Genomic DNA, 57,410 nt, shown 5'->3' on the forward strand with positions numbered 1-57,410 from the left:
TTACCAACGCAATGTTTCTACAAAAAAAGAACCGTTTTCCATTAAAGAATTAAAGAAAACAGGTTTGGTATCCAAACGGTTCCAGTCTCTTTGCAGTTCACAAGCCAATTGTGTTACCGAAGAAAGCTGTACACCCGCTTGCTGCATTCTACTCAATGCCGTTTCGTGTGCTATGGCAGAAGTTCCGCCCACAGCATCTACAATAGTGTATACCTCGTAACCTTCTTTCAAAAGATCAAGAGCCGGAAAACAAAGACAAACCTCGGTCCACAATGCACAAATGATTAATTTTTTCTTGCCCAACGCTTTTACTGCATCCTGAAACTGCTGGTCTTCCCACGAGTTCATGGTAGTTCTGTCAATTTCCTTTACATCCGGAACAAGGTCTTTAAGATGTTTAATGGTAGGTTTGTTAATGCCACTTTCCACATTTACGGTGGTCACCACGATCGGAAGATTGAAACCTTTGGCAAGTTTGGTAACTGTAGAAATATTTTTTACCAATTGCTCGTGATCCATAGATCTTACGGAGTTAACCTGTAACGGTTGATAGTCGATAAGGATAAGTGCTGAATTTTCCGGTGAAATAAGATGATCTGTCTTCGGATCTCTGATAGGTGTTATGCTACTCATTTTTAAACAAATTGTATTTAATTATTAAATAAAAAAAGAATTCATTGATTTTAAAAGAAGCAATAGCTTCTTGAACGCCAACACCTGCAACGGTAAAAAATGAAGGTGAGGCTAACAAATATACCTCTTTTAGCGGGTTGAAAGCTGCAAGTCCGGAAGATTTTAACATATTTTACATTCTATATTCATTGTCGATGCGCATATGTTCAGAAACCATAAAGATAAAAGAACATGCTGAAAAATATCTTGAGCAGGAAATCAATACGAAATGACGGCAGCATGGGATATTATCCGGAACAAGTGTAACAATATTAAGAAACCTTCACCATTCATTACAGGAAAAAATAATAAATCAATATCTTTGAAAAGAATATGGAACAGATTAAATTAATTGTGACGGACATGGATGGGACATTTCTCAATTCCAGCCATGAAATGAGCCCTGAGTTTTCGGATGTTTACCAGGAACTGAAAAAAAGAAATATTGTTTTTGTACCCGCAAGCGGAAGACAGATGCCGGGCATTACCCATTATTTCGGAGAAATAGAAAGTGAGATTGGTTTTATTGCTGAAAACGGAGGCTATATAATTTATAAAGATCAGGAGCTTTTCGCCGATACACTAGAATATCAGTATATTGTTGAGATCATCAAAGCTGTCCGCGAAATACCGGGTGCAAAAGCCGTACTTTCAGCTAAAAAGATGGCTTATTACGAAACCGAAGATCAGCAGTTTGTAGATTTTTTCTCCAAATACTATACTGAAAACATGAAGAAGGATGATCTGACAGAAAAAATTGATGATACCGCCTTTAAAATAGCAGTATATCATCCTGAAGGTTCCGAAAAATATCTGTATCCGGCCCTTAAAAGATTTGAAGAATTCGGTCTTGAAGTGGTAGTCTCCGGGGAGTATTGGCTGGACGTTATGAATAAGGATATCAATAAAGGGAACGCTTTGAAAATCCTTCAGAAATCGTTGGGGATTTCTCCTGAAAATACGATGGCTTTCGGAGATTATATGAACGATATAGAAATGCTGAAGAATGCCAGATATTCTTACGCCATGAAAAATGCCCATCCGAATGTAAAAGAGGTAGCTAATTTTGAAGCATGTACCAATGACAGCTTCGGAGTTCTTAAAACGATTAAGGACTATCTGAATTTGAATTAATTCATCCGTACACCAAAATTTCATTATACTTTGAACACCAATTAAAACTGATAATATGAATACATCAACCGGTAGAAAGCCAGCCAAAACATGCTATGAGCATATCGGCGGAAAATTAGGGCAGCTTCTTTTAGAACAATTTGTAGAGAAAGGCTGGATTGCTAAGGATAGCCCTGCTGACCGTAACTATTATATTACGGATAAAGGACAGGAAGAGTTTACAAAACTGGGCATTGATCTGTCACAAATAAAAGCAGAATAGAGCCCAATCACTTTTCAATCCATTGAGATAATAATCGGGACCAACGTGAGTGAACCATTGTTTAATTAGTTTTTGAAATGTTTCCTTAAAAAAGCAAGACTGCCTTCAGCCAGCTCCTGAGCATCATAAGGTGATTTTTGCCATAATGAAACCTTTTCCTGCATTCCGGAAATTGAGGAGCTGAAATTTTCAAGAACCAGATTTCCTTCAAAATTGATTTTTTTCAATGCTGAGAAAAACTCTTCCCAATTGATTGTCCCTTCTCCCAGCATACCGCGGTGAGATTCTGTAATATGAATATGCTTCAGCATTTTCCCGGAATTGATGATCGGGTCATAAAAATTATTTTCTTCGATATTCATATGAAAGGTATCAAGATGAAGGAAGAGATTATTTTTGCCTGTTTTCTTAATAATCTCCAGGACATTTTCTGCGGTATTGCAAACATACGATTCATAGCGGTTTATAGGTTCTATGGCGATATCTATATTTCTGCTCCGGGCGTAATCTCCCACCTTGCACCATACTTCAGCAATGATTTCTTTTTCATTTTCTGTAAGTGGTTTTCCGGTAAAGACACCTATTCCACTGTGTAAAACTCCTGCCAGCAGATTGGTCTCCAGCTCATCAGCTTTATCAATTGCTTTTTTGATCAGCTTTTCTGCTGCTTCAGGATAAAACGCAATATGAGCATCTTTGGGAAGATTCAGCGAACATACAACCTCCAGATGATTCTCTTTCAGCTGTTTTTTTACTGTTCCGGCATCAAAATCCATTGAGCACGGAAGCAGTATTTCGATGAGATCAAACCCGGCCTGAGCAGTTTTTTCTATAGCATATTTTCCTGATTCTGCATTCCATAACGGAGTAATCCAGGAGAGTAGGGAAGCTCCAAACTTTATATTCATTATATTTTATTTATTTTATTTTAAAAAATCCACCATTCTGTTCGTATTCCGAAATATGTCCCGAATCTTTTGGCTCCTGACTGTTGTAAAAATGGTGAATAAAGACTGTTCAGAGCCTCATCATTATATCTTGATACTTCAGCAATAAAACGGATGTGAGGTCTTGCCCAGACACTGCGTTCCGCTGTAGGAACAATGGTGGGAGCCAAAACCAGTTTCATCATTGATGCGGCATCCTGGGTTCCGTTTTTTCGTGCTGCATAATGGAATTCGGAAAGAATATGAAACCAGTTGTTAAAATAGTAAGTGGCCCTGATTCCTGTATTAAATTCTGTTTTCCTGTTGAAAATTTCACGGCTATAATAATCTGAAGCTTTATCATTACTGGCTGATCCTCCTTTACTCTTCGTGAAAACGGCATAAGGATTAAGTGACCAACGGTTGGAGATATTCCAGAGGAAATGTTCAACAACCGTAAAAGAGTATGCTCCTTTGTATGTTTTTGTAGTTTCATCAGGTGCTCCATAGGTACGCCAGGTCTGTGTATTCCCATTATCGCCTCCATTAGCAATTCCGGTTCCGTATCTTACAGAAAACTGATTGAATGAACCCGGAATTTTTGTTGCAATATCTGTATTTAATTTGGCTCCAAAAACCCAACCCTGATCTGACGGGTATTGCTCTACGGAATTTTCTCCCGATTTTTCTACATGATGAAATTCTGCCAGTAATTTGAGTTTATGTTTTGTATTTTTAAATGGCAGCGTCTGTTCCAGGACCAAAACTTCTCTCTGCCTGTAAATGAGGTTTTTTGATCCGCTGATCACATTGGTGTAAGAATAGGGTGTAGAGTTGCTGGCAGCAGTATCAATAGCTGCAGGGAAAAACATGGAAAATCTTGTGTTTTTATGCCTCAATCCCCAACCGGTTGCCGAATGGTCATCAAAATAAAAATAATCTGCAATGTGAATATCATCATATCTCAGCCATCTTGATCCGGCCCAGACATCCCAGTCACTTCCCATAATATTTCTGGCCTCAACAAATGCTTCCGGTAAGGCAACAATCATTCCCTGATTGGATTTTGAATCTACATTTCCCAGAAAAGTTCCGCCTGAATAAAAGCTCAGCCTTGCCTGCATATCGATCTTTGTACTTTTTGTACTGTCACCGTTTACCACGGGACTAAAATGGAAAGCTGGCAAGAAATCAACATAATCTCCCTGATCCATTCTGCCTCCTAAAGATCCCTGGTTGTTCAGGTTCAGCTGTCTCCCGGTTTTGCCATCAGCATTTGGAGAATAACCAGCTCCGATTCTCCCGGTTGTACCAAAGGAAAATTTTTTGTTGGTTATTACGATCTGGGCATTAATTCCCTTGCCGGCGCATACAAGTAAAATGCACCAGGCTAATAAAAGCTTTGTTTTCATAGGAATTATTTAAGTGTTTTGGGCTTATAGAATTTTAAAGCAAATAATAAAATAACTACATAGCAGAGAATAGGAAGGAGATAAGCATGAGCAATATCTTTTTCGGCAATTCTACCCATGATCGGAGGGAAAACAGCGCCTCCAAACATGGCCATAACCAGAAATGATGAAGCCTGCTGAACTTTTGATCCTAATCTTTTAAGTCCAAGACTGAAAATAGTTGGATACATCACACTCAGGAACAGGTTGAGCAGAATAAGGCTGATAAATGAGGCCCATCCGAAGCTTTGGGAAATAATCAGGCACAGAACGATATTACATGCGGTAAAGATAGTCAGCAGCTTGTTGGGAGCAATGAATCTCATCAGGAAAGTTCCGATAAATCTCCCAATCATCATCATCGCCATGCTCAAAGAAAAATAATAGGAAGCCTGTATCTCCGGGAGATGCATTTTCTCGACACCGTAATTGATAAAATAAGCCCATGTTCCGCCCTGTGCGGCAATATTGAAAAACTGGGCAATCACTGCAAATATAAAATGCCTCTGCTTATAGAGCGGTGCGTGTGGATCTGACACAGACAGGTCTTCTCCTTTTTCATTTTCTGAAATAATGATATCTTCTGCATGAGGATCTTTGAGATCCGGTACTTTGATAAAGCTGAAAATAATGGTAATCGCCAGAATTACAATCCCAATCCATGTATAAAGATTTTTTACAGAATCCAGAGATCCTGTTCCGGAATCTGGAGCTCCAAAAATGAAATATCCACCCAGCAGAGGACCGATGATAGCTCCTAAACCATTAAATGATTGAGCAAAGTTAACCCTCTGATCACTCGTTCTTTCATCACCAAGAGCTGCTACAAAAGGGTGGGCTACCGTTTCAAGAGTTGCCATTCCCATAGCAAGTACAAAAAGAGCCAACCTGAAAAAGTCAAATGAAGAAGTATTAGCTGCCGGAATGAACAAGAAAGATCCCAGTGCAAATAGTGAAAGTCCCAGGATTACCCCCAATTTATAACCAAACCTTTTCATAAAAAGCCCGGCCGGAATCCCCATAAGTGCGTATGCACCAAAAATGGAAAGCTGTACCAGCCCGGATTTGGATTTTGAAATATGAAGAACGTTCTGGAAATGCTTATTCAATACATCACCCATAGTAAGTGCAATGGCCCAGAAGAAAAATAATGACGTAACAAAAGACAGGATGATATAATATTTCTTATCTGTAAATTTTGGAGTATTCATATAGTATGTTTTTAAGAGGTTTTACAGCTGTTTTTTTCTCTGAATGCCTTGAATTCTTCATAGGTATAATCCGGACATGCTCCCGCTTTCGATGTGATAAAAGCTCCCAATGACGTTGCCTGTTTCATGATCTCTTCCGGGGATCTGCCCTGAATTCTTTTAGACAGGAACCCGGCAAGAAAAGAATCCCCACTTCCCACAGTATCTGCAATTTCAATATGAACCGCCGGGAAATTATAAGCAGTACCACCTATAAAGTATCTGGCACCTTTGCTTCCTTTGGTAAGAACAATTTCATTCAAATTAAAATAGGCCTGAAGATGTCTGATGCTGGTATCTTCATCAATATAATCTTCACCGAGATATTCAAGAATGGTTCTAAGTTCTGCCTTATTCATTTTAACAAGATCAGCTTTATGCAGTAATTTTTTAATGAACTCAAAATCGATAAAAGGAGGACGGAAATTAACATCGAAAACCCTGAATTGTGAATATTCCAAAAGTTCAAGCAGAGTAGTTTGGGATGTTTTATTTCTTGTAATCAGACTTCCAAAAACGAATGCTTCTGAATTTTGAATAAGTTCCCTATGTTCCGGCAGAGGCTGGATATAATCCCAGGCAACTTCCTGCACAATTTCATAAACAGCTTCCCCATGTTCATCAAAATCAGCAAGCACCGTTCCTGTAGCTTTTTCCTGATCTACCTGTATGAAATCTGTTGTTATTCCCCAGTTCTGAATTTGATTAAGAAGACAGTGTCCTAATTCATCGTTGCCAATTCTGCTCAACATTTTAGTATCGATTCCCATTTTGAAAAGGTTGTAGGCAACATTAAATGGCGCACCACCAGCTCTGGATCCGGTAGGGAAGATGTCCCACAGAACCTCTCCAAAGCAAACGACCTGGTTTAATTTATTTTTTATCATGATAGGTTAAACGTTTAAGTTATTGTTTAAAAAAAATGTTTTATGTTATATTAATTATTTTAAAGAGGCTTTGGCAATCAGTTTTGCGGATAATGTTACCCTTTTTCCTGTCGCTGTATACTCATTGATCTGTCCGTCCAGTAGCTTGATTGCCTCTTCAGCCATCTCTTCAATGGGCTGCTGGATGTAGGTGATCTCCGTAGGGAACAGATCATACGCATCGGTTTGATCAAATGCAACTACAGAAACCTGCTCCGGAACTTTTATATTGTTTTTAACGAGGTAGGAAAGTCCCGCTACTGCAAGTTTATTACTGGAAAAATATAATGCTGTATTTTCAGGTTTTTTTCCCAAGCTATTTTCAAGCTGATAATGTACCTCCTGTGCTATGTTTTCCAATCCTACCAAAAGATATTGTATTTCAGCTGTTTTGTTGGAAGAGCTTATTGCTTTTTCAAAACCATGCTGTCGGTCCAGCAGATGTGGAAGTTCAGTTTCGTAACCAATATAGATCATTTTATCAAAATCCTTATTAAGAAGCAGGCTGGTTGTTCTCTCGGCTATCTCCTGATTATCAATGGTAATTCCGGGAACAGAAACTCCTTTAAGATATCTGTCAATAGTTACAACAGGATATTTAATATGAATAAGATTCTCAAGTGTCTTTTCTGATCCAGCTACCGGGGCAACGATCATTCCGTCTACCTGTTGCTGCGAAAAGAGTTCGGTAAGTTTTTTAAATTTTTCTGCATTTTCGTCAGAACTGCCAATAATCAGCGTATAGCCTAATTTTAAAGCTTTATCTTCCAGATTCCTTGCCATATGAGAATAGAAGTCATTGGAGATGTCTGCAACGATCAATCCCAGAAGCTTTGTTTTATTGGTTTTAAGACTTTTTGCGATCTTATTGGGCGTGTAGTTAATCGTTTCAGCAATTTCAAAAATTTTTTTCCGGGTCTCCTCGCTAATGCGCTGTCCTTCCTTTTTGTTGAGAACATAAGATACTGTGGCTACGGAAACTCCTGCCAGTTTAGCAATATCTTTTATAGAAGACCTTTTCATTGTATTTTATTAATGCACAAAAATATTTCATAAAATAGTAAAAAAACAATAGCTGTGTTTTTTGACAGTTTCAGAAAAAAGTGTAATTTCGCACATTTTTTTAAAACACCATAAATATTTCATTTTCAGTATTTTAAGTAGTAAAGGTGTATTTTAATATGAACAAATTGTTAACTTATTTAATGTAATAATTGAATTTGGTTAAACGTTTATCCAATATTTTTTTTAAAATTTTATATTTTCTGTCTATTATTTAAATTATAGTAAAGAAAAATTATCATTGGTTTGAATTTGGTGGTATGCAGATTCCAGAACATAGGTTTGAATCTCTCACCCTTCACAATTATTATAACAAAATAATACAAAAGCTGTAAAATATTTACCGCTTTTTTGTTTTATGCAGGTACAAAAGTGCTAAATAAAAAGCTATAATCTTTAAACTGATTATTTATTAGCCGGTAAAAAATTACCTGATCATTTTCTTTTTTAAAATATCCGGATGGTAGTAATGACAGAATAATCAAATTCACAAAAAATCTATCGGGACATCGAAATCTATCGATAGGTTATGTTTTGCCTGATTACTAAAAATCAACAATTTTGCAAAAAAAATTATTATTGACCCGATGTTTACATCCATGAAAATAAGATTCTAAAAACACATTTAATAGTGAGGGTTAACTCCTTTATTACCTCAAGTGAGAATATGAAAAAAACACATAAAACACTGATTTTACCTTGTTGCTTCTTTATCAATTTATTGAGTGCACAAGTAGGAATGGGAACAAATAATCCACAAGGGATTTTACATGTAGATGGAGCTAAGGATAATTCTGCTTCAGGAGCACCAACGGCAACGCAAGTTTCAAATGATTTTATTGTAAATAAAACAACAGGATTCATTGGTGCAGGAGTTCTTAATCCTCAGGTGCAGTTCGATATCAGATCAGCAGGTGCTGAAAATGCCCTTGGTCTAGGGACAACAACGATGTCGGCGGTGGCTGCAGGTGCAGGTGCTACACGATACGATGTAAACAATATACCGGTAGGTCCTAAAATAGAAGTGTCTGATGGCGCAGTATGGCACAAAGCTTATATTGCTCCTCAAAAGGCAGTGATTGTTGTCCGTAAAATTGTAAGTCAGTCTATACCCTCTGCCTCTGCAACAACTATTGTTAATTGGAACGAGGTACGTGACATGAGCAATAGCTTTGATCCCAGCTCAGGTGAGTTTACAGCTCCCCGAAATGGAACTTATACTTTTTTATTAACATTCAATTTTAGTGGAGCCGTTATTAGTGATGGGTCCAGAGTTGAGTCACAATTTTATAATCCCACTACAAACCTGGTTCTTGCCAGTGTATATAAAACTTTCGGCCAGTCTATGACAGGTACAGCTGATGACGCTAATTCTACCCGGTCAACACAGGCTGGAGGATCAAGTACTGTTACCCTTACTCTTACTGCAGGAACTAAAGTAAGTGTCAGACTATATCAAAATCTTACTTCAGGGGCTATTCCGCTTAGAGTGACAACTGATTCTTCGAACCCTGCAAATCCAGATGATGGATTTAACAATTTAACCATAATAGAACATTAAGATATAGATTATGAAAAAGAAGATCAGTATCACTTATAAACTATTTGCCTGTATTTTATTTTTTTGTGCAACCAAGACAATGGCGCAAACAGGATTTTTTACTCCTACACCTGCACAACCTTTGCATATAGATGCGGGAAAAGATAATGGCCCAGCACCTGATGCAACAAAAATATCTAATGATGTTGTTATTACGTCAGAAGGGCAGGTTGGTTTTGGACTTTTAAACCCGGTTACTAAAGTAGACCTGAGGTCTTCATCCGACCAGGGAATTATTGGTTTAGGGAATAATACACAAACCCCTTCTGCAGCAGGAGGAGGAGCAATACGTTACAATAACAGTGGATTCCTAGAATATTCTGACGGTGAACAATGGATTGCATTGCCATTGACTGCTCCAACGAAAGCACTGGTAAATGCCAGTAAAGGCTCTGCGCAAAGTATTCCAAGCGCAGCTTCAACGGTTATTACAGATTGGATAGAAACAGTTGATTTAGGTGCTGGCGTCGGTGGGGATTTTGATCCTTCTACTGGAATTTTTAAAGCTCCCCGTGATGGGTTTTATCTGGTTTCTTTCAATATTACCCTGGCCAATGGAAATATCCCTAAAAATACATTCATAGAAACCGCAATAGAAAGCAGTCAAAGTACAGATAATATTCCTGTATTTAAAACCATAAATTCTTATCCTGCTTTTCAGGCTGGTGCGGTAAGTAATTATATAAGTGGTAATTGTAATGCTATTTTCAACCTTAAAAAAGACGATACCATAAAATTCAGCATCAGGCATAATATAGGCAGTGCCCGAAATACGTTGAATGACAGTAGATTAAATAATTTAAGTATCAGTGAATTGTAAATACGTAATAATGGGACGAAAAAATAAAATAAAAAAATTGATCAGTGCTGTTATTGTTTTGTCACTGAACATAACCTATGTAAATGCTCAAATAGGAATAGGGGTACCCAATCCGACAAACCCTCTTGAGGTTAAAACAGATGCCGGTAATATTATAATCAATAGTTCCGGAAAAATGGGTACAATGGTTGCCAATCCCAAGGTCGCTCTGGATCTGCGAGGTGGAGCAAATAGTTCTGTGGCTATTGGGAATACTGCAAAAACAGCTGCCCAGGCCGGGGCTGGGGCATTACGGTATGTTGCAAGTCCGGCTATTGGAGTAAAGGGATACTTGGAATTTTCCGACGGTTCAAACTGGGTTAGTTTTTTTCCTAAAGGGAAACCGCGTATTGTAGTAATGGCAAGTAAAACAACTCAGGATACCTATGTATTTGAAAGTGCAACTCCTTCAGAAATAGGACCCAAATCCGGCATAGTTCAGAGAAGATCCTCTTATTTAACGAACTGGACTGAAAAATTAGATTCTGATTCAGGGGTTCCAACCTCGAATTTCAATCCTGCTACAGGTGAGTTTACAGCACCGCGTGATGGCGTTTATTTTGCAACATTTACTTTTGCCTTACAATCCAGCCAGGTAAATACCGGTGCCAATAATCAAACAGAAGCAATTTGGGAAGTCAGAGATTCTGCCGGCAATATTACGCAAAGAATAAAAACAAATAATGGATATGCTTCCGATACCGGAGGAAGTCCAAATGCCGTACCGGTAGGTTCAGCCTGTACAGTAAGCGTATATCTCAATAAAGGCAGCAAACTAAGACCTTTTACCTGGATTACAGTAGGATTTGATGGTACAACGAGCCAGTTTGATGTTTCAGGAAGCGGTGCTTACAATGCGCTTACAATAGTCGAACAATAAAGATATTTTAATAGGGTTCAACAATCTAATTGTATTTTTTTCAGTCTCCCGATCTGATTTTGGGAGATTTTTTGAACGAAAAAGTGAACTTAAAATAAAAACCTGCAACTCATAGGAATTGCAGGTTTTATTTTGGAGAATACAGTGTTCTAACTTAATATTTCACATGGTGCTACACAGATCACCCAGGGACATCTCTTGATTCCCGGAGGTGGGCAGCAGGCTTCAGAGCAGCTCAATGCTCCGCCATTAATATTCTTCAACTGATCTCTTGAAATTTTTTTAGAATTTTTCATAGTCAAGTAATTGAATTAAACTAAAACTTAAGGCTGGTTTCCACCACCGCATCCGTCATATGGCATACATTGCCATTTTCCGCCGATTAAGCAAAGCTGTCCGCCTCTGCAGTCGATGCCTCCCTTAATTGTTTTCAATTCCTGTCTTTCGATTTTCTTTAAATTTTTCATAATAATATAGGTTTAGTTCTATTCGAAATTAATCAATTTTTATCAACTGTTATAGAATTATCATGAAAATATTTACTTTCAATAAGTTTATTGTTGGATGTTTTCCTTTGAATTTCCTATAATTAAGTAAAATGTAATGCATGTAAAGTACGCTGAACAGGCTTTGATAAAGGAATGTACAAAGATTGATTTGTTTTGGATAAAATCTTGTCTTGTGACAAGTTGGATTTCATAATGACTTACTAATTTTGGTTAAAAGTTGAATCACCAAATCCAATACTATTATGAAAAGTCTATTCAAATTCTCTATCCTATTAAAATCAGTAATGATTTTAATTATTACCGTTATCACATCCCAGGTATATGGACAAAAAGTAAAACCTTCTGAAAGTGGTTATGCACCTGTTAACGGTATTAAAGTTTATTACGAGGTCTATGGCAAAGGAAAGCCCATTGTATTGTTGCATGGTGCCTTCATGACGATTGATATGAATTGGGGCGAGCTGATCCCGGAACTGTCTAAAAACAGAAAAGTAATAGCGCTTGAACTACAAGGGCACGGGCATACTCCGTTTTCAGAGAGGAAATTATCACATGCTGCTTTGGCGAGTGATATTACAAAGGTAATGGACTATTTGAAAATTGATAAAGCCGATGTAGTCGGATATAGCTTTGGAGGAGAAGTGGCTTATCAGTTGGCAATACAAAGCCCGGAAAGACTGAACAAGCTGGTTATCATTTCATCAACATATAAAACTAGCGGCTGGCTGCCTGAAGTAAATAAAGCACTTGAAGGGATGAAGCCCGAACTCTTTACAAACAGCCCTATGCATACTGCCTACAGCGCCGTAGCACCTGATAAAACAAAATGGACAAAGTTTCTGGAGCAGATGATCGCTTCTGCCGGACAGCCATTCGATCTGGGTGATGATAAGATTGCTAAAATTTCAGCACCAGTTTTAATTATAGCAGGTGATAATGATGGACTGGATAAAACTGAGCTATCAAAAACCTATAAATTATTGGGAGGTGATGTTTTTGCGGATATGGGCCCAATGCCAAAATCTCAATTGGCTATTGCTCCAGGGCAAACCCATGTGAGTCTGATGATGCAGACCGCAATGATTCTGAATTATCTGAATGGTTTTTTGAAATAACCTGATATAATATAATAGCATTTAAAAAATTAAATATAATGAGAAAAATAACTGTCTTATCAATGATTACAATGGATGGTGTGATGCAGGCACCCGGCGGCCCCGAAGAAGATACATCCGGAAACTTTCAATATGGTGGATGGACCGTATCGTATGGTGATGAACTTTTCGGTGAAATCATGCAGGAAGAAATGAAACAGACTGATTACCTTCTGGGGAGAAAAACATTCGATATTTTTTCATCTTATTGGCCTCAGCATGCTGAATTCTGGCCGGGAATCAACGAAGGAAATAAATATGTGCTTTCTCAAACTATGGAAAACTCAGATTGGAAGAATACCTTTTTTCTCAAAAATCTGGATGACATCCAAAAGCTTAAACAATCCGAAGGTGCTGATATTCAGATTTGGGGCAGCAGCGAACTTGTGCATCTGCTTTTGAAACATGATCTTGTAGATGAACTTCGCCTAAAAATTTATCCGTTGATTCTTGGTGGAGGAAAAAAGCTGTTTGATGATAATTCGGTTCCGGCTGCTTTTGCTCTGACGGAGAGCCATATAACATCAAAAGGAGTTATTATAGCCAATTACAGACGTTCCGGTGAGATTGTGACTGGCAATGTTGAAATGTAAACAGGGACTTTTAATGGATTTTTATTTTTCACAACTGCTAAACCTACAATAATGAATACGAAATTTGAAGCCGGAATAAATATTGCCATAAAAATTCCAAAAAATAAATATGAAAAAACGGTAATCTTTTATAGAGACATCCTAAAGTTAAATGTTGAAGAAAAACCGATTAATAATCCAACGGTTTCCAGAACCCATGAGGTGAAATTCGGGAATAATATCATCTGGCTGGACTGTGTGGATAATTATACCCATTCCGAAACCTGGTTACAGCTTACAGTTCCTGATGTAGAAGAAGCTACAGAATATCTTCGATCAAACGGCGTAGAAACCTGTGACGAAATTGAAGAACTTCCTGAAAATATGCATTGGATTACGGACCCTGCCGGGACGGTATTCAATCTACAAGAAAGAAAATAACAGAGGTGAGAAAGGTAATGTAGTAAGTTGTTTAAAATGTGGTTTTAAACAAAATTTTAATACCTTTAACTCTCAAATCATTAAAATTTTAATCATCCATGAAGACGAAACCATTCACTTTCATCTTGATCCTTTTTTTTCAACTGGTAAGTATCAACGCATTTTCACAGAAAACAGCAGTTCTAAACTCTTTATTAGATAAAAATTCAGAATTTATTTTTCCACAGACTCCGGATAAAATCTCAAAAGCATTGAACATAAAAACTGTGTTTTATGAAGATGCCAACGAAGAAAAATATGCAAAATGGCCTATGAAGACAGGATTGGAGCTGTATTGCAGCCTGGGCAAAGATAATGCTGTTAATGAAATGTTTTTTGTCACTTCAGATAATAAGCCCGTAGTGATAGAAGGACTTCCATTTGGGCTTATCATGAATAAAAGTACACTGCAGGACAGCAAAACTAAGTTCAGTAAATACAATGCTAAAACGCAGAAACTCGGTGCAGGCAGTGAATTTCCGGGAGGTTCAAATCTGATTTTTAAGAAAGGAAAACATTATGCAACCTTGTTTTTTGATAATAAAAACCTGCTAAAATCTCTGAGACTTACCACAGAACTGATTGATCCGGCTGCCAATTAATTTTAGAGACTTTCAAATACTATAAATCCGTCATTTTTTGGCGGATTTTTTCAATGTATTGAATGAAGTGCAGCGCGTAAAAATGTTTTGGATTTACGGTCTCCTCACATCAGGGAATGATTCATTATGGGCTTTAAAGGAAACTAATTGAACGGAAAATTGAAAAAATTGAGAATTAAAATAACATAGCTTAACCTGTTAAATCATAATGATTTGCAGGCATCATCTTTACTTTTTTAATTCTCAATTTTTCATTTTTATTATATGGTCAGTCCATGATTGTTTTTCACTTCAGCCATGACAAACGTACTGTGGGTGCTTCCGATAGAATCTACAGATCCCAGTTTGTTAAATACAAAATCCTGGTAATGTTTCATATCCCGTACCTGAACTTTCAGAAGGAAATCAAAGTCTCCGGAAATATTGTAGCATTCCGCCACTTCTTCAATTTCTAAAATTTCTTTTACAAAATCATAGCCTACAGATCTGTCGTGAATTTTCAGCTTGATCTGGCAAAAAACTGTAAACCCACGGTTGAGTTTTTCAGCATCAAGAACAGCTGCATATCTTTTCACAAACCCTTCCTGTTCCAATCTTTTTACTCTTTCAAAAACCGGTGAAGTGGAAAGGTTCACTTCCTTTGCAAGCTCTTTAACGGTCAGTTTTGCATTTTTCTGGAGCAGCCTCAGCAGCTGTACATCCTTATCATCGAGTTGTTCCACAGAATATTATTCTTTTAGATTATAAAAACAATCAAATGTAAAGAATTATATGCTTTTATTTGTGTTTTTAAAAGTTTATTTTGCTTAATTAAATAACTTTAATTGAATATTTATTCTATGTTATTAATTTTACACAAAATTAAAAACTTTTACTGATGACCATGGTTATAGGTAAAAGTACAACAGTTCTTTAGAGATACTTCATCAAACAGGAAAGGTTTTACTTAACGTAGATTAATAGGGAATCGTGTGAGAATCACGAGCTGTCGCGCAACTGTAAGTAACATGCCAAAGGTTTCTGTCCTTGCATATCCACTGCCAAAAGCGGGAAGGATGACGGAAACTGTTACAAGTCAGGAGACCTGCCTTTACTGAATTGACAATGCTTTCGCGGTCTGAAGCTTTTGGGTCATACAGATGATATATCGGATGTATACATTTTCTCTGTAAAGGAAATTGTATTGTTTGTTATATCGTGATCCCAGAAACTTTTATCCGTTAAAACATTACGAAGCATTTTAAAAGGACTTTACCATTAAGTTTAATTAAAAAGTTTAAAAATGCAAACTCACATTCTGGGCTATCCGCGTATTGGTAGCAAAAGAGAACTCAAAAAAGCCTGCGAGCAATATTGGTCAGGTAAAATCCTTTTGGAAGAACTTCTGAATACTGGCAGAACGATCTGCAACCAAAACTGGAACATTCAGAAAGAAGCAGGAATAGATCTTATCCCATGTAATGATTTTTCATACTATGATCAGGTATTGGATATGAGCCTTGTGGTAGGAGCAATTCCCACACGTTATCATGAAGTAGTGCTTAGAAAGAACAACTCTGAGCTGGATCTTTACTTCGCTATGGCAAGAGGATATCAGAAAGAAGGATTAGATATCACTGCAATGGAAATGACAAAATGGTTTGATACCAATTATCACTATATCGTTCCCGAGTTTTATAAAAATCAGCAGTTTAAACTGAGTTCGGATAAAATTTTCAATGAATTTGCAGGAGCTAAGCAGGCAGGAATCAATGCAAAGCCGGTAATTATCGGGCTGGTTTCTTACCTGCTATTAGGAAAAGAAAAAGAAGAAGGATTTGATAAACTGGATCTGGCTGGAAATCTTCTGTCCGTATATACTGAGATTTTAACCAAACTTCAGGATCAGGGAGCAGAATGGATTCAGTTTGATGAACCTTTTCTAGCGTTGGATTTAACGGAGAAAGCCAAAGAAACCTATCATTTTGTTTACACTGAAATAAGAAAACGCTTCCCAAAACTGAAATTGATTGTGGCCACTTATTTTGAAGGATTAAATGATAACGGATCACTTGCGGCATCACTTCCTGTGAATGTATTGCATATTGATCTGGTAAGAAACCCGGAACAGTTGGATGAAATCCTGAATGCTATTCCGGAAAGCTTAAGCCTTTCATTAGGAGTGGTTGACGGCAGAAACATCTGGAAAAATGATTTTGAAAAATCTTTGTCTTTCATCAGAAAAGCAGTTGACAAATTGGGATCTGAAAGGGTTTTAATTGCTCCTTCCTCTTCATTGCTTCATTCACCATGTGATCTTGATTTTGAAACCAGTCTTAATCCGGAAATTAAAAACTGGCTGGCTTTTGCCAAACAGAAAGTGGCAGAGGTGGTAACGCTTAAAGAACTGGCATCCGGAACAGAAAATGAACAGATTCTTGCTTCTTTTGAAGAAAATAAAAAAGCAATTGCAAGCAGAAGAACATCCTCGCTTATCCATAATGATGAGGTAAAGCAAAGAGCAAATGCTGTTACTGAAAAAGATGCACAAAGAACAAATACCTTCAAAATCCGCAAAGAAGAACAGCAGAAAGTCCTTCAGCTTCCTTTATTTCCAACAACAACCATCGGGTCATTTCCACAGACCACGGAGGTAAGAAGCTGGAGAGCAAAATTCAAAAAAGGAGAGCTTACGGCAGAGCAGTATGATACTTTACTGAAAGAAGAAACCCAGAGAACCATCAACTGGCAGGAAGAAATAGGAATAGATGTATTGGTTCACGGAGAATTTGAGCGTAACGATATGGTGGAATACTTCGGGGAACAGCTGGAAGGTTTTGTATTTACGAAAAATGGCTGGGTACAAAGCTATGGAAGCCGTTGTGTAAAGCCGCCTGTGATCTTTGGTGATGTTTCCCGGCCGACACCAATGACGGTGTATTGGTCTCAGTATGCACAATCCCAGACTGAAAAATGGGTAAAAGGAATGCTTACAGGCCCCGTTACCATTTTACAATGGTCTTTTGTACGTGATGACCAGCCTCGTTCAGAGACGTGTAAGCAAATTGCTCTGGCCATCCGAGATGAAGTTGTGGATCTTGAAAAAGCCGGAATCAGAATCATCCAGATTGATGAGCCTGCGATAAGAGAGGGGCTTCCATTACGGAAAACAGACTGGCAGAACTACCTGAAATGGGCGGTAGAAGCTTTCAGAATTTCAGCAAGCGGAGTGGAAGATGCTACACAGATTCACACCCATATGTGCTATTCGGAATTCAATGATATTATTGAAAATATTGCTGATATGGATGCAGATGTGATTACCATAGAATGTTCCCGTTCTCAGATGGAACTGCTGAATGCTTTTGCAGACTTCAGATATCCGAACGAAATCGGCCCCGGCGTATATGATATCCATTCCCCAAGGGTTCCGTCCAAAGAAGAAATGATTGAACTGTTGAGAAAAGCCCAGAACGTCATTCCGGCCAATCAGCTTTGGGTAAATCCAGACTGCGGACTGAAAACAAGACACTGGGAAGAAACCGAAAAAGCTTTGATAGCAATGGTGGCAGCCGCTAAGGAAGCCTCTGTAGAATATGCACTTTAAAAAACTTTAAAATAATTAGATTCAATAATTCAGATCGTGTTATGATTTTCATAGCACGATCTGTTATTTTGATGATCCTCACTTTCAGATATGTGTTTTTAGATGAAGTCTGAGTTATTTTGCCTGTAATGAACTCGGTGGATAGCCAAACTGCTTTTTAAATGCAAAGGAGAAATGAGATAAATTTTCAAAGCCCAGATCCAGATAAATATCAGAAACCGATTTCCCTTTTTGAGTAAGCAGAAAATGAGCTTCCTTTAACCGTCTAAGCTGCAGCCATTGTCTTGGGGGAATCCCAAATATCTTTTGAAAATCTCTTTTAAAGGCAGACAGGCTTCTCCCGGTCAAATAAGCAAACCGCTCTACATTGACATTGAAATGAAAGTTTTTGTTCATAAAAGTTTCAATATCTATTTTGTAAGGCTCAGAGAAATCAAATAAAATATCCTTAAGACCCGGATCATCGCTCAGCATCAGAAGTAAAGCTTCTTTCTGTTTGAGACGCAGAAGTTCTGTAGAAGCAGGAAGTTCTTCGTACGCCAGTAAAGAGTACATAAAAGAAGTTAATGCCTTTTGATCCGGTTTTATAAAAGCCGGAGTGTTGTCTTTCTTCTCCGCCTGATAACCATATTCACGGCTGAAATCACGTAAGATGGTTTCATCAAAATAGATAGTTACCGTTCTTATCTCCCCGTTTTTAGGTGGATATTTTGCAAACTTCAGGAGACGGTTTTTCCTCGCAGAATAAAGTTCACCCTCTTTAAATATTGTCTTTGTGATCCCGTCATTCAGTTCCATTTCCCCGGAAAGGACCAGCCCCAGACTATGGATTCTCGCAAACTGTTCTCCTTCCCTGAATTCTGAAAAATGGCAGGAGTAATTGATAGGTAAGGGAATATTATTTTCGCTCATGGCTCAGACGGTTGTTTCTTGATGGATTCTTTTTCAAACTTACAAAACTTTTTTAGGATCAATGATGAATTACCTGTTGATTAAATCCTCAAAGCCCGCTAATCACAGACTTTGAGGATTTTACTATCAGGCAAGAATGGTTTTAGGTTCCAGATAAGCTTCCAATCCGAATACACCATACTCACGGCCAATGCCACTTTGCTTAAACCCGCCGAAAGGGGCATAAGGGTCATGTGAAAACCCGTTGATGCATATTCTTCCGGCATCAATCTGCGCTGCAACACGTTCTGCATGTTCTTTATCGGAAGAACTGATGTAAGCTGCCAGCCCATAAGTAGTGTCATTCGCAATTGCAACCGCTTCCTCTTCATTGGTATAAGGAATGATAGACAGCACAGGTCCGAAAATCTCTTCCTGAGCAATACGCATATCATTACGAACATTGGTGAAAATGGTTGCTTTTACAAAATTACCGTTTTCAAAGCCTTCCGGTTTGCCTTCACCACCTGCAAGAAGAGTAGCACCTTCTTCCTGTCCCAGACGGATGTAGCTTTGTACTCTTTCAAACTGCTTGGCGCTTACCATTGGTCCTACAAGAGTATCTTCCTCATTAGGATTTCCTACTTTTACTTTTTCTACAGCCTTTTTAGCCAGTTCATTTACTTCATGCAATCTGTTTTCGGGAACAAGCAGGCGGGTAGGAGCGATGCAGGCCTGTCCGTTGTTCATATACGCTCCGAAAACAGCCATTGGAATAGCTTTTTCCAGATCTGCATCTTCAAGAATGATATTCGGGGATTTTCCGCCAAGTTCAAGCGTTACTCTTTTCATAGTATCTACGGCTCCTCTGGCAATAGCTTTTCCTGTGAGGGTAGACCCGGTGAAAGAAATTTTTGCGATATCAGGATGTTGGGTAATTTCTGCGCCAACTACATTTCCTAATCCGTTTACAATATTGAAAATCCCGGCAGGTAATCCAGCTTCATGGAAACATTCGGTAAGCAGCTGGGTTTGGGCAGCACTCATTTCACTTGGCTTAATGACGGCTGTACAACCGGCAGCAATAGCGGTAGCCAGTTTGTTGCAGATGAAACTGTTGCTGGCATTCCATGGAGTAATGATTCCTACCACTCCCAAAGATTCAAAACGTACTTTAGAATGTCCGACTGCTCTTTCAAAGTCATAAGATTCCAGCGTAGTAATAGTTGTGGTAAAGGCTGAAATTGCATTTTGGACACTCATTCTGCAGAATTGTAACGTTCCTCCATATTCATTCACCATCACAGAAACCAGTTCATCTTCCCGTTTACTCACTGCTTCATGCAGTTTTTGAAGTAAACTGATACGTTCTTCTTTTGTACTTTTTGAAAAGGTTTTAAAAGCTTTCTTCGCAGCGGCAATGGCCATTCGGGTGTCTTCTTCATTTCCAAGAACAACTTCTCCGGTTTTTTGATTGTTCGCAGGGTTGATAAGGTCAAATGTTTCTGTTCCATTCGGTGTAACAAATTCACCGTTGATGTAAATTGTATTAATCTGTTTCATTTTGATGATTTTAATACAGCAAAGTTCGTAAGAAACAGAAAAGGCAGGTTTGCTGTATAGTTCAATTTTTATTTGTTGTATGGTTCAGATTTGTGTTGAAATAAATGCTGTTTGTTTTCCTTTTTGATTTACTATGAAAAAATGATGTGTTCTTCCCCGAAAATTGACTACTTTTATTATAACCAAGTAAACAGGTCGTTTTGAGAACAACACTTAAACTTATTACTGCTTAGTATCAGTCTTCGTAACCACAGGCTGATCGTTCTTTCGTTTGGATAATTCTATCCGAACAGGTTTTCATTTGATCATATTATCTACTGCATTGCCTGCAAAAGGCAGCTATATCTGTTGTTTTAGCTTTAATCATTGTGATTTTTAAAGACTGAATACAGATCAAAATAAACCTTAAGAATATTCTTTGGGAAAATCTCAGATGCATCAACCTTCTTGTAATGCGTGAATAATATGGAAAAAATCCAACAAAGAATACCAAGCACGATTATAAGTAATGAGTACAAAACATATTTGGGAGGTAAAAGCGAAAAATACTCCCTTACTAAAAAAGAAATGCAATCATTGTAACAGTGACAGGTTTTACTGCAGCGATAAATTCAGACTGAATGCTCAAAAAAAGAATATTGATATATGGTTGATTTACCGATGTGTAAAATGCAGCAACACCTATAACATGACTGTTTTTTCAAGAATAAGAACAGAATCTGTGAGTAAAGAACTGTTCAATAAATTTTCAGAAAACAATACGGAAATTGCCTGGGAATACGCATTCTCACAGGAGATAAGACGAAAAAATAATGTAGAAGCAGATCTGGAAAGCGTAGAATACGAAATTCTGTTCAATGCCATTCCTGTTGAAGATCTGATCAGGATGGACGGTGAGATGATTTCATTTGAAATACAATCTTCATTTGATTTTAACGTCAGAGTTTCAACTGTTATCAGGACATGTTTAGGTCTTTCATCATCTAAATTGAACCTTCTGCTTGATTCAGATACAGTTTATTTTAATGGAAAGCCTTTACAAAAGAAATTCAAGATTAAAAACGGTGATATTGTTACCATCAACAAGCAAGCATTGATAGATCTCTACCTTATCGGGAAAGAAGATTTATTTCTCAAGACTGTAAATGATAAATAATAAAAGAGCCTCTCAATAATAGTTTGGGAGGCTCTTTTTTAATCTTACTTTGGATTTTTTAAAAGATTGACCTGTTTCTGTAAAGTCTCTTTTTCCAGCTTTGACTTTGTAAGACGGATCGCTTCTTCAAAATGATAAATCGCTTGATCCGGTTGGATTTCAGCATACAAATAGCCCAGCAATCCATGATAATATTCGTTGTTGATGAGGTTAAGTTTTTCCGCTTCAGTAACAGCCATCTCATTTCCATACACTTTGGAAAAAGCAAAAGCTCTGTTTAAAGCTGTAACCGGAGAATATTCAATGATAATAAGTTGATTGTACAGCGTTAAAATATGCTGCCATTTATCTTTAGCGGATGAAGTATGCCAATACGCAATACCAGCTTCAAGATGGTATTTTGAAACGGATGTGCTATCCACCTTACAGGCTTCTATCAGGTAATAATTGCCTTTTTCGATCAAAGCTTTATCCCATAATGTTACATCCTGTTCATCAAAAAGAATGGCATCACCTTCATCATTGGTTCTTGCATCAAGCCTAGAGCTCTGAAAACACATCAAAGCCATCAAAGCATTGGTTTTGGGAGTATTGGTAAACGGATTGTCAGTAAGGATCAGGGTAAGTCTTAAGGCTTCCAGGCAAAGGTCTTTACGGATTAAAAGAGTATTCGTTCTGGAAAAATAACCTTCATTAAACAATAAATATAAAGTAGTCAGTACCGTCTCCAATCGCTGGTGAATATCCTGTTCACGTAAAGAATCTATTGTAAAATGGTGTGTTCTGAGAGTTTCCCGACCTCTTTGCAAGCGTTTTTTAATCGTTTCCGTTTTGGAAAGAAAAGCATTGGCGATTTCTTCAACACTGAAGCCACAGAGAATCTGAAGAGCCAGACATATTTGAGTTTCCCGGGAATTGACAGGGTTACAGGTCGCAAAAATCATTTCCAGCTGGCTGTCAGTGATGTTTTTGGTGTCGAAATCTATGACCGGATGCTCTTTTTCGGCGGTTCTTACTTCTTCTTTGTTCTTTTCAATAATGGAAAGGTGTTTGAAATAATCTTTTGCTTTATTCTTAGCCACCGTGTAAAGCCAGGCTGCAGGATTATCCGGAAGTCCATGTAATGCCCAGTATTCCGAAGCTTTCAGAAAGGTTTCGCTGGCAATATCTTCTGCAATCTCGATATGTTTGATATCAAAACTTCTGCAAAGTACTGCAACGATTTTACTGTACTCGGTTCTGAATAAATGCGGTGTTATTTCATTCGGATTGGTCATGGCTCATCAAAAGGCTGTATCAAAGCTAATTGTCACAATTTACTGATTTCCCTTACCTCTACACTTCCACCAAATAGCAGAATAGGACAGTCTTTGCATAAAGCCGTAGCTTCTTCAATAGATTCCACGTTGATAAGTGTATATCCCATAATGGATTCTTTAATTTCAGCGTATGGACCATCAGAAATTATTCCGTCTGATTTTACAACCTGTCCAGTACTTTCCAGGCGGTTTCCTCTGTCTGCCAGTTTATTTTGCGCAGCAATTCCTGCGATCCAGTTCATCCATTTCTGGGTGTTGGCCTGCATTTGTTCCGGTGATGTCTTGGGCATAGACTTGTAGTCTGCACGGAAGACTAATAAGAATTCTTTCATTGTATTTAAATTTTTGATTCATCTTAATGACGACAGGTTTTCTTCAATGGGGACAATTTTTTTAATTTAAATGTCAGAATTATTTCAAGGTCATAGTTGTTCTGAAAACACCTACTGCATTTCCGGTAATACGGATGATGCCGGGTTGGCTGTCTTTCACGCTGACCTGTACTTTTACTTCACCAATCCTATTGATGGCTTCTCCTTGTTTTCCTGTAAATTCAAAAATTTCATCAGCCGTCTCTATGATTTTGTTTTGAATAAGATAACCTCCCAAGGGACCGTTGGCATTTCCGGTAACCGGATCTTCAGAAATACCGATGGCGGGTGCAAACATCCTTCCATTGGTTAATATCTCCTTTTCATCTGTATCGAAAGTAAACACAAAATACCCGTTGCAGCCGATTTCTTTACTAAGCTTTGTCAAAGCGGTAAGGTCCGGAACCAGATGATTTAAGATGATATTGCTTTTAATACCAATCATTACTTTTGAATGGCCCGTGGAAGCGATTTGTACAGGACATTTTTCATCAAGATCATCCATTGTCAGTCCCAGGGCCAGCACAATTCTTTGGGTTATCGAAGTATCAAACGCAGGACTCAGTTCAAATTTTCCCTGTGTCATGGTGATGAGATAATCATTGTCTTTTCTTTCAATGTGAATTGGTAATATTCCGATTTGTGTATGTATTGCAACAGTGCAGGAATCCAGTTGATCTTCCTGAGCTTTTGCGTACAGTGCAGCAATGGTGGCGTGTCCACAGGACGGAACTTCTGTGGTAGGGGTAAAATACCGGACCTGGTAATCAAAATTTTCTTTTGGGTTATCAGGTTTGAAAACAAATGCCGTTTCAGAATTATTAAGTTCTCTGGCAATGAGCTGCATTTCTTCAGATGTCATATTTTCAGCGTTTAACACAACTCCTGCAGGATTTCCTTTGAATTTTTCTTTGGTAAAAGAATCAATTTGATACACGATAACTTCCTTCATGATGACTGATTAAGTTTACTGTAAAAATACGGAATGAAAACGGTGATTTGATGCCTGTTTTATTGTCATTTGGCAAAAAAATAAATCAGAATCCGAAGATCCTGATTTACCATTTAATGAATAGGAAATTTTAAAGTATTTTTAAATATGATAAAAATAATGGTATTAAAAGATTCCTTTTATCAGGTAGAAGTCTCACTGATATTAAATTTAAAAGAATAAAGTAGCTTTCAATGATACTTTTTCAGTAAAAAAAGAATTTATCTGGCCTGCCCGATATCCAGTTTATCAAATTTCCCTTCCGTATTTTTATGGAATTTGAAGTAAGTCTGAAATGTTCCCCATTTTCCGGCTTTAAAATTTCCATATATATTTTTCCCATCATTTTCTACACGGTCTATGCTGAGAAACATTTCGTTCCCCAGAGCATTGGAGAAGAAAGATTTAAAATCTATGGGATTACCGTCGTCTGTCATTGCAGGATTTTCTGTAAAGAAGCTATACCAGTTTTTATCACCGTTTTGTAAAGCTTCTACGGCTTTTTTAACTTCAGGATCTGTTATTTTTGATAAGTCCATTATTTGTTGTTTTTTTAAAATTTGTGGTTGTAGATTTTGTTTCTTTTTGTTTGCGCTTTGTCCGCAGGCCATACAGGAAAAGCCTGTCAGGAATATGATGATTAACTTAAAGGTTCTCATTGGCTTTAGCTTTTCAGAGGATGTTGCAGATAAACAATAAGGAGGTTCATACAAAGAAAGGGAAGTTCTACCATGGCTCCTTTCAGGTCTTTATTTAAAAGCTGAAAACAGATGATCAGGAGGATGCCTGCAGCCATCAGAAAGTTTCCCCAGACAAAAGTTTTTGGAAATAAAATCATTACAGAAGCCAGTATAGTAACTGCTCCGTTGATCATAAGTCCTGTTTTGTCAAATCCCCATTTCCCGAACATTTCTGACATTTCAGGGTTACCGGAAATCATGGCTATTCCTTGTTTGAAGCCCATAAAGACTGCAAATAGAATTAATGCAGAATTAATAATCTTTAAAATCATTGATGTGTTTTTTTATGTTGTTAATACAAATATCAATGAAATTAATGAAATATCAATGGTGAAGTTTTCGGAATTTATTCTAAATGAAAAAGATATGGATTTTTTATGCTTTATTCTAAAAAGAAGACCACAATTTACAAAGTAAATTGTGGTCTTCTACAGCTTAGAACCATTTAAACTACGATTCTGTTTTCAAATAACCATAATGCAAAGCTGTTTCTTTTCCGAATAAGCTTGAGAAAATATTCTGAAACTCATGGATGTACTTGCACTTTATAGCGTTCCCATATATTTTCAGACCCTCCAGTATTTTTCTGGAACTCAGGTCTATATCATATTTTATAAAAGGTTCCGGTCTTTCGTACCGTATACTCTTATCCGAACTGTACGTTCGTGAGAATCCCAGTTTTTCAAGCCATTCTTCTGTTATTTTGATAGGTTTGATAGAAGCTGCCGGGACTGAGATACTTTGAATATCATTTTCAATTTTAACAAAATAAGCCTGCTCGACATTGTGAAAGATCTCAGAGATGGTATAAATCTGATTATTATACTCCACCAAGTTCTTGATTTTTAAATCTGCTACGTTCATAATATTTTGATTTTTAGGTGATGATAAAGTTCTGTATAAACAGCAAATACTATGCCCGGCATCCCATATTTGTATGCCGTTTTAGTGAAGGTTAGGTTAAATTTTTACTATAAAAAAATTAACAATCTGTTAAAATAGTACACCTATAGGCGAATTATAGCATATTGCCAAAAAAATGGATGTGGTACGTATGTGGTACTAGTTTTTTGTTCTCTCTTTAGGCACTACATTAGCCGTAGTGAGCAGAAGGGCTGTAATAACGGCTACGATAAGGATTCCTATAAAGACATTCCAGGAATAAGCATGAAGGAGATAACCGGTACCACTGCCCAGAATACTGGACCCAAAATAGTAAAATAACCAGTAAATAGAAGTGGCTGAAGATTTCCCACGTTTGGCATACAACGCAGTCATCTGGCTGGCCATCGTGTGGGCTGCGAAAAAGGAAAGGGTAAAAAGGCCGAGTCCGAAAATAAGTATATAAATGTTTTCAGATAATAACAATGCCGCGCCGGTGAGCATAAATAAGATAGAACCTTTCAGGATATCATTCATGGGAAATCTTCTGGAAAGACGGCCTGTGATCATCGTTCCAAAAACTCCGAAAATATACATGAGAAAGATAAAAGCAATAATAAAATGGCTTAACGAAAATGGTTTTGCTTCCAGTCTGAACGTCAGATAATTGTAAACACTCACGAAAACACCCATCAGTAGAGCAGCTGTGCAGTATAATCGAAGCATATAAGGATTAGTCAGGAAAAACTTCATCTGTTTTACCTTAAGATGATAATCTGTTTTCTGTGGATTGAAAAACCTTGATTCCGGAAACAGTTTCCAGAATACAGCCCCCAGAATGAAGCTTTCTATCCCGATAAAAAGAACAGCATTCCGCCATCCGAATTCACCTGCAAGAAGGGTAGCCATTATTCTTCCGCTCATTCCACCGATGGTGTTACCACTAAGGTACATGCTGATGGCTGCAGGTACTGCCAAAGCATTTACTTCCTCTGTGAGATAGGCCAGCGCAACTGCCGAAACTCCGGAAACAACAAAACCTTTCAGTACCCCGATAGCGATCAGGAGGCTCAAACTTGGGATCCAGGTAGAAATAACGGTAAGCAGAGCAGATGAAATCAATGAAAAGACCATGAGACCTTTTCTGGAATAACTGTCTGCTTTGAAAGCGAAAAACAGTAACCCCAATGCCATACCTATTGTGGAGGAAGATACAAGAAGGGAAGTATCACCTACAGACACCCCGAACTGTTCTGCAGCCATAGGCAGCATGGGCTGGAAAAGATAAAGCTGTGCAAAAACCGAAAGTCCTGAAAAGAAAATACAAAGTTTTATATATCGGAAACGTGAGCTTCCCTGATTGGCTTTTTCAAATGAATTCATGATTTTTTTGCAATTAAAATGCAGCAGTTTGACAGAAAAATTAAGTCATGTAAATTTCATGATTATTTTCCGAATCTAAAAATCATTATCTCAATCATATGTATTGGTGAAACAAATCAGTGGATTTGTAAACTGCTGATGTATTCGGAAGGGGTAATGCCTTCCATCTGTTTGAAGACTCTGTTGAAAGTAGACTGGTTTGAGAACCCAGCTTCGGTATAAATATACATAAGGGTTACCTTCTCAATATCATTTTCAGTAAGCAGCCTTTTTACGCATTCAATTCTGTGCATATTCAGGTAATTATTGAAGTTGGGATATCCCTTTGCACGGATTGATTTGGAGATATAGCTGCTGTTGATATCCATTTCTGCAGAAAGCTTTGAAATATTGAAGTTAACATCTTTATACAACTGTTTTTCTCTCATGACAAGCTCAATTTTCTCAAAAAGTTCATCTGCAAAAGGAGCTTTTTCTGTCACAAAGGTGGGCTGAACTTCCGGATTCAGGATTTTCTCTTCAATTTCATGATAAATTTCAACTCTTTTTATTTTATCCTTAAAGTAGATCAGAAGGGATATTACAGCTACATTGGAAACCATAAGGATAGTATCTGTAATTCTTACATCATCCTGACTGTGCAATGGGAAATCAAAGCTGAAATTTTTTGAAATAAGATATCCTGTTATAATATTCAAGAGCACAAAAAGGCTGTAAATAAAGACATATTTCCTCTGAAAAAAAACATATGCTGCCAGTGGAATCGGGATAAGCCAGACAAAACTTGCAATAGAGTTGTTCCAGAAAGCAAGCATGATATAAAAATTAAAAAGCGTTGCAATGATAATATATGAATGTACCATTACATTTATCGAATACGTTTTGCGAACAATCAGGTAAGTGTAGACCATTAAAAAAAGTCCTCCAAAAAGATACCAGGCCATTACTCTATCCGGGATGATAAAAGTAAATATCAACCCAAATACAGCAAGAATAACAGACATCAGAATATTGTAATAATACACCAGCTGTCTTTTGTACTGTTCAATTTTTATGTCTTTTGCGGTATTCATTTGTGGTAACGGATAATTTTAAATCATTTCAATACGCTTTATAGCAGTCAGATGTCAAAAAATGACTGTAATAAAATGCTGATTGTTAGTTATTTGTGTTTTTATGAGCCGTTTCCGGTTTTTCATTAGTTATTCAGAAATTTGATTTATTATCCCGGATAACTTTGCACCAGCTAGCTCAACAAGGGTTAATTGATGACCTATCAATTGATCCACATGATTTATTCACTTCTTAAATAAATCAAATAATTTTTTAACAAATATACTAAAATGAAGAAAATAAAATTACCCCTTATTGGCATTATGCTTTGTATTTCAACTGCTATGTATTCACAGGTTGGCATCAATACGGATTCTCCTAAAGTAACATTACATGTGGAAGGCAAACCGGATGTCACAACTGTTCCTGATGGTGTAATGGCTCCAAGAATGACTGGAGATCAGCTGAAAGCTAAAGATGATGTCTACCTGGCAGCGCAGACCGGAGCATTGGTCTATGTGACTCAGGCTGTGACGATGCCTTCTGTGAAGACAGCAAAGGTAGATAAAGCCGGATATTATATGTTCAATGGAACCACCTGGAAGTTTGCATTTGGAGGTAAAGATGATGATATTACCATTGGAGACCTGATCTACTATCATGGAAGCATTCCTGCGGGTACCTCAGGAGCTGGTACACTGGCCAGCTCCTACCTTTCTGATCTTCCTGTGTTGGGAGGTTTTCTGAGACTTGATGCTCAATTTAACAGCAGTTCAGCAGGTACAGGGGCCGCTACTACTTTTAATCCAAGACTTTATAATGTAGGAACTTCAGATGTGAAAATCTGGGTTTCGGAAATGTCTACCCATACCGGAGATTCGGACAATGGAAATATTAAATTATCACCAGGAGCTTACAGACAGTTTGATGATGGTGTTTATCTTACACAATCCCATAATGAAACGGTAACATTTGATATTACGATACAGGAACCGGAGCCAAGGTGGTACAGAGTGTATTATGCATTCCGTGTAGATAATAAATCTACAACAGGCAGCAGTGATGCTACAACTACAGATTCTAATGCTTCTGATAATACAAGAGAACTGTTTCTTTCTGTGCAGAGATTGTACTGATAAACCGTCTTATGATTCTAAAAATACAATGATTAAAAATATACAAAATCCAAGGGATTAATTTAAAAACTAATGAAATTTGTGTTTTTTCGGGGGCAGGAATATAATAAGGGTTCCGGCCCCTTTTATTAATGCATCATTTCATATACCTTGATAAGCTCTGCAATGTTGGTGACATCAAGCTTTTGAAAAATTCTTTTTTTGTAAGTACTCACGGTAGACATCTGGATATTAAGCCTGTTGGCAATTTCAAGATTTCCGTTTCCATCAGCAAGGAGTTTGAAGATTTCATATTCACGGGATGACAGTTTTTCTACAGGATTGTTTCTTTTGTTCTGAATAATAAGGCCAATCAGTTCTGCAGGATAAAAATATCCTTTTTCGATTACCGTTTTCACTGCATTTTTGATTTCATCCTCACTGCTTTGCTTATTCAGGTAACCTTCAGCGCCCTCTCTGATATATTGGATGGCAACATCCTTATCATAACCTGAGAAAATAAGAATCTTGAGGTCATTCTGTATGTTTTTAAGCTCCGGAATCATTTTTTTATACTGTGTTCCAGGCATATCAATATCTAAAATAAGCAGGTCAAAACGTGAACTCTCAAGCTTTTTTTTCACCTGGTCATAGTTTTCTGCAAAATCTATTTTCAACTCCGGATAGGCAGTTTCAAGAACCAGAGAGGTTCCTGCCCTTACAACGTAATGATCATCAGCAATTAAAATTCTTTCTTTCATAGAGGCTAGTTTTTATTGAGTATTATTTTCACAACCGTTCCCGAAGGCTCGTTCTGGCTGAAACTTATTTCAGCGTTGATTTTTTTTACCAGATGGATAACCATGTGCAGACCAAGACCTTTCCCTTTAAAGCTGGGGGTTTCCAGCTTAGGATTTCTGAACAGGTTCATATAAGTGGCAATCTGTTCAGCAGACATTCCGGTACCTGTATCAGCAATTATGATTGTAGTTTTTTGTTGGTTTTCTGTAATATTCAGGTTGATGTTTCCTTCAAAAGTATTTTTCACGGCATTATCAAGAATATTATGAATAATGGCGGTCAAAATACTTTCGTTTACTTTAGAATACACGGTGCGTTCAGTAAGTTGGGTGATTGTTGTTCCCTTTTCTTTGGCAATTTCACAGAATAGCCTGTTTTTGATTTCCAGGATTTTGTTGATAGGGTATTCTTTTTCTTCAAAAATATTTTCTGCTTTGTAAAGCTCAGTATATTCTTTTAAATTCAGCGTAAACTGGTAAAGCTGCTCTGAAGATTTATAAATACTGTCAAAATATTTCTTCTGAAGCTCCACATCATCAGACTCATGAAGTTTCTGAGAAAGCATGGCGATAAACCGGATAGGAGTGGTGATATCGTGACTGATGGTTTCCACCAGTTTTTTCTGATATTCCGTTTCTTTCTGTAGGTTGCTTTTTACCACTTCAAGATGAAGGGACGTTTCTTTCAGTTTAGAGTTTTTATTATGGACAATTTGCTTTAATGCTTTATTTTTTATTCTTAAAAAGTTGGTGGTCAGTTGAACAATCACAATGATGATGATCAGTATAATAACAGAAGCAGCCACTCTGAACAGCAATGTCTGATAAAAAAGTGGCTCAATATTGAAACGTATTGTTTTAACCTCATATTTTCCTTCAGGAGAAATAAGAATTCTTATACTAAGTGTATATTCACCCGGAGAAAGATTGCTGATGGTATATTTTAATTCATTTCCTGTTGCAATCTGCTCCCAATCAGTATTTTCTTTTCCCGATATTTTTCCTTCGAGGTAAAGGTTTTCCGGATTAGAAAAATAGGGAATATCTATAAAAACATCCGCAGTTTTATAATCATTCTTTAAATCAAGTGTCTGATGAAAATACTGAGGTTCAGCATTTCCTATTTTTACCCTTTCAATATAGATTTTATTCCTTTCCGGATAATAAGTCCGAATGTTGTTCGGGTTGAAAAACACAAAGCCGTCCATTGAAGGAAATACGAATTCCCCATTTTCCAAAGCATACGCATTAGGTTCCGAACTGCCATTGAATTCATTCGTCAGAAAGCCGTCTTTTTTGGTGAAACGGTAATAAAAGACCGGCGTTTTTCTGTTTTCTGCGTACTGAAGCAGTTGTTTTTTAGGAACCTTGAAAAGACCATTGTTGGAGGAAATCCAGTAAGCACCCTTTTGGTCTTCAAGCATATAATGAGCAGATTGCAGGTGGCCATTCCTGTCATTCGGCATCTTAATGAGTTTGTGGTTTTTGAAAAGATAAAACCCGCTTTTATTCGTAGTAATCCAAATCAGATTATCCTTAGTCCTGAAAATACTTTTAACATGAATATTTTTGATGATGGGAGTTATTGTATTGCTCCCCAGTTTGATCGAATACAAACCATCACTATTCCCGGTTAAAATTTCATGGTCGCTGTATTGGAAAAAAATATTGACAAAACTTTTAAAATTATAAATGAAATCCGGATGGGTAAAAAGATTGTTTTTATAGAGACGAAGTTGAGTACCCGAAAGATCCGTAAACGTAATTCCATACAGATTTCCGCTTTTCATGAAACTTTCAAATCCCTTACCGATGAAAGCAGAATCCTTCTTTTTATACCCTGAATTTTTGTAATACCTGATAATACTGTTTCTCTTTCGGATCAGAATGTTTTCGGAATCATCATACATCATCAGATAATTGTCATTGCACCCGAACAGGTGTTTATTCACAATGCCATTTTTTCCAAATTCTGTTCCGTCCTCCGCAATGATGGTACTTTTACTGAATGGGAGAGAAGCGTAATACACATTGTTGGAAAAATCTGCTTCTTTTTTCGAAATATAATAATTGGTAAGCTTAAGCACATTAAGCCCGTTATTAAGTGTTCCCAGATAAAGTTTATTAAAGTCTTTATCATAGAACATAGAACAGTAGGAGTGATTGCCTATTTCCTCAAAATTAATAAGAAATTGTAAGCGGAGATCCTTTTCATTGCCTTCTAAAATATAAATATTATCATGATTGATGATAAAAGTCTGATTGGTAACCTGCTGCCAATAGATTTTGGTGTCCGGATGATTAAAAAGTGTTGGTTTTTCAGAAACAGAAAGCTGTCCGTTATGAATAGAATAGGTTTTTCTTTTCTTCAGATCATTAATAAATAGTGTTTCATTCAGTACAAAAGTATTGTTCAGATCTTTATTGGTAAAAGGGATTGCTATTTTGGTCTCCTTTTTTCCCTCTTTATAGATAATGGCATTCTTTTCTGTAAAATAATAGGATGAATGTTTAAACTGTATAAAATAATGAATATCATTATAGAAGCTTGAGGTTATAATATTATTGGCAATCCGCTGTACAATAGTATTGCCATTAGAAAAAGCCATTTTATCATTACCGTTGAGATTGGAAATTTTTGGAAATCTGTTTTTAATAATGATTTTATTCTCCTGGAAATTATTAAGGACTGTAATGCTGTCCAGAAGCGGATCACCAATGAATTCTCCGAAATGAACATTGTTTACTTTGAAATTATTAAACGTAATAAACGAACTCCCGTCATACCGTACAAGACCATTCTCTGTGGAGATCCAGATAAAACCATATTTGTCTTTGACAATGGCCTTTGCACTACTTTGCGGAAGCCCATTGTCTATGTTGTACCACGTAGAAGTGTGGCTCTGTCCATGAATGTTTAAATAGATGCAAGCAAATATAAATGCCCAAACTCTCATATATGTGCAAAACTGATCTGTATCTCCTGCATTAATGCAAAAGACGGTTAATAATGTTTGTACAAGTCAATGTTTTTTTAATGGGCAGGAACGATTGAATATAAATTTTTATCATTGAAGTTTTCAGGTCTTTTGTGTTTTATATTTTTTGATTGTGTAAAAATAGTGAAATTATGGAGATAAATCAGTATCGCAAAATCTGTTTTGTACAAGTTTTATCTCCGTGTACAGACGATAGGGTATAGAAAGTTTTCGGAAACATTATGATATTTCAATAATAAGTGATAAATTTATACTGCATTCATTTTGAAAATATTCCTATCAATGTCAGTGCTGTGCCGGGTCTGTGATTGCTTTTAGGGTTTTGCAATTAATAAATATTGATGCTTTTCTGTTTTTATTAAAAAATTTCCTGATGAACAGTTTTTAGCTGAATTTAATTGCTTTTTGTAGTAAAAGTTTGACAAAAGACTGAGGTAAATTCTACATGGTATCTTTGCCAAGGCTTATGAATATTCATATTTTTGCAAAAATATTTTCACAACGAATAAAAAAGATTTATTGTATAAATAACGATTCTAAGAACACAAACGGTTTTATCTCAAAAGCAAAAGAGGCTGCATGAAAAGCAAGGCCTCTTTTTTATTGTCCGGTTCAAAAAACATTTTAAATAGACAAAACCTCCCATAGACGGGAGGCGAACTAAACTGATTGTATATTGAAGTGTAATTCAATCGTTATTTATGAGTTTCAAGCCACTTCAGTCTGCGCTCATCCGGCAGATGTTTTACTTTAAAGTTCTCAAAGACAGCGTTGAATCCCTGTCCGTCTGGGCAGGCGGCCATTAAACCAACCATTACCGGAGTATTATCCTGAAGAGGCGCATTCCGCATCATGATGTAATTTTTATCATCAAAAGAATAAAATATTTCCACAGCATCCAGCCTTCTTACTGCTTTTATCCATACTGCAGGAGGTGTTTTTTCTAATGTTATGACACTCCAGTCACTTTTGTTGTGGGTCACAACAGTGCTGAGGTTGTACTTACCGTCCACAAATTCCACTCCGGCTTTGATGTAATGTTCCTTGTCAGTTCTCAGCATAAGACCCATCTGATCAAACCTGGCTTTGTAACTGCCGGTGATTTTTACTTTTGCTTCAAATTCACCGCCATAAATGGTGTAATAAAATGGGGCATCATCTACGGTAAATCCATAATGTGAAACTCTCCAGTAATCACTCTGCGGCGTTACAAACATCGAAAGGCTGTTATTTTTGATTTCCCATTTTTCAGGTTCATTGAACCAGGTCATTTTCTCAAGGCTCTGGGCAGAAAGCTTTTGAATCAGGAATAGGGCACAAAAGCCTAAAATCAACTTCTTCATTCTCTTTGGATAAATTCTAAGGGTAAATTATTATTTTAGCAAAAGTATTATTAAACCTCATTCGCGTCAATACTGATAAATAACCATTATGGAGATCCGTAAACAGCTCAGCGATCAATTGCTCGATAACGCATCCGGAAAATGCATGCTTGATATAGAAGTCTATAAGCAGAGAGCGCTTGTGTACTCCCAGATGGAAGGAGCGATCTGTGTATTGAGTGATATGCAGGCCAATAAAAGCTATATCTATAAATCTGCAGCGGCTGGAGAACTTGGGCTGACTATGGGCGGAAATCCAACAGAAATAGACACCATCTGGGAAGAAGAGATGCTGAAAAAAATCCATCCTGATGACCGCTTGAAGAAGTATATCCATGAACTCCGCTTTTTCAAATTACTGGAGGCTATGGAAATGGAACAACGTACAGAATACAGTGTCGTATCAAAAATCAGGATGAAGGATAAAAATGAAGAGTACCGTTGGGTAAAACACCGTATGTTTTATGTGTATTCGCCTTCCAATGGCAGATTGAGACTGGCTCTCTGTCTTTATAATATTGCCCTTACTTCATCTACGGTTTCTGATTTTATGATTATCAATACAATAAAAGGAGAAGTTGTTGTAAAAGATAAACTTGATTATAAAAATATCCTGAGCCCAAGAGAGCTGGAAGTTTTAAAATTTGTAGGGGAAGGCTATGCCAGCAAGGAAATTGCAGAGCTGCTTTTCATAAGTGTCAATACTGTAAGCAGGCACCGGCAGAATATTCTGGAAAAACTGAAAGTAAAAAATTCCACACAAGCCTTCAAAGACAGTTTTTATTAACTATTTAGCTTGAAATATCCGAAAAGTTCACCATGTTGTTTTGTATCTTATAATTAAATTTATACCTTGATACGGATTAGCAAAAACAATAAATGATGAAAAGAAGTGAAGAAATTACCCGTCAATATTTTACCTTTCTGGACAAACATATTCAGGATGTTATTTCCGGGACTGTTCAGGATTTTATGGGACTGAACGAAATTGCCGGAGCGCTTGCAGTTTCTCATAAACACCTAACCGATACGGTAAAAAAAGAAATGGGAAAGCATCCCTGTTATTTTTATGATGGAAAAATTATAGAACAGGTCAAACAAATGCTCATTAATTCCGATAAATCAATAGCAGAGATTGCCCGTATTTTTACCTATGATCCATCCAACTTTTCAAAATTTTTCAAAAAAATGACGGGCTCTACTCCCGGAGAATTCAGAAATTGTAACAAGTTTTAATCTGCTTATTTTTTTTCTTTAAAATTGCTGTAGGAGGGAATTTATGACGATTCTCCTCTCTCGGTAGGGATTTAATCATGCCGGATTTCCCGTTATAAGGGTCATTTTGGTGAATAATCATCACAAAACAGGTTTAAAATAATCTTTTATAAATGAGATGGTTGTAAAAAATAATCGGCTTTTTTTATTATTTATATATTAATATTTCTTTATTGTTTACTTTTTTTATTAAATTTAGGTAAGAAAAAACTAATTAATTCAATAGGAAAAAGAATGTTAAAAAGATACAGATATATAAAATAGTTTGGTTACCAGATAATAAGAATAAATTATTGTGTCTTTAATAATATTTAATCTTAATGCAGGCGTTTAGGCCCTCTAAATAGTTATATATTTGTTTCTTTTAAACCACAACAAACAAGATTAAGGATGAGCATCAATTTCACAACAGCAACTATTAAAGACTTTGAGAATATACCAGATAATGATATGGCTCAAAGGGCTGAAATTTTTTATGAATATTTAGACTATGTAAAGTCTAACGGACACATGAATTACAGACTGAAGAACACTTCAGGAACCAATGCAATACTGAATGTAAATATTGCAAACCAAAACAGAGAATTTGTTAGTTTTGTATCAAGTGATTATTTAGGATTTACGCAGCACCCAAAAGTAAAACAGGCTGCTATTGAAGGAATCGAAAAATATGGTACAGGAACAGGAGCTACTCCTCTTATCGGTGGGTATTTTGATTACCACAATGCCTTGGAAAAAAAAATCTCAAGTTTTTTTAAAAGAACAGAAGACGAAGCCGTAGTATTTACTACGGGTTATACAGCTAATAGCGCTTCTTTACAATGTTTGATGCAGAAAGAAGACCTGGCTATTTTAGATATGGCAGTACATGCCAGTGTGCACGAAGGATGTGCTTTTACCAATAAAAAAACATTTCCGCACAATAATTTGGAATCTTTGGAACACATTTTGAAGGTATCTGAAAATCTGTACCGTACGAAACTCGTTATTGTGGACGGAGTGTATTCCCAGGATGGTGATACCTCCCGTATTAATGAGATCTACAATCTTGTGAAAAAGTATAATGCCTTTCTAATGGTAGACGACGTACATGGTGTCGGTATCCTTGGAGAAACAGGAAGAGGTACTTTGGAACAGGCCGGATTGCTGGATAAAGTAGACATCATCACTGGAACATTCAGTAAAACGTTTGGTAACCTGGGAGGATATGTCATTGCCGATAAAAAAATAGCAGCATTTATCAGATTCCAATCCCGTCAGCAGATTTTCTCAGCAACAGCTCCGCCATCATCCGCAGGAATTGTTAAAGCCATTGATTTAATAGACGAAGAACCTATCTGGAGAGAAAAACTCTGGAACAATATCAATTATTTCAAAAAAGGGCTTGATGATTTAGGGTTGGACACCGGAGTTACGTGTTCCGCAATTATTCCCGTAAAAATTGGAGATCCTTATGTAACAGGAGAAGCCGGAAAACTACTAATAGAAAAAGGAATCTATACCAACCCGATTCTTTACCCGGCTGTACCAAGAAAAGATGCGCGTATAAGGATGAGTGTAACTGCCAGACACGAAAAAGAACATCTCGACAAAACGCTGAATGCGTTTGATGATATTAATAAAAAATTGCATATTGCAAAAAAATAATAATTATGCCTAGAAAAGTAGTGCAGGGCCCCATTAGGGACAAAGAAAAAACAAAGCAAAAACTGCTTGCTGCAGTTGGTAAAATTTTAAGAGTAAAAGGGTACTCCGGATTAAAAGTAAGTAAAATTGCTGCGGTAGCCGGATTTGATAAAAAATTGATCTATGAGTACTTTGGAAGTACTGATAAACTGATCGATGAATATATCAAATCTCAGGATTACTGGAGCCAGGTCAATCAGGATGTCGATATGGATTTTTCCGACGGCGGACATGAACTTACCAAAATGGTTGTACTTAATCAATTTGAAAACCTGAAGAAAAATAAAGAACTTCAGAAAATTATCCTTTGGGAACTTTCAGAAAGCAAGCCTATTCTTAAAAAACTGGTTGAACAACGTGAAGATGTAGGAGAGGTTTTGTTTGGAAATATCTCAGATCCTTACTTCGGAGAAGGTGTGGCAACAAGGCACAGAGCAATTATGGCTCTGATTGTTTCCGGTGCTTACTATCTTAACCTTTATACAGGATATAATGCCAATAAATTCTGTGGTATTGATCTGAAAACTGAAGAAGGAAGAAAAGAGATTGAAGGGGCTATTGTTGAATTGATTGACTTTGCATACAGCAAAAAAAAGTAAGGGTTAAAAGTTTTCCGATTTAAGCAGAAATGTTTTTTTGTTGATATTTGAAAACTTTTAATTTTCAAATTAAAACTATATTTCTTATTTTTGACCAATGGAAAATTTTATAGTATCTGCAAGAAAATATCGTCCTCAGGAGTTTGATACGGTTGTAGGGCAATCTCATATTACGGATACTTTAGAACATGCAATTGAAGAAAGCCAATTAGCTCAGGCATTGCTTTTTTGCGGACCTCGTGGTGTAGGTAAAACTACCTGTGCCCGAATTCTGGCAAGAAAGATCAATGAGAAGGATGGCTCGGTTTCAGAAGACGGCTTTGCTTATAATATCTATGAGCTGGATGCTGCATCCAATAACTCTGTAGATGATATCAGGGAACTGATAGATCAGGTAAGATTTGCACCTCAGGTCGGTAAATACAAAGTGTATATTATTGACGAGGTTCATATGCTGTCTTCTGCCGCTTTCAATGCTTTCCTTAAAACACTGGAAGAGCCGCCTGCCCATGCGATCTTTATTCTGGCAACCACGGAGAAACATAAAATTATCCCAACAATTTTATCCCGCTGCCAGATCTATGACTTCAAGAGAATTGTTATTGAAGACATTCAGAACCATCTCAAGAATATCGCCCAGAAGGAAAATATCCAGTACGAAGATGACGCATTGTACCTGATTGCTCAAAAAGCTGACGGTGCATTAAGAGATGCGCTTTCTATCTTCGACAGGCTTTCAACCTTTTCTCAGAAAAATATTACGCTGGCAAAAGCAGCCGAAGTATTGAATATTCTGGATTATGATCAATATCTCAATATCGTAGATCTCGCCAAGGAAAACAAAATTCCTGAAGTGCTTTTTGCATTCAATGAAATTGTAAAAAAAGGATTTGATCCCCACATATTCATTGCCGGATTAGGAAATCATTTCAGAGATCTGATGATGGCGCAGAATACTTCTACTATTGATCTCATTGAAGTGGGAGAGAAGACAAAATCTAAATTTATAGAACAGGGACAGAAGTGGGCCGCCCAGCAGCTGATTGATGGCATTGAAATCTGCAACCATGCAGATATTAATTATAAAAATTCCAAAAATCCAAGACTTACGGTTGAAATTGCATTAATGCAGCTGGCTTCACTGACAGCTAATTTAGGCGATACTAAAAAAAAAAGTTCCTGATTCTGGCTCCGTTTCTTAGTGAGAAGCAGGAGATAAAAATGCCGGAAAAAACTCCGGAGAAAAAAGAAGTTAAGACAGAACAACAGCCTGCAGTTTTAGAAAAAGCAGAGGTAGTTTCTGTAACTAAAACAACCAAACCATTATCCAGACCGGGAATCTCTTCCGGTTTCAGCATCAATTCTTTCCTGAATAAAGAAGATAAAGCAGAAGCAACAGAAGATGTTGTTGTGAAAACTGAAAACCTTCCTCAAAACCATTTTACAGATACAGATCTGCAGATGGAATGGAAAATTATGCTTAAACAGCTTCAGGTAAAAAATAACTTTGTATTTAACGCAGTAAAAACCTTCAAACTGGAGAAAGCTGAGGAAAATAAAATCAAAGTTTTATTCCCTTCAGATTCTGCCAAAGTTGAATTTGATAAAATAAGCGGAGAATTTTTTAATCATTTTAAAAGAAAAATTCAAAACCATATGATTGAGGTAGAATACGTCAGAGACGTTGAAAATCTGAAGATTGAGGTAGTGACCAAGAGAAAGCTGTTTGAAAAAATGATCGAAAAAAATCCACTTTTAAAAGATCTTGATGATTTAATGAAGTTTGATTTGACATAATTTTTATATATTTGTCAAATATTTCTGTTGAAAATATGTTTTCGACAAGAAAAAAATACAACCAGAAAGGCTAAAACAAACGCATTTCTAGAATAAAATGGAAAAATTGACTAACACATATCTGTCTTTTTTTGCACCCGCTAATTATTTTTTTAGCGGTTATTTTAGTTTTTCTGCTTCTTATTATAGAAATTTCAGAACGTATTACCGATTTTATTGGTACTGTTAACTGAATTTCTTTCCAAAAAATACAGGAGAAGTAGAGCCCTATTATTTTCCTGATTCCTTTAAACAATTTTTGAACGGCATTTTTTGAAAAGAATTATAAATTAAATTTTATAATCCAAAGGGCTATTGCTGTCAACGAAAAAATTATATAAAAAAACAATAAAATTTAGAATATGAATTTAAATGATTTGAAAAATGAGTGGATCGATGGGCTTACACAACCTCTAATGATCGCGGGACCATGTAGTGCGGAAAGTGAAGCTCAGATGCTTGAAACTGCAAGGAGAATTAAAGAATCCAATACCAATGTATCGGTTTTCCGTGCTGGAATCTGGAAGCCTCGTACCAAACCAAACGGTTTCGAAGGAGTAGGAGTGATCGGTTTGAACTGGCTAAAAAAAGTAAAAGAAGAGTATGGTTTCAAAACAGCTACCGAAGTTGCTAATGCACACCACGTATTTGCCGCTCTGGAAGCAGATGTGGATGTTCTTTGGATCGGAGCGCGTTCTACAGTGAATCCATTTACAGTACAGGAAATTGCAATGGCTTTAAGAGGTACAGATAAACCTGTATTCGTGAAAAATCCTGTGAATCCGGATCTTGCATTATGGATCGGAGCATTGGAAAGACTCTTAGGTCAGGATATTAAAAACCTGGGAGTAATCCACAGAGGATTTTCAACATACCAGAAAACAAAATACAGAAATAACCCGAACTGGCAGATTGCCCTTGACTTCAAGAGCCAGTTTCCCAATATTCCAATGCTGATTGACCCTTCACATATCTGCGGAAACAGAACAGGTCTTGCTGATATCACTCAGGAAGCTCTTAACGTAGGATACCAGGGAGCGATCATTGAATCACACTGCAATCCTGATGAAGCGTGGAGTGATGCTTCTCAGCAGATTACTCCGGAAGTTCTTGCAGACCTTATTGGTAATCTGAAAGTAAGAAGCTCTAATCTTGCGGGCTTTGAAGGAGAAATGGGTAGACACAGAACCTTAATCTCAGATCTTGACTTCCAGTTAATTGAACTTCTTTCTCAAAGAATGAAAATTTCTGAAAAAATCGGTAAGCTTAAAAAGGAGAATGATATTGCGATCTTCCAGCCTGAACGTTGGAAAGTAATCACTGAATACGCTACTCAAAAAGCAAAAGAAACAGGAATGTCTCAGGAATTTATTGAAAAAGTATTTAAAGCAATTCACGAAGAATCTATTGAAGTTCAGAATAGCATTATGATCGATAAGAGATAAATTACAGACAGCGGTAAAAAGATTAGGTTTTAAGAAAAGTAGATTTAATTCCTGAAATCGATTATCTGTTTACAGCAAAAAATATTAATTAGGGCTTAGACCTCAGGATGTAGAAAATAGAAACATGTGTTTTTAACCTATTTCCCGAATTCTAAGCCCTAATTCCTTATATTTGCACCAGTATTATCTATGAAAGGAAAAATCATTAAATCTACAGGCAGCTGGTACCAGGTTTTGGAATTGGAAACAAATAAAATTTTCGAGGCCAGAATCAGGGGGAAATTCAAATTAATAAAAACAAGGCTTACCAATCCACTTGCTGTAGGAGATTTTGTTGAGTTTCAACTGGAACAGGATGATATTGCCTGGATCACGAAAATTGAACCACGCACCAATTACCTGATCAGAAAATCTGTAAACCTTTCAAAAGAAGCCCATATCATTGCTTCCAATATTGATCTGGCCTGTTTTATCTTTACCTTAAAGCATCCTGAAACATCCTTGGGATTTCTGGACAGATTTCTGGCATGTTGTGAAGCCTATAATATTACACCATTGATTCTTTTTAATAAGATTGATGTTCTCCATGGAGAAGAAATAGAAATTGTAAAAGATATAGAGTTCCTTTACCAGGAAATTGGATATCAGACCCTGGAAATCTCTTCCTATTCAAGACTGAATCTTGATCAGCTGGAGGAAATCCTTAAAAATAAAACTTCAGTATTCTTCGGGCACTCAGGTTGTGGGAAATCAACTCTGGTAAATGCTTTACAGCCTGGATTGAATTTAAAAACATCCGAAATTTCAGATACCCATCTGAAAGGAAAACATACAACAACTTTTGCACAGATGCACTTCTGGGATTTTGGCGGAAATGTGATTGATACCCCTGGTGTCCGTGAATTTGCCATGATTGATATTGAAAAAGAAGAAGTACAGCATTACTTTCCTGAGATTTTCAAAAAGAGAGAAGAGTGCAAATTTCATAACTGCCTTCACGTGAATGAACCGAAATGTGCCGTTCTTGATGCCCTTGAAACAGGCGAAATACAGCATTCGCGCTATTCTACTTATATTAAATTGATGGATGAGGCGGAAGAAGCTTCTCAGAAATAGCCATATCAATTTCTATACTATTATAACTGCTACAGATTAGTTCGGACAATCTGTAAATATTCTATTGTTATCATGTCAGAATAATATTTCTTAGATATTATTTTTTAATGGTCAAAATTTCACATCTTTAGAAGTTTGCTGTTTTTCTATGATTTGTTTTCTGAATTTTTACGGAAAAAATATGCTTTTTAAATAACTCTACTTTTTGATGTGACAAATTTGGCAGATAACTCCACTTTTGGCATATTTTAGTTGACAGAAAAAATGATATTATGGAAAATCCGGTTATTCTATTAATTGAAGTAAAAGCAATAATATTACTAAATATGTCTTTTTATGGCCTTTAAAATTATTGAATTGATAAAAAATGGCTATTATTTTTGAAAATAAAAAACCCAGCCGAAGCTGGGTAAAAACTAATAACCATGAAAACTCAAATTAAACATGAGAATCGCAATAGAATAAACAATTACTGTGCCAAAGATTGGTTCATGATTTCTTAATAAAAGTTATTTTTATGTTAAAAAAAAATTAAAATAAAAATCAAAGATATTTTTTGTAATTTTGCGCCATTAAAAAAATATACATTTATGTCTAACATTACATTCACTATGATTAAGCCTGATGCGGTTGCTGACGGACATATCGGTGCTATATTGGGTAAGATTGCTGAAGGAGGTTTTAAAATCAAAGCTTTAAAATTAACTCAGCTTACAGTTGCTGATGCAAAAAAATTCTATGAAGTACATGCTGAAAGACCATTTTATGGGGAGTTGGTAGAATTCATGAGCTCTGGTCCTATCGTTGCAGCAGTTTTAGAAAAAGATAATGCAGTTGAAGACTTCAGAACATTAATCGGTGCTACTAATCCTGCAGAAGCAGCTGAAGGTACAATCAGAAAGATGTTTGCAAGAAGCATCGGAGAAAATGCAGTTCACGGTTCAGATTCTGACGAGAATGCATTAATCGAAGCTCAGTTCCATTTTTCAGGAAGAGAGATTTTCTAAGAAAATCATCTTACAAAATAAAAGATCCGGAGAATTTTCTCCGGATTTTGTTTTTTATGATCTTGGTATTCTATTAAAGATTGTTTTCAATGGCACCCACATTTTCTCTGTAGAGCTCAAGAGGTTTATTTAATAACACCGCAATGACAGTCATTTGCCTGTCAAGTTTTTCCTTTGGAATATCAATATAAATAATTCCCGGCCGTGCGCTCCAATACAGTTTGTTGTAAATGGTGTGTGAGAGCATCGTGCCTTCTCCTGCAACTCTGATTCTTGCAATCTCATTTTTTATTCCTTTAAGGGCAATAGGGCCTGTAGGTGTTCCTTCCACAAAAAGATAGAGTGTCTGTTTATCTTTTGATAATGCACTCATTCCTGAATAATGCCCATCCGGTAACCCTTTTTCAGTTTCATAAAGTGCTTCTGCATGTTTGCTTATCCATTGCAGGATTTCCTGATTGGTGTTGGGTGTTTTTTTGATTTTCATGTCAAGACCATCACTGGTTAACCCTGATGAAGTTGGGAGATTATGACCATTATATAGCATATTGGTGATATCATAGACTGCTTCCTGAGTATTTTTGTTTTCAAGTATTTTGAGAAGAGGATGCTCTTCTTTCTTAAAATCTTTCAGAAATACAGGGGGAGCATCAAAAGTAAGCTCGACAACGGTGACATCTTTGTCAAATTTTACATTGGAAAAATTCAATGTCAGTGTTTTTTCAGCATTGTAGTCTGTTTTGATGACAGCAGAAGGATCTCCGATAATCTTGGCCGAAGTAGGCTTTGTTTCCAGTCCATAAATCTTTGTGAAGTTTTTGGCTTCCTCCAGATAAAGAAATAAAGACTTTTTTGTGGTGGATAAAGAAGACTTCCCTTTATAATTTTCAAAAGGAATACCACGGATTGTTTCATAAATGGCATGCTTATTTTTGGAGGTCCAGCGGCCAAGATTTTTCAGAATTTCAATCTGCTCCTCGGGAATGGTGCCATCTGATCTGGGTCCGATATCAAGCAGAAGATTTCCTCCCATACTGATCACGTCTGCCAGAGTTCGGACAATCATATTAGGTGTTTTATAATTTTTATCGAAAGGCTGATATCCCCAGGAATCATTCATAGTATAACAAAGCTCCCAGTATGGATTTTGTGGCGGAATGACAGGAATTCCCTGTTCAGGAGTATCATAATCCCCATGAGTGTTGAGCCTTGAATTGATAATGATATTGGAATTGTATTTCTTAAGCAGATCCAGTGTCTGAGAAGCCTTCCATTCCTCGGAAGTATGTTCCCAATCTCCATCGAACCAAAGAAGGTCAGGCGAGTACAGAGAAGAAAGTTCATTAAGCTGACTTTGATAATAACTGATGAAATTCTGCCATCGTTTCGGGTCGTCTTTTATTTCGTAGCGTTTTTTTGTCCGGGTGTTGATATCATAATAAGGATGGCTCCAATCCGGCAAAGAGAAGTAGAGTCCTGTTTTTAATCCTGAATTTTTCAAAGCAGAAACAAAAGGACTTAAAACATCTTTTTTGGCCAATGCCTGTCCGGAAATAGTAATCGCCTTTTCAGCCTTAGAGTTCCACAATGAAACTCCGTCATGGTGTTTGGTTGTAATAACAGCATATTTAGCTCCGGATTCTTTAATAAGGTTTACCCATTGTTCCGGCTGGTATTTTGAAGCTGAAAAACCATTCAGCTGCTTCATGTAATTTTCGTGATTGATATAATTGTTGAAGAATGACCATGATTCGGAAATTCCATTCACCGAGTAGATTCCCCAATGAATAAAAATACCCAGTTTGGCATTTTTAAACCATTCCATTTTCTTGCTGTTGTCAACTGTTTGAACCTGTGCGTTGATATGATAAGCCGATAATGTCAACCCCAGGAAAACAGCTTTAATCAGACTGCTTTTCATATATAGTTTTATTTTATCATTAAATATAAATAAAGAAAACATTACCACAACAATTTCTCAATATTTACTCATAATTATTATCAGAACGTTTCCTTTATTATTGTATTTTTATGATTTAAACTAAAAACTATTTACATATCATTTTGAACTTACAATAAAAGTTTGAATAGATTGGATTAGATAAATGGAACGTTTATTGTAAATTTTATCTGAAAAAAAGCAATTATGAAAATTCCAGTAGTATTAATGGCGAGTTTATTGGCGGTAGGAGTTTCTGCACAAAGCACTAAACCTGAAGCTAAAACTAAAAAGCCTGTAAAAAAAGTAAAAAAAGCAACAGCACCCGACACTGTTGAAAAGAAAAAACCGGGAACTCCTAAACCCATCGTAAAAAAAGATACGCTTGTTCTTCGTGGCTATGGCTGCCCGGCTTGTGGAATGGGATAAAAGATGAAAAAACCACTGTTAGGAATATCAATTATGGCAGAAGCTGATTTTGTTTCTGCTGTTTTGCCATTGCTGCAGAACAACGCTGTTGATGTTCTTGAATGGTCCTTTGATACCCTTTACCATACCAATGAACCGGATTGGCTTCGTGATCTGCTGAATTTTTATGCTGAGAATGAGCGTTTGATAGGGCATGGAGTCTATTATTCGCTGTTTGATGCAAGGTGGACAGAAAGGCAGGAAGTATGGCTGCAAAAGCTAAAAGAAGAAGTCAGTTTACGGAAATATAATCACATCACGGAGCATTTTGGCTTCATGAATACTGAAAACTTTCACCAGGGAGTGCCATTGCCGGTATCTCTGCATCCCAAAACTTTACAGATAGGAAAAGACAGGCTGTACAGGCTTCAGGAGGCTGTGGATATTCCTGTAGGTATAGAAAATCTGGCTTTTTCATTTTCCGTAGATGATGTCACGGAACAAGGAGTGTTTCTGGATAAACTAACGGAAGATACCAATGGCTTTCTGATTCTTGATCTTCATAATATTTATTGTCAATCCTGTAATTTTGGAGTAGAAATGCAGGAAATAATTGATCTGTACCCTTTGGATAAGGTGAAAGAGATTCATCTTTCCGGAGGAAGCTGGCAGGAGAGTGTGTATGGAAAAAAGCAGGTGAGGAGGGATACCCATGATGATGTTATTCCTGAAGAGATTTTTTCTGTTTTACCCTCTGTTTTGGCAAAGTGTCAAAATCTGGAATACAGTATTATTGAAAGGCTGGGCCATACGCTGAAAACAGAAGAGGACAAAGAAAATTTTCTGAATGATTTCAATAAAGTTAAAGCAATAATTGAAGCTTCAGATGGGAAAAAGAAAGAAAAGAGCAGCTGGAACAAGTGGCAAATACAACTTCCGGAGAAGCCTTTAGAAGATCTGGCTTTATTTGAAGAACAGTCGAGGCTTACAAGGCTTCTTTTTGATGGGGCAGGAGCTGGGGTCATCAAAGATCAGGATTTTCATTATTTTAAAACAGAGAACTGGGATCCCGAAATGATTCTTACGGCCCAGAATATTATTAAAAAATGGAATCCTTATTAATTCTATCCTGATAACCAAAATCAAAATATATGAAAATGACAACATTAGTATTGATCATTACTGCTGTCCTCACTGCTCTGATAGGAGGACTTTTCTATGCTTATTCATGTTCTGTAGTTCTCGGACTGGGAAAGCTTTCTGATGGAGAATATCTGAAAGCGATGCAGAACATCAACCGGGAAATTCTGAACCCGGTTTTCTTCATGAGTTTTATGGGAACAGCGATTCTCCTTCCGGTATCTGCCTTTTTGTTCCGCGGACATCAGCCTGCTTTTATTTTTCTGCTTCTGGCGGCACTGGCTTATCTGATCGGGGTTTTTGGAGTGACGGTTGCCGGAAATGTTCCGATGAATGATGCACTGGATAAGTTTGATATCTCCGGTTCTGCAACAGAAGCGATCAGGCAGATGCGTGATAATTTTGAAAACAGGTGGAATTTTCTGAATAATATAAGAACGATCTTTTCTGTCATTTCCATCATTTTTGTAGTCTGTGCCTGTGTCTGGAGCAGGGAAGTTTGAAAGGACCTGAATAAGTAAAAGTACGTAAAGACAGATTCAGTATTTCTACGGATGTATACCTATGGTTTTATTCAGATATTTGTAATGTTAGCAAGACAAAACAGCGTTTTAACATTCAAAATGTTGAAAAAAAATTTATAACCAGGAAGACTTCATTTCAAACAAGAGAAAAGGCAGCCATTGGCTGCCTTTTGTTTTTATGATAAAGATAATTATTAAATCTTTAGAAGCTCAATCGTTCTTTCAGGGCTTTCTGCCGAGAAAACAGCATTCCCTGCAACAAGAACATCAGCTCCGGCTTCAAAAAGCTTAGAAGCATTGTCAAGATTCACCCCACCGTCAATTTCGATAAGTGCTGTAGAGTTGTTGCTTAAGATCAGGTCCTTAGTTTCAGCAATCTTTTTGTAAGTGTTTTCAATGAATTTCTGACCTCCAAATCCTGGGTTTACACTCATTAACAATACCAGATCCACGTCTGCAATGATGTCTTCAAGCATTAATACCGGGGTGGAAGGGTTTAAAACAACTCCCGCTTTAACTCCTTTACTCTGAATGTGGTGAATGGTTCTGTGAAGATGAGTACAAGCCTCGTAATGAACAGAAATAAGGTCTGCACCATGATTGATGAATTCATCAACATATTTCTCAGGCTCCACAATCATAAGGTGAACATCTACAAATTTTTTGGCATGCTGCTGAACAGTTTTCATTACCGGAAAACCAAATGAAATGTTGGGTACAAATCTGCCGTCCATCACATCAATGTGAAACCAGTCGGCCTGAGAGTTGTTCAGCATTTCAATATCTCTTTGCAGGTTCCCAAAGTCTGCTGATAAAAGGGATGGAGCAATAAGCTTCGTTTTCATTTTTACTTTTTATACTTTTACTTTATTATCCTATTGAAAATGAACGGTCATGGGTAAAATAATAATAGGTAAGATATCCTGTTATTACAATCACTTCTATGACAGATAACTTTTTATTGTTGATATTTCTGATTAAAAACCTGTCAATAACTAAAAATCCAAATAGAATTAACATGAAAATTATTTCTATTGTGATTCCTAAACTTCCACTTGGATGAAGTGTAAATAATTGATAAACAATTAATGGAATTCCAAGCCCTGTCAATATAATAAATACAATAGAGATGAAAGTTGGCTTTTTAATTAAACCAGAAATTAAGTTCATTTTAATGATATTTCAGTTTCATTTCCGGTTTAATCTTAAGAACTGTTTCATAGATTAGCTTGATAACATTAGCCACATCTTCCTTAGCCACCATTTCTACCGTAGTATGCATATAACGCAAAGGTAAGGAAATTAAAGCACTTGGTACCCCGCCGTTGGAATGGGCAAAAGCATCTGTATCAGTTCCTGTGGCTCTGCTTGCGGCAGCTCTTTGGAAAGGAATTTTTTTAACTTTTGCTGTGTCAATAATCAATTCCCTGATTGTATGGTGAACGCTTGGAGCAAAGAATACTACCGGACCTGCACCACATTTCTGATCTCCTTCTTTTTTCTTTTCAATCATTGGAGTGGTAGTATCGTGGGTAACATCTGTTACAATGGCAATATTCGGTTTGATAGTATCAGCAATCATATCAGCACCATATAAACCCACTTCTTCCTGTACGGAATTGGTAATATAAAGCCCGAATGGAATTGATTTTTTATTTTCTTTTAAAAGTCTTGCTACTTCAGCAATCATGAATCCGCCAATTCTGTTGTCCAGCGCTCTGCAGACAAAATACCTGTCGTTCATTTCGAAGAATTCGTCCGGGTAAGTAATCATACATCCTACAAAGATTCCCATTTCCTCCACTTCTTTTTTGGAAGTAGCGCCACAGTCGATAAAGATGTTTTCGATTTTCGGGGTAGGCTCATTCTGATTCGTTCTCGTGTGAATAGCCGGCCATCCGAATACTCCTTTTACAATCCCGTTTTCTCCGTGGATATGTACAACTTTTGAAGGAGCGATCGTTTGATCAGAGCCTCCGTTTCTGATCACATAGATTAATCCGTCGTCCGTAATATAATTGACGTACCATGAAATTTCATCAGCATGTGCTTCAATCACTACTTTAAATTCAGCTTCCGGATTAATAATTCCATAGCAGGTTCCATAATGATCTACTTCTATTTTATCAACATAGGGTCTAATATAGTCCATCCAGACTTCTTGTCCTTTATGTTCGTAACCTGTTGGAGATGATGTATTTAAATATTTCTCTAAAAATTTCAAAGATTTCTTTTCAAATTTCATAAAAAGGAATGATTTTTGCGTTTAATTTACGTTCTTATAAGTGTAAAAATAATGAATTTTAGTAAGATTATCTGCCTTTTTATTTTCTTTTTTGGAGTCAGTGTTTTTGGCCAAAAGGATGGTGTAGTGGCAAAACCACTCAATCAATATCCGGCTGAATCCTTGAAGACAGATGAATTTGGAAATAAATATTATTATGACGAGCAGCAAAAAGTCAAGATTTACGAAATCAATGGCGAACCTGTAGTTGTATTAGACGAATTGGTTTTGGTTAATAAACCGAGGTTTAATAACCAGCTGGATAAAAATTACTACTATTTTCTGAATAAAAAGCTGTACAGAGTATATCCGTTATTTGTTACTGCATTACAACAGTACAGAGATATCCAGAAAGATATGAATGATATGGATAGCAAGGCTAAAAGAAAATTTGTAAGAGAACGACAGAATATGCTGGCAGATCAGTATGAAAAGCAACTGAGAGATCTTACTACTACCGAAGGACAGGTCTTTGCAAAGCTGATGAACAGGGCTACCGGGAAAAATGTTTATGAAATCATTAAAGAACTGAGAGGCGGATGGAGTGCTTTCTGGTGGAATGTAAAAGGAAAAATGGCCGATATTGATCTGAAAGAACAATACGATCCACACAAAAACAGAACTGATGAATTTGTAGAGTCATTACTTCAGTCCAACTGGAATTCAGGATATCTGCAGCCTTATCCGGGAGCAAGCGATTTTAAAGTCAAGAAATAATATAAATTCCTGTAAGAATACTTACAGGAATTTTTCTTTTAATTTATCAAATACAATTTTATCTATCGGAAGAGGGAAAGGATTGTCTGGTCTGTCGATATCAATCCATTCTGTTTTTTCAATGCAGGGATCCATAATAATAAAATCTTCTTCATTCACTATATCCACTATATAATATATGGTAAGAAGCTGCTCGTTTTCTTTGAAGCGGGAAACCAGAAAGTTTTCCTGAGTATAAAAATGTTCCAGGACATTGATCTGTACATTCAGTTCTTCATCAAACTCGCGATGCAGGCATTCCAGTACTCCTTCACCATATTCCAATCCGCCACCCGGAAATTTCATTAAAGGTTCGCCGGCATATTCTTCAAATAAAGTCAGAACTTGTTTATCTTTTACTGCACACGCATACACTCTAATGTTGATCTTATCTATCATATATATAATGTATAATATTTGTATAGCTAATGTAAGAAATTTTGTTGAAAAAAGCTGGAAGTTGGAAGTGCGAAGCTGGAAGTTTAATACTATCTGTTTTTAATAATATTGAATCAACGTATCTTTATATATTAGTTATTATTTTAAAATAAAAAATCAATATTAATAAAACAGTCGGTTGTAAACCTCCAACTTCCATCCTATAATTTGATAGCATTAATCATCTCCCTCTTTCCAGGAGGTCCCTGTTTTTTTTCTACCTGGAAATTCAGTTCCTGAAGAATTCTTCTTACGCTGCCTTTAGAAGAGTAGGTAGTTAATAATCCGTTAATGGCCATTTTGTCAGAAACCAGTTCAAATAATGGCTTTTCCCAAAGATCAGGCTGTACTCTGGCACCGAAACAATCGAAATAAACCAGATTGATTTTAGGCAAATCAATGTCTTTTAGGTCAAAAAAATCACATTCTATCTTTTTAAGGTTGAATCCACTAATGATTTCTACTGACTTTTCCCAATCTGCCAGATGAATTTTCTGATAAATATTTTTAAACTCAGGGTTGTCAAAATGTTCAAAGTAAGCCAAATCCTTAACTTCGGATTCATTTATGGGGTATTTTTCAAGCGAAAAATAGTTGATGACATGATTTTTGTCAGTTTTTAAATATTCATTAATTGTCATCAAAACATTCAAACCTGTTCCAAAACCGAGTTCTAGAATATTAATTTCGCAATCATTTATCAAATTTAGTCCATTTTTAATAAACACATGTTCGGCCTCCTGAAGTGCCCCGTGATGAGAATGGTAGTTTTCATTTAACTCACTGATAAACAATGTTTTACTTCCGTCGTTTGTGGTCTTAATCTCTCTTTTCAAGCTATTTTTTTGTCAAATTTACTGTAAAATTTTTATATTTAGAAAATTATGTTAAATTTGTAGAACATCGTAAAAATTTTAAAAAATGATAATTCAAAAAACTGAAAACTCCAGAATTTCTACATTTGACCCTAACGATTTTTCATTTGGTGGTACTTTCATAGATCATATGATTATATGTGAGTATGAAGATGGGAAATGGGGTGATGTAAAATTAGTTCCTTACGGTCCGATTCCATTTACACCTGCCATGATGGGAGTAAACTATGGACAAGCTTGTTTTGAAGGTATGAAAGCCTATAAAGACAAAGACGGGCAGGTTTTCCTTTTCAGGCCTGAAAAGAATTTTGAACGTATCAATAAGTCGGCAAAGCGTCTTGCTATGCCTGAGGTAACTGAAGAAATGTTTTTAGACGGATTAAAAGCGTTGGTAGATATGGATAGAGAGTGGATTCCACAGGGGGAAGGAATGTCTCTTTATATCAGACCATTGATTTTTGCTACGGAGGAAGCTTTGAAAGCAAGAGTATCTAATAAATATATGTTTGCTATTGTTGCAACACCAGCGAAGAGCTATTATTCTGAGCCGGTATCTGTAAAAATCTCTGACCACTATTCAAGAGCTGCAAACGGAGGAGTAGGTTCTGCAAAAGCTGCAGGTAACTACGCTGCTTCTTTCTATCCTACGCAATTGGCGATCGAAGAAGGATATGAGCAAATCATCTGGACGGATGATGCTACTCACGAATATTTCGAAGAAAGTGGTACAATGAACGTATTTGTAAGAATCAACGATACCATCTATACACCTCCAACGTCTGAGAAAATCCTTGATGGAGTAACAAGAGACAGCTTCATTCAGTTAGCTAAGAAAAGAGGAATCGAAGTGAAAGTAGAACCAATTCCTGTGAAAACAGTTATTGAAGCGTTGAAGAACGGTTCTCTTAAAGAAGTGTGGGGAGTAGGTACAGCAGTAGTAACCACTCAGTTCCAGGCTTTAGGATATGAAGGTGAAAAACTTGAGCTTCCAAGATTATCTGACGAAGAAAGCTTCGCCGCTATTCTTAAGAAAGACTTGGTAGACCTGCAGACTAATCTTTCTGAAGATCCTTTCGGATGGAGAGTTGTGGTAGATCACGCTTTGGAAACAGTTTAATATTTTTAAATAAACTATATAAAAGTCGGGGTTTTCCCGGCTTTTTTGTATTTATGTAGTCGTAAAATGTATGAATGGCTTTTAATTCGGGGATTCAACCAGTTGCCTTGTTTTATTAATAGATTGATACATTTTTACATTCACATATTTCTGGGTCAAGTTTTGTAATTGATTCGCGAAATGTGTATTTTCGCAAAAGTTTATGAAAAAAATACTCTTCATATCAGCCATAAGCCTGTTGAGCTGCAACAGAAATACACAGACGGCCCATCCTCCGGTAGGCGGTGTTTTAAGCCAAAAAGATCTGGATGTTTCTAAAAACAGGATGAAAAATCTGAATACCATAGAAAGAGGCCAGATTCAGGATTGGATCAATGGCCAGTCTGTGAAATTCTATCCTACGCAGCTTAATTACTGGGTAACGGCGGAAGGCTATGATCAGAGAGAAAGAAGAAAAGATGAAACTTTGATTTCTTATTCTTATGATCTGTATGATTTTGATCAGACTAAAATCTACGACCAGTCTTTTGAAAGAAGAGATGCCAGATTCGGGCACTTTGATGAACTGAGGGCAGTGGAAAACGCTTTGCGTTTTATACAGGATGGAGAGGAAGTAACGCTTTTGGTGCCGTCTTCTTTGGCTTACGGAACTTTTGGAGACGAAAAGAAAATAGATAACGACATTCCATTAATCATAAAATTAAAAGCTCTATAATACATGAAATTGTTTAACAAGAATATAATTCTGGCAGCGGCAAGTATCTCGCTGATGAGTTGTACCCCAATTTATAAAAAAATGAACGTAGACAAAGAAACTTACGAAGGTCTTAATGACGGGCTTTATGCCAATCTTCAAACCACAAAAGGTAATTTGATTGTAAAGTTTGAAGACAAGAAAGCACCAGTAACTGTAGCCAACTTTATTGGTCTTGCAGAAGGGAAAATCGACAACAAAGCTAAGGCTAAGGGAGTTCCTTATTATGACGGAACTATTTTCCACAGAGTAATCAAAGATTTCATGATCCAGGGTGGAGATCCTAAGGGAACTGGAGCAGGTGATCCTGGATATAAATTCGAGGACGAAAGAAACGACCTTAAACATACAGGAAAAGGTATTCTTTCTATGGCGAACTCAGGACCTAATACAAACGGTTCTCAGTTTTTCATTACTGAAGTTGCTACACCTTGGTTAGATGGAAAACACACCATCTTCGGAAAAGTAGTAAAAGGTAACGACGTAATTGATGCTATTGCTAACGTTGAAAAAGGAGCTCAGGATAAACCTAAAACAGATATCGTTTTAGAGAAAGTTTCTGTTTTCAGTAAGGGTGATGAGTACAAGCACTACGATGCAGCTAAAACTTTCAGCGAAGGAAAAGCAAAGATCGCAGAAAACAATAAGGCTTTTTTAGCTAAAGAAGAAGCTGAAAAGAAGAAAAGAGAAGAAGAATTCAAAGCTAACCAGGAGAAATTAGTTGAAAACCTAAAAGCTGGTATGCAAAAAACTGAATCAGGTCTTTACTATAAAATCACAAAAACAGCTGACGGTAAAGCTCCAAAAGCGGGTGATAATGTATCTGTACACTATGCAGGTAAATTAGTAGACGGAACTGAGTTTGATTCTTCATTCAAAAGAAATGAACCGATCGAAATTCCAATCGGAATGGGAAGAGTAATCAAAGGATGGGATGAAGGTATCCTGTTATTGAAAGAAGGTGAAACTGCTACATTATTGATTCCGCCGGCAATGGCTTACGGAGAAAGAGGAGCAGGAGGAGTGATCCCGCCAAACTCTTGGTTAGTTTTCGATGTTGAGCTTGTAAAAGTAAAATAATTGAATCTTTTTAAGATATGAAAACCGTTCCGGAAGGGACGGTTTTTTGTTTATATAAAATACCGTATAAATACGGATTTCGGCAAAGATCAATTACTTCTATCTTTACCCGACACTTATAAGAAACAAAATAAAAATATGTTTGATCTGAATTACGACCTCATAAAAAAAGAAATTGAGTCAGAAATCTGTGAAGAACACGGTCTGCATCCGGAATTGATTAAAACAGATGAAGGCTTCGGAATAAAAGCCTGTTGTGAACCTTTCCGAGAAAAGATGGTTGAGAAATCCGGACACATGATTGAAGAAGAAACCAAAAAGATCCTTGATGAAATGATGAAGGATCTCTTTAAAGAATAAGTTTTTACGATGTTAAGATAACTTTGTTATCGCGAGCTGCTCCGGAGGGGGTGGCTTTTTTGTTGAAAAGATTGTATTTATAAGGATCATTAATTATAAAATAAGTTTTATGAGTTTTAATAAAAGTATAACTTAAAACTATACAAATAAAAAAACCGCCCCAAACAGGACGGTTTTTTCAGTAAAAATTAATTGAAAGTTATATTTTAATATCTTTTCTTCATACCTGTTCCGGCTAAAGAACTGATGAATACAAGGCCGAAGCCGATATAAGCGGCAAATGCCGTCAGATATATAATTAAGCTGTTAAAGCTTGGTTTTAAGGCGTATACCAATACAGAAAATGCAGCAAAACTTAGTACCAGCAATAGGCTCCATATATTCAACTTTGCAGCATCTTCATTTCTCTTAAAAATCATTTCAAAAAAATCTCTCATCATTACTAACATTTTAAGGGTTATACAATTAATTAAAAAATAAAGGCGTACTCATCGCGGTAAAAAGAATAAATTCCTTTACTGGGCTAAGGTTCGTGATGACTTTGCCAATTATTTATATCGTAATACCGGGCTAAAAGTCCGGGATATTTTTGTTTTTTTTTGAATCAATAAATGATTCTGGTTATTGATGATACCAGTGAGATACGGGGTGCAAAATTGCTGTGAAAAACTAACGGGGGTTAATTAATCACGAACCCGTATCTGGTACGGCATCGTAGAAAAAAAAGGATTCATATACTAGATATGAATTTGAATCAGTGGAAAAACTGAAAATCCACAGAAAACCTTTTTTCTCATCCTTAGTGTTTTTTTAATTTTTTCTCAATATCTTACATGCCAATATTATGCCAAAACATGATTTTGTCGATTAACACTTGGTTTCATGAGACTGATGAGCGCTGTATGGAAGCTTGTTTTTATCTATTATTTCCTTAAACAAAGAAAAATTTTCTATCTTTAAGGTTAAGTTGCTTGAAACAAAGAAAATATTACGGTGCAATTATTTTTATATATTTAAAATACTTTAAAATTACTTAGAACGTGCATCGGGAAAGTTTAAAGATAGCATCACTAATCTTAAAAACCACAAATGCCACAAATATTTTGCACAAATTTCACAAATAGAATAGTAGCAATCAATTGATCAAAACACGGGTACAATCATCTGTGTGAATCTGTGAAATCCATGGTTATAAAATCGACATAAGTTTTGTCTGGAGCCTTTGGAAGGTTTCTATAACGGATTAACAGGCTCCTTCGACTAAGCTCAGGATAATAACGTTACTATTGAATTCGTGTCATTCGTGAAATCATTAGTGCCATTTGTGTTTAAATCTAATAAACCACAAATATTTTCGCACAAATCTCACAAATAGAAGAACACAAAAGAAAACATACGTAATCATCTGTGCCAATCCGTGAAATCTGCGGTTATAAAAAATATAATCACTATAAGTTTTGGTTAAAGACATCGGAAGATAATCATACAAGATAAACGGGACTTCCTTCATCTACGCTCAGGATAATAACGTTCCTATTGAATTCGTGTCATTCGTGAATCATTAGTGCCATTTGTGTTTAATCTAATAAACCCACAAATATTTTCGCACAAATTTTACAAATAGGAGAACACAAAAGAAACATACGTAATCATCTGTGCTAATCCGTGAAATCTGCGGTTATAAAAAAATAATCACTATAAGTTTTGGTTAAAGCCATCGGAAGATAATCATACAAGATAAACGAGTCCCCTTCATCTATGCTCAGGATAATAACGTTTCTATTGAAATAATAAAAAGTCTATAAAAACAAAACCGTCTCTAAAGACGGTTTTTATATTTGTTACCAGTTTTTATCAATCATATAAATAATCTGTGTCAAAGCTGTAGCTCCTAGTAGAAGCTCTCTTCGGTTCACCTTTTCAAAAGTATCTTCTTCTGTATGGTGAATGTCGAAATAACGCTGAGAATCCGGCATCAATTCAGCGGCAGGAATTCCCATGTCATGAAGCGGGTAGAGGTCTGTTCCGGAAAACCGCTCTTCAAAATTATACACTCCGTAAGGAAGGAATAGGTTTGACCAGCCTTTGATCTGATTTCTTTTGACATTATCCATATCCAGGGCAATTCCTCTTGGTGCAAAACCTCCGGCATCCGTTTCTATCGCAAAAAGATGTTTTTCATTCTTCTCTTTTACCGTTTT

The 57,410-nt window shown here is 36.6% G+C and carries 60 protein-coding genes and 1 riboswitch (1 of these 61 running past the window's edge); of the genes, 29 read left to right on the forward strand and 31 right to left on the reverse strand.

The annotated features are described in order from the left end of the window. Both FN817_RS02020 and FN817_RS23015 read right to left on the reverse strand, forming a co-directional pair. On the reverse strand, positions 1–633 hold the full coding sequence (locus tag FN817_RS02020; protein WP_142716499.1) for a hydrolase: 633 nt from the start codon (positions 631–633) through the stop codon (positions 1–3). Continuing rightward, positions 626–802, reverse strand: coding sequence for a hypothetical protein (locus tag FN817_RS23015; RefSeq protein WP_167498798.1), 177 nt, complete (start codon positions 800–802; stop codon positions 626–628). The genes FN817_RS02020 and FN817_RS23015 overlap by 8 nt, the downstream gene beginning before the upstream one ends. A 203-nt stretch (positions 803–1,005) precedes the next feature. On the opposite strand from FN817_RS23015, the gene FN817_RS02025 reads away from it, so the two are divergent. Together FN817_RS02025 and FN817_RS02030 are read left to right on the forward strand one after the other, a co-directional pair. Further along, the gene (locus tag FN817_RS02025) at positions 1,006–1,806 is read left to right on the forward strand and encodes an HAD family hydrolase (protein WP_142716500.1); all 801 of its coding nucleotides are present in this window, start codon (positions 1,006–1,008) and stop codon (positions 1,804–1,806) included. 55 nt (positions 1,807–1,861) lie between these two features. Further along, complete coding sequence (locus FN817_RS02030; RefSeq protein WP_047422627.1) at positions 1,862–2,068, forward strand: hypothetical protein; 207 nt, start codon at positions 1,862–1,864, stop codon at positions 2,066–2,068. Between the two features lie 65 nt (positions 2,069–2,133). On the opposite strand, the gene FN817_RS02035 is transcribed toward FN817_RS02030, so the two are convergent. Genes FN817_RS02035 through FN817_RS02055 form a run of 5 tightly spaced genes read right to left on the reverse strand, consistent with a single transcriptional unit; the run spans position 2,134 to position 7,644 of the window. Further along, positions 2,134–2,976: a sugar phosphate isomerase/epimerase family protein gene (locus FN817_RS02035; RefSeq protein WP_142716501.1), complete on the reverse strand. Its 843-nt coding sequence runs from the start codon at positions 2,974–2,976 to the stop codon at positions 2,134–2,136. A gap of 20 nt (positions 2,977–2,996) precedes the next feature. Next, on the reverse strand, positions 2,997–4,406 hold the full coding sequence (locus FN817_RS02040; RefSeq protein ID WP_142716502.1) for a carbohydrate porin: 1,410 nt from the start codon (positions 4,404–4,406) through the stop codon (positions 2,997–2,999). A 5-nt stretch (positions 4,407–4,411) separates the two neighbouring features. After that, on the reverse strand, positions 4,412–5,656 hold the full coding sequence (locus FN817_RS02045; protein WP_142716503.1) for a sugar MFS transporter: 1,245 nt from the start codon (positions 5,654–5,656) through the stop codon (positions 4,412–4,414). 11 nt (positions 5,657–5,667) lie between these two features. Further along, positions 5,668–6,582: a carbohydrate kinase family protein gene (locus FN817_RS02050; RefSeq protein ID WP_142716504.1), complete on the reverse strand. Its 915-nt coding sequence runs from the start codon at positions 6,580–6,582 to the stop codon at positions 5,668–5,670. Positions 6,583–6,636: 54 nt separating this feature from the next. Beyond that, entirely contained in the window at positions 6,637–7,644 is a 1,008-nt protein-coding gene (locus FN817_RS02055; RefSeq protein WP_142716505.1) for a LacI family DNA-binding transcriptional regulator, read from the reverse strand. 706 nt (positions 7,645–8,350) lie between these two features. Between FN817_RS02055 and FN817_RS02060 the strand changes: the two genes are divergently transcribed. From FN817_RS02060 to FN817_RS02070, 3 genes are read left to right on the forward strand one after another with little or no spacing between them, the layout of a single operon-like run. Further along, positions 8,351–9,244, forward strand: coding sequence for a complement C1q domain-containing protein (locus tag FN817_RS02060; RefSeq protein ID WP_142716506.1), 894 nt, complete (start codon positions 8,351–8,353; stop codon positions 9,242–9,244). A 10-nt stretch (positions 9,245–9,254) separates the two neighbouring features. Next, positions 9,255–10,103, forward strand: a complete 849-nt coding sequence (locus tag FN817_RS02065) for a complement C1q domain-containing protein (RefSeq protein WP_142716507.1) — start codon at positions 9,255–9,257, stop codon at positions 10,101–10,103. Between the two features lie 10 nt (positions 10,104–10,113). After that, complete coding sequence (locus tag FN817_RS02070) at positions 10,114–11,022, forward strand: hypothetical protein (RefSeq protein WP_228451442.1); 909 nt, start codon at positions 10,114–10,116, stop codon at positions 11,020–11,022. A gap of 149 nt (positions 11,023–11,171) precedes the next feature. Here FN817_RS02070 and FN817_RS23020 read toward each other — a convergent pair whose 3' ends face one another. Both FN817_RS23020 and FN817_RS23025 read right to left on the reverse strand, forming a co-directional pair. Then, entirely contained in the window at positions 11,172–11,318 is a 147-nt protein-coding gene (locus tag FN817_RS23020) for a bacteriocin-like protein (RefSeq protein WP_167498799.1), read from the reverse strand. 27 nt (positions 11,319–11,345) lie between these two features. Next, positions 11,346–11,489 carry a bacteriocin-like protein gene (locus tag FN817_RS23025; protein ID WP_002980068.1) on the reverse strand — a complete coding sequence of 48 codons (144 nt, stop codon included), beginning with the start codon at positions 11,487–11,489 and terminating at the stop codon, positions 11,346–11,348. A 284-nt stretch (positions 11,490–11,773) separates the two neighbouring features. Here FN817_RS23025 and FN817_RS02075 point away from each other — a divergent pair, with 284 nt between their 5' ends. The 4 genes from FN817_RS02075 to FN817_RS02090 all read left to right on the forward strand — a co-directional run bounded on the left by FN817_RS02075 (position 11,774) and on the right by FN817_RS02090 (position 14,339). Next, positions 11,774–12,646: an alpha/beta fold hydrolase gene (locus FN817_RS02075; RefSeq protein ID WP_142716508.1), complete on the forward strand. Its 873-nt coding sequence runs from the start codon at positions 11,774–11,776 to the stop codon at positions 12,644–12,646. Positions 12,647–12,684: 38 nt separating this feature from the next. Beyond that, positions 12,685–13,278, forward strand: coding sequence for a dihydrofolate reductase family protein (locus FN817_RS02080; protein ID WP_142716509.1), 594 nt, complete (start codon positions 12,685–12,687; stop codon positions 13,276–13,278). A 51-nt stretch (positions 13,279–13,329) separates the two neighbouring features. Then, positions 13,330–13,698 (forward strand): VOC family protein, encoded by a 369-nt coding sequence (locus tag FN817_RS02085; protein ID WP_142716510.1) that lies wholly within the window; start codon positions 13,330–13,332, stop codon positions 13,696–13,698. Between the two features lie 98 nt (positions 13,699–13,796). After that, positions 13,797–14,339: a hypothetical protein gene (locus FN817_RS02090; protein WP_142716511.1), complete on the forward strand. Its 543-nt coding sequence runs from the start codon at positions 13,797–13,799 to the stop codon at positions 14,337–14,339. Positions 14,340–14,599: 260 nt separating this feature from the next. Here FN817_RS02090 and FN817_RS02095 read toward each other — a convergent pair whose 3' ends face one another. Continuing rightward, on the reverse strand, positions 14,600–15,061 hold the full coding sequence (locus tag FN817_RS02095) for an Lrp/AsnC family transcriptional regulator (RefSeq protein WP_047422640.1): 462 nt from the start codon (positions 15,059–15,061) through the stop codon (positions 14,600–14,602). Between the two features lie 198 nt (positions 15,062–15,259). Beyond that, positions 15,260–15,445: riboswitch (cobalamin riboswitch) on the forward strand. Between the two features lie 176 nt (positions 15,446–15,621). Here FN817_RS02095 and metE point away from each other — a divergent pair. Continuing rightward, the gene (gene metE / locus FN817_RS02100; RefSeq protein ID WP_142716512.1) at positions 15,622–17,925 is read left to right on the forward strand and encodes a 5-methyltetrahydropteroyltriglutamate--homocysteine S-methyltransferase; all 2,304 of its coding nucleotides are present in this window, start codon (positions 15,622–15,624) and stop codon (positions 17,923–17,925) included. Between the two features lie 114 nt (positions 17,926–18,039). Here metE and FN817_RS02105 read toward each other — a convergent pair whose 3' ends face one another. Continuing rightward, positions 18,040–18,837: a helix-turn-helix domain-containing protein gene (locus tag FN817_RS02105; protein ID WP_142716513.1), complete on the reverse strand. Its 798-nt coding sequence runs from the start codon at positions 18,835–18,837 to the stop codon at positions 18,040–18,042. A 126-nt stretch (positions 18,838–18,963) separates the two neighbouring features. Continuing rightward, positions 18,964–20,379 (reverse strand): aldehyde dehydrogenase family protein, encoded by a 1,416-nt coding sequence (locus tag FN817_RS02110; RefSeq protein ID WP_142716514.1) that lies wholly within the window; start codon positions 20,377–20,379, stop codon positions 18,964–18,966. 508 nt (positions 20,380–20,887) lie between these two features. Between FN817_RS02110 and FN817_RS02115 the strand changes: the two genes are divergently transcribed. Next, positions 20,888–21,535 carry a DUF1062 domain-containing protein gene (locus tag FN817_RS02115; protein WP_142716515.1) on the forward strand — a complete coding sequence of 216 codons (648 nt, stop codon included), beginning with the start codon at positions 20,888–20,890 and terminating at the stop codon, positions 21,533–21,535. 44 nt (positions 21,536–21,579) lie between these two features. Here FN817_RS02115 and FN817_RS02120 read toward each other — a convergent pair whose 3' ends face one another. From FN817_RS02120 to FN817_RS02155, 8 genes are all read right to left on the reverse strand, one after another. Continuing rightward, positions 21,580–22,812, reverse strand: coding sequence for an RNA polymerase sigma factor (locus FN817_RS02120; protein ID WP_142716516.1), 1,233 nt, complete (start codon positions 22,810–22,812; stop codon positions 21,580–21,582). Positions 22,813–22,844: 32 nt separating this feature from the next. Beyond that, positions 22,845–23,186, reverse strand: a complete 342-nt coding sequence (locus FN817_RS02125) for a YciI family protein (RefSeq protein WP_142716517.1) — start codon at positions 23,184–23,186, stop codon at positions 22,845–22,847. A 79-nt stretch (positions 23,187–23,265) separates the two neighbouring features. Beyond that, complete coding sequence (locus FN817_RS02130) at positions 23,266–24,177, reverse strand: PhzF family isomerase (RefSeq protein WP_142716518.1); 912 nt, start codon at positions 24,175–24,177, stop codon at positions 23,266–23,268. A gap of 260 nt (positions 24,178–24,437) precedes the next feature. Beyond that, complete coding sequence (locus tag FN817_RS02135; protein ID WP_228451443.1) at positions 24,438–24,755, reverse strand: hypothetical protein; 318 nt, start codon at positions 24,753–24,755, stop codon at positions 24,438–24,440. A gap of 125 nt (positions 24,756–24,880) precedes the next feature. Further along, positions 24,881–25,228, reverse strand: coding sequence for a DoxX family protein (locus FN817_RS02140; RefSeq protein ID WP_142716520.1), 348 nt, complete (start codon positions 25,226–25,228; stop codon positions 24,881–24,883). Between the two features lie 178 nt (positions 25,229–25,406). Beyond that, the gene (locus tag FN817_RS02145) at positions 25,407–25,820 is read right to left on the reverse strand and encodes a hypothetical protein (protein ID WP_047385698.1); all 414 of its coding nucleotides are present in this window, start codon (positions 25,818–25,820) and stop codon (positions 25,407–25,409) included. A gap of 198 nt (positions 25,821–26,018) precedes the next feature. After that, positions 26,019–27,221 (reverse strand): MFS transporter, encoded by a 1,203-nt coding sequence (locus tag FN817_RS02150; RefSeq protein WP_142716521.1) that lies wholly within the window; start codon positions 27,219–27,221, stop codon positions 26,019–26,021. A 116-nt stretch (positions 27,222–27,337) separates the two neighbouring features. Continuing rightward, on the reverse strand, positions 27,338–28,294 hold the full coding sequence (locus FN817_RS02155; RefSeq protein WP_142716522.1) for a helix-turn-helix domain-containing protein: 957 nt from the start codon (positions 28,292–28,294) through the stop codon (positions 27,338–27,340). 270 nt (positions 28,295–28,564) lie between these two features. Here FN817_RS02155 and FN817_RS02160 point away from each other — a divergent pair, with 270 nt between their 5' ends. Further along, positions 28,565–29,410 (forward strand): hypothetical protein, encoded by an 846-nt coding sequence (locus tag FN817_RS02160; RefSeq protein ID WP_142716523.1) that lies wholly within the window; start codon positions 28,565–28,567, stop codon positions 29,408–29,410. 128 nt (positions 29,411–29,538) lie between these two features. On the opposite strand, the gene FN817_RS02165 is transcribed toward FN817_RS02160, so the two are convergent. The 3 genes from FN817_RS02165 to FN817_RS02175 all read right to left on the reverse strand — a co-directional run bounded on the left by FN817_RS02165 (position 29,539) and on the right by FN817_RS02175 (position 34,531). Next, on the reverse strand, positions 29,539–30,150 hold the full coding sequence (locus FN817_RS02165) for a response regulator (protein ID WP_047422652.1): 612 nt from the start codon (positions 30,148–30,150) through the stop codon (positions 29,539–29,541). Between the two features lie 5 nt (positions 30,151–30,155). Then, a complete protein-coding gene (locus FN817_RS02170) occupies positions 30,156–33,146 on the reverse strand; it encodes a sensor histidine kinase (RefSeq protein WP_142716524.1) in 2,991 nt (996 codons plus the stop codon). A 737-nt stretch (positions 33,147–33,883) separates the two neighbouring features. Further along, positions 33,884–34,531 (reverse strand): DUF1349 domain-containing protein, encoded by a 648-nt coding sequence (locus FN817_RS02175; protein WP_142716525.1) that lies wholly within the window; start codon positions 34,529–34,531, stop codon positions 33,884–33,886. An 88-nt stretch (positions 34,532–34,619) separates the two neighbouring features. Between FN817_RS02175 and FN817_RS02180 the strand changes: the two genes are divergently transcribed. The 9 genes from FN817_RS02180 to FN817_RS02220 all read left to right on the forward strand — a co-directional run bounded on the left by FN817_RS02180 (position 34,620) and on the right by FN817_RS02220 (position 43,534). Beyond that, positions 34,620–35,357: a helix-turn-helix transcriptional regulator gene (locus tag FN817_RS02180; protein ID WP_142716526.1), complete on the forward strand. Its 738-nt coding sequence runs from the start codon at positions 34,620–34,622 to the stop codon at positions 35,355–35,357. Positions 35,358–35,449: 92 nt separating this feature from the next. Continuing rightward, positions 35,450–35,806 (forward strand): helix-turn-helix domain-containing protein, encoded by a 357-nt coding sequence (locus FN817_RS02185; protein WP_142716527.1) that lies wholly within the window; start codon positions 35,450–35,452, stop codon positions 35,804–35,806. A 429-nt stretch (positions 35,807–36,235) separates the two neighbouring features. Then, positions 36,236–37,492: an aminotransferase class I/II-fold pyridoxal phosphate-dependent enzyme gene (locus tag FN817_RS02190; RefSeq protein ID WP_047422657.1), complete on the forward strand. Its 1,257-nt coding sequence runs from the start codon at positions 36,236–36,238 to the stop codon at positions 37,490–37,492. Positions 37,493–37,497: 5 nt separating this feature from the next. Then, a complete protein-coding gene (locus FN817_RS02195; protein WP_047422658.1) occupies positions 37,498–38,130 on the forward strand; it encodes a TetR/AcrR family transcriptional regulator in 633 nt (210 codons plus the stop codon). 97 nt (positions 38,131–38,227) lie between these two features. Further along, entirely contained in the window at positions 38,228–39,313 is a 1,086-nt protein-coding gene (gene dnaX / locus FN817_RS02200) for a DNA polymerase III subunit gamma/tau (protein ID WP_047422659.1), read from the forward strand. 38 nt (positions 39,314–39,351) lie between these two features. Further along, positions 39,352–39,927 carry a hypothetical protein gene (locus FN817_RS23350; protein ID WP_228451444.1) on the forward strand — a complete coding sequence of 192 codons (576 nt, stop codon included), beginning with the start codon at positions 39,352–39,354 and terminating at the stop codon, positions 39,925–39,927. A gap of 401 nt (positions 39,928–40,328) precedes the next feature. Then, positions 40,329–41,411, forward strand: a complete 1,083-nt coding sequence (locus FN817_RS02210; protein WP_142716528.1) for a chorismate mutase — start codon at positions 40,329–40,331, stop codon at positions 41,409–41,411. Positions 41,412–41,600: 189 nt separating this feature from the next. Then, entirely contained in the window at positions 41,601–42,527 is a 927-nt protein-coding gene (gene rsgA, locus FN817_RS02215) for a ribosome small subunit-dependent GTPase A (RefSeq protein ID WP_142716529.1), read from the forward strand. A gap of 590 nt (positions 42,528–43,117) precedes the next feature. Next, complete coding sequence (locus FN817_RS02220; RefSeq protein WP_034687444.1) at positions 43,118–43,534, forward strand: nucleoside-diphosphate kinase; 417 nt, start codon at positions 43,118–43,120, stop codon at positions 43,532–43,534. Between the two features lie 73 nt (positions 43,535–43,607). Here the strand turns inward: FN817_RS02220 and FN817_RS02225 are convergent, their stop codons facing one another. Then, positions 43,608–45,455 carry an alpha-L-fucosidase gene (locus FN817_RS02225; protein ID WP_142716530.1) on the reverse strand — a complete coding sequence of 616 codons (1,848 nt, stop codon included), beginning with the start codon at positions 45,453–45,455 and terminating at the stop codon, positions 43,608–43,610. Positions 45,456–45,680: 225 nt separating this feature from the next. Here FN817_RS02225 and chrA point away from each other — a divergent pair, with 225 nt between their 5' ends. From chrA to chrI, 3 genes are read left to right on the forward strand one after another with little or no spacing between them, the layout of a single operon-like run. Further along, the gene (chrA, locus tag FN817_RS02230) at positions 45,681–45,902 is read left to right on the forward strand and encodes an MNIO class RiPP chryseobasin precursor ChrA (RefSeq protein WP_142716531.1); all 222 of its coding nucleotides are present in this window, start codon (positions 45,681–45,683) and stop codon (positions 45,900–45,902) included. A gap of 3 nt (positions 45,903–45,905) precedes the next feature. Next, positions 45,906–47,003, forward strand: a complete 1,098-nt coding sequence (gene chrH, locus FN817_RS02235; protein ID WP_142716532.1) for an MNIO family chryseobactin maturase — start codon at positions 45,906–45,908, stop codon at positions 47,001–47,003. A 35-nt stretch (positions 47,004–47,038) separates the two neighbouring features. Then, positions 47,039–47,524 (forward strand): chryseobasin maturation helper ChrI, encoded by a 486-nt coding sequence (gene chrI / locus FN817_RS02240; RefSeq protein WP_228451445.1) that lies wholly within the window; start codon positions 47,039–47,041, stop codon positions 47,522–47,524. A 215-nt stretch (positions 47,525–47,739) separates the two neighbouring features. Here chrI and rpe read toward each other — a convergent pair whose 3' ends face one another. Genes rpe through chrP form a run of 3 tightly spaced genes read right to left on the reverse strand, consistent with a single transcriptional unit; the run spans position 47,740 to position 49,790 of the window. Then, complete coding sequence (gene rpe / locus FN817_RS02245) at positions 47,740–48,390, reverse strand: ribulose-phosphate 3-epimerase (protein ID WP_047375387.1); 651 nt, start codon at positions 48,388–48,390, stop codon at positions 47,740–47,742. Positions 48,391–48,415: 25 nt separating this feature from the next. Beyond that, on the reverse strand, positions 48,416–48,715 hold the full coding sequence (locus FN817_RS02250; RefSeq protein WP_047422666.1) for a hypothetical protein: 300 nt from the start codon (positions 48,713–48,715) through the stop codon (positions 48,416–48,418). Position 48,716: 1 nt separating this feature from the next. After that, positions 48,717–49,790: a chryseobasin maturation metalloprotease ChrP gene (chrP, locus tag FN817_RS02255; protein ID WP_142716534.1), complete on the reverse strand. Its 1,074-nt coding sequence runs from the start codon at positions 49,788–49,790 to the stop codon at positions 48,717–48,719. A 51-nt stretch (positions 49,791–49,841) separates the two neighbouring features. Between chrP and FN817_RS02260 the strand changes: the two genes are divergently transcribed. Then, positions 49,842–50,546 carry a DUF4294 domain-containing protein gene (locus tag FN817_RS02260; RefSeq protein ID WP_047422668.1) on the forward strand — a complete coding sequence of 235 codons (705 nt, stop codon included), beginning with the start codon at positions 49,842–49,844 and terminating at the stop codon, positions 50,544–50,546. A 21-nt stretch (positions 50,547–50,567) separates the two neighbouring features. Here the strand turns inward: FN817_RS02260 and FN817_RS02265 are convergent, their stop codons facing one another. Then, complete coding sequence (locus FN817_RS02265; protein ID WP_047384430.1) at positions 50,568–50,984, reverse strand: NUDIX domain-containing protein; 417 nt, start codon at positions 50,982–50,984, stop codon at positions 50,568–50,570. A gap of 200 nt (positions 50,985–51,184) precedes the next feature. Beyond that, complete coding sequence (gene mnmD, locus FN817_RS02270) at positions 51,185–51,859, reverse strand: tRNA (5-methylaminomethyl-2-thiouridine)(34)-methyltransferase MnmD (protein WP_142716535.1); 675 nt, start codon at positions 51,857–51,859, stop codon at positions 51,185–51,187. Between the two features lie 85 nt (positions 51,860–51,944). On the opposite strand from mnmD, the gene FN817_RS02275 reads away from it, so the two are divergent. The 4 genes from FN817_RS02275 to FN817_RS02290 all read left to right on the forward strand — a co-directional run bounded on the left by FN817_RS02275 (position 51,945) and on the right by FN817_RS02290 (position 55,209). Beyond that, positions 51,945–53,015, forward strand: a complete 1,071-nt coding sequence (locus tag FN817_RS02275) for a branched-chain amino acid aminotransferase (RefSeq protein ID WP_142716536.1) — start codon at positions 51,945–51,947, stop codon at positions 53,013–53,015. 202 nt (positions 53,016–53,217) lie between these two features. Further along, a complete protein-coding gene (locus FN817_RS02280) occupies positions 53,218–53,730 on the forward strand; it encodes an FKBP-type peptidyl-prolyl cis-trans isomerase (RefSeq protein ID WP_047422671.1) in 513 nt (170 codons plus the stop codon). 81 nt (positions 53,731–53,811) lie between these two features. Beyond that, a complete protein-coding gene (locus tag FN817_RS02285) occupies positions 53,812–54,849 on the forward strand; it encodes a peptidylprolyl isomerase (RefSeq protein ID WP_228451484.1) in 1,038 nt (345 codons plus the stop codon). Between the two features lie 138 nt (positions 54,850–54,987). Beyond that, positions 54,988–55,209: a hypothetical protein gene (locus FN817_RS02290; protein ID WP_142716537.1), complete on the forward strand. Its 222-nt coding sequence runs from the start codon at positions 54,988–54,990 to the stop codon at positions 55,207–55,209. Positions 55,210–55,415: 206 nt separating this feature from the next. Here the strand turns inward: FN817_RS02290 and FN817_RS02295 are convergent, their stop codons facing one another. Beyond that, positions 55,416–55,649: a hypothetical protein gene (locus tag FN817_RS02295; RefSeq protein ID WP_142716538.1), complete on the reverse strand. Its 234-nt coding sequence runs from the start codon at positions 55,647–55,649 to the stop codon at positions 55,416–55,418. A 1,401-nt stretch (positions 55,650–57,050) separates the two neighbouring features. Continuing rightward, positions 57,051–57,410: the final stretch of a M28 family peptidase gene (locus tag FN817_RS02300; RefSeq protein ID WP_142716539.1), read on the reverse strand. Its footprint extends 999 nt past the window's final position; only the last 360 of its 1,359 coding nucleotides appear in the window; its start codon lies off the right edge, out of view; it ends in the stop codon at positions 57,051–57,053.

The organism is Chryseobacterium rhizoplanae, assembly GCF_900182655.1.
Lineage (GTDB): Bacteria > Bacteroidota > Bacteroidia > Flavobacteriales > Weeksellaceae > Chryseobacterium > Chryseobacterium rhizoplanae.

Bases quoted from the DNA above. Each gene is read 5' to 3' on its own strand.
- FN817_RS02125 (WP_142716517.1), bottom strand. From the start codon at position 23,186: ATGAAAGAATTCTTATTAGTCTTCCGTGCAGACTACAAGTCTATGCCC.
- FN817_RS02115 (WP_142716515.1), top strand. From the start codon at position 20,888: ATGAGTACAAAACATATTTGGGAGGTAAAAGCGAAAAATACTCCCTTA.
- metE (WP_142716512.1), top strand. From the start codon at position 15,622: ATGCAAACTCACATTCTGGGCTATCCGCGTATTGGTAGCAAAAGAGAA.
- FN817_RS02250 (WP_047422666.1), bottom strand. From the start codon at position 48,715: ATGAACTTAATTTCTGGTTTAATTAAAAAGCCAACTTTCATCTCTATT.
- FN817_RS02020 (WP_142716499.1), bottom strand. From the start codon at position 633: ATGAGTAGCATAACACCTATCAGAGATCCGAAGACAGATCATCTTATT.
- FN817_RS02105 (WP_142716513.1), bottom strand. From the start codon at position 18,837: ATGAGCGAAAATAATATTCCCTTACCTATCAATTACTCCTGCCATTTT.
- FN817_RS02030 (WP_047422627.1), top strand. From the start codon at position 1,862: ATGAATACATCAACCGGTAGAAAGCCAGCCAAAACATGCTATGAGCAT.
- FN817_RS02135 (WP_228451443.1), bottom strand. From the start codon at position 24,755: ATGGACTTATCAAAAATAACAGATCCTGAAGTTAAAAAAGCCGTAGAA.
- FN817_RS02120 (WP_142716516.1), bottom strand. From the start codon at position 22,812: ATGACCAATCCGAATGAAATAACACCGCATTTATTCAGAACCGAGTAC.
- FN817_RS02055 (WP_142716505.1), bottom strand. From the start codon at position 7,644: ATGAAAAGGTCTTCTATAAAAGATATTGCTAAACTGGCAGGAGTTTCC.
- FN817_RS02145 (WP_047385698.1), bottom strand. From the start codon at position 25,820: ATGAACGTAGCAGATTTAAAAATCAAGAACTTGGTGGAGTATAATAAT.
- FN817_RS02225 (WP_142716530.1), bottom strand. From the start codon at position 45,455: ATGAAAAGCAGTCTGATTAAAGCTGTTTTCCTGGGGTTGACATTATCG.
- FN817_RS02275 (WP_142716536.1), top strand. From the start codon at position 51,945: ATGATAATTCAAAAAACTGAAAACTCCAGAATTTCTACATTTGACCCT.
- FN817_RS02160 (WP_142716523.1), top strand. From the start codon at position 28,565: ATGAAGAAAATAAAATTACCCCTTATTGGCATTATGCTTTGTATTTCA.
- FN817_RS02090 (WP_142716511.1), top strand. From the start codon at position 13,797: ATGAAGACGAAACCATTCACTTTCATCTTGATCCTTTTTTTTCAACTG.
- FN817_RS02280 (WP_047422671.1), top strand. From the start codon at position 53,218: ATGAAAAAAATACTCTTCATATCAGCCATAAGCCTGTTGAGCTGCAAC.
- FN817_RS02165 (WP_047422652.1), bottom strand. From the start codon at position 30,150: ATGAAAGAAAGAATTTTAATTGCTGATGATCATTACGTTGTAAGGGCA.
- FN817_RS02295 (WP_142716538.1), bottom strand. From the start codon at position 55,649: ATGATGAGAGATTTTTTTGAAATGATTTTTAAGAGAAATGAAGATGCT.
- FN817_RS02150 (WP_142716521.1), bottom strand. From the start codon at position 27,221: ATGAATTCATTTGAAAAAGCCAATCAGGGAAGCTCACGTTTCCGATAT.
- FN817_RS02190 (WP_047422657.1), top strand. From the start codon at position 36,236: ATGAGCATCAATTTCACAACAGCAACTATTAAAGACTTTGAGAATATA.
- chrA (WP_142716531.1), top strand. From the start codon at position 45,681: ATGAAAATTCCAGTAGTATTAATGGCGAGTTTATTGGCGGTAGGAGTT.
- FN817_RS02170 (WP_142716524.1), bottom strand. From the start codon at position 33,146: ATGAGAGTTTGGGCATTTATATTTGCTTGCATCTATTTAAACATTCAT.
- FN817_RS02260 (WP_047422668.1), top strand. From the start codon at position 49,842: ATGAATTTTAGTAAGATTATCTGCCTTTTTATTTTCTTTTTTGGAGTC.
- dnaX (WP_047422659.1), top strand. From the start codon at position 38,228: ATGGAAAATTTTATAGTATCTGCAAGAAAATATCGTCCTCAGGAGTTT.
- FN817_RS02185 (WP_142716527.1), top strand. From the start codon at position 35,450: ATGATGAAAAGAAGTGAAGAAATTACCCGTCAATATTTTACCTTTCTG.
- FN817_RS02080 (WP_142716509.1), top strand. From the start codon at position 12,685: ATGAGAAAAATAACTGTCTTATCAATGATTACAATGGATGGTGTGATG.
- FN817_RS02035 (WP_142716501.1), bottom strand. From the start codon at position 2,976: ATGAATATAAAGTTTGGAGCTTCCCTACTCTCCTGGATTACTCCGTTA.
- FN817_RS23025 (WP_002980068.1), bottom strand. From the start codon at position 11,489: ATGAAAAATTTAAAGAAAATCGAAAGACAGGAATTGAAAACAATTAAG.
- FN817_RS23020 (WP_167498799.1), bottom strand. From the start codon at position 11,318: ATGAAAAATTCTAAAAAAATTTCAAGAGATCAGTTGAAGAATATTAAT.
- FN817_RS02210 (WP_142716528.1), top strand. From the start codon at position 40,329: ATGAATTTAAATGATTTGAAAAATGAGTGGATCGATGGGCTTACACAA.
- chrI (WP_228451445.1), top strand. From the start codon at position 47,039: ATGACAACATTAGTATTGATCATTACTGCTGTCCTCACTGCTCTGATA.
- FN817_RS02140 (WP_142716520.1), bottom strand. From the start codon at position 25,228: ATGATTTTAAAGATTATTAATTCTGCATTAATTCTATTTGCAGTCTTT.
- FN817_RS02045 (WP_142716503.1), bottom strand. From the start codon at position 5,656: ATGAATACTCCAAAATTTACAGATAAGAAATATTATATCATCCTGTCT.
- FN817_RS02065 (WP_142716507.1), top strand. From the start codon at position 9,255: ATGAAAAAGAAGATCAGTATCACTTATAAACTATTTGCCTGTATTTTA.
- FN817_RS02220 (WP_034687444.1), top strand. From the start codon at position 43,118: ATGTCTAACATTACATTCACTATGATTAAGCCTGATGCGGTTGCTGAC.
- FN817_RS02110 (WP_142716514.1), bottom strand. From the start codon at position 20,379: ATGAAACAGATTAATACAATTTACATCAACGGTGAATTTGTTACACCG.
- chrH (WP_142716532.1), top strand. From the start codon at position 45,906: ATGAAAAAACCACTGTTAGGAATATCAATTATGGCAGAAGCTGATTTT.
- FN817_RS02265 (WP_047384430.1), bottom strand. From the start codon at position 50,984: ATGATAGATAAGATCAACATTAGAGTGTATGCGTGTGCAGTAAAAGAT.
- rpe (WP_047375387.1), bottom strand. From the start codon at position 48,390: ATGAAAACGAAGCTTATTGCTCCATCCCTTTTATCAGCAGACTTTGGG.
- FN817_RS02155 (WP_142716522.1), bottom strand. From the start codon at position 28,294: ATGAATACCGCAAAAGACATAAAAATTGAACAGTACAAAAGACAGCTG.
- FN817_RS02025 (WP_142716500.1), top strand. From the start codon at position 1,006: ATGGAACAGATTAAATTAATTGTGACGGACATGGATGGGACATTTCTC.
- FN817_RS02175 (WP_142716525.1), bottom strand. From the start codon at position 34,531: ATGAAGAAGTTGATTTTAGGCTTTTGTGCCCTATTCCTGATTCAAAAG.
- FN817_RS02060 (WP_142716506.1), top strand. From the start codon at position 8,351: ATGAAAAAAACACATAAAACACTGATTTTACCTTGTTGCTTCTTTATC.
- FN817_RS02285 (WP_228451484.1), top strand. From the start codon at position 53,812: ATGAACGTAGACAAAGAAACTTACGAAGGTCTTAATGACGGGCTTTAT.
- rsgA (WP_142716529.1), top strand. From the start codon at position 41,601: ATGAAAGGAAAAATCATTAAATCTACAGGCAGCTGGTACCAGGTTTTG.
- FN817_RS02180 (WP_142716526.1), top strand. From the start codon at position 34,620: ATGGAGATCCGTAAACAGCTCAGCGATCAATTGCTCGATAACGCATCC.
- FN817_RS02075 (WP_142716508.1), top strand. From the start codon at position 11,774: ATGAAAAGTCTATTCAAATTCTCTATCCTATTAAAATCAGTAATGATT.
- FN817_RS02050 (WP_142716504.1), bottom strand. From the start codon at position 6,582: ATGATAAAAAATAAATTAAACCAGGTCGTTTGCTTTGGAGAGGTTCTG.
- FN817_RS23350 (WP_228451444.1), top strand. From the start codon at position 39,352: ATGCCGGAAAAAACTCCGGAGAAAAAAGAAGTTAAGACAGAACAACAG.
- FN817_RS02040 (WP_142716502.1), bottom strand. From the start codon at position 4,406: ATGAAAACAAAGCTTTTATTAGCCTGGTGCATTTTACTTGTATGCGCC.
- FN817_RS02195 (WP_047422658.1), top strand. From the start codon at position 37,498: ATGCCTAGAAAAGTAGTGCAGGGCCCCATTAGGGACAAAGAAAAAACA.
- FN817_RS02130 (WP_142716518.1), bottom strand. From the start codon at position 24,177: ATGAAGGAAGTTATCGTGTATCAAATTGATTCTTTTACCAAAGAAAAA.
- FN817_RS23015 (WP_167498798.1), bottom strand. From the start codon at position 802: ATGTTAAAATCTTCCGGACTTGCAGCTTTCAACCCGCTAAAAGAGGTA.
- FN817_RS02290 (WP_142716537.1), top strand. From the start codon at position 54,988: ATGTTTGATCTGAATTACGACCTCATAAAAAAAGAAATTGAGTCAGAA.
- FN817_RS02070 (WP_228451442.1), top strand. From the start codon at position 10,114: ATGGGACGAAAAAATAAAATAAAAAAATTGATCAGTGCTGTTATTGTT.
- FN817_RS02085 (WP_142716510.1), top strand. From the start codon at position 13,330: ATGAATACGAAATTTGAAGCCGGAATAAATATTGCCATAAAAATTCCA.
- chrP (WP_142716534.1), bottom strand. From the start codon at position 49,790: ATGAAATTTGAAAAGAAATCTTTGAAATTTTTAGAGAAATATTTAAAT.